We start from the raw sequence: 56,017 nt of genomic DNA, 5'->3' as shown, positions 1-56,017 counted from the left end.
CGCCAGTGATCGCGGTCCAGATGCCGGCCAGGTACGCGCCGCCAATCGCCACGGACACCGACACGTCCATGGTCAGGTGCCGTGTGCGCAAGTCACGCAGGGCGCCTTTGAAGAAGGGCGCGCAGCTGTAGAACACGATGGGCGTGGTCAGAAACATCGCCACCCAGCGCAGGATGACGTGCAATTCCGGGCTCAGGTCGATATTGAATTCCGGCCAGGTGGCCATGGTTGCCATCATGGCCTGGAACCACAGCAAACCAGCGACCCCCAGTTGTCGCAGGGCCAGGCGGTTTTCGCTGGCTAATTGTTCGGCGGCGCGGTCGGCCTGGTAAGGGTGGGCGGCGTAACCGATATGGCGCAGCTCGCTGAGCAGTTGGCTCAACGGCAATTGCCCATCGGCCCAGCGCACGTGCAGGCGGTGGTTGGACAGGTTCAATCGCGCTTCGGCCACGGCAGGCAGGCTGCGCAGGTGTTTCTCGATCAACCAGCCGCAGGCGGCGCAACTGATGCCTTCCATCAGCAGGGTGGTTTCGGCCAGGTCGCCTTGATGGCGCACAAAAGGTTTTTGCACATCGGCGCGGTCGTACAGCGTCAGTTCGTCCACCAATTGCACGGGCAGCGCCTCGGGGTTGGCCGAGGCTTCGCTGCGGTGTTGGTAATAGCTTTCCAGCCCGCCGGCCACTATCGCCTCGGCCACGGCCTGGCAGCCCGGGCAGCAGAGTTCGCGGCGTTCGCCGAGGATCTGGGCGGTGAACCGGCTGCCGGAGGGGACGGGTAGGGCGCAGTGGTAGCAGGGGGTGGGTTGGGTCATTGCTCAGTTCCGCAGATCGTTCCCACGCTTTGCGTGGGAATGTTGCCCGTGACGCTCTGCGTCACAAAGCGGACGCAGAGCGTCCAGCAAGGCGTTACCACGCAGAGCGTGGGAACGATCATCGTCTACTTCTTCAGGTCTTCAGCGCCCTGCAACGGTTCGTCACCCAGCAGCAAGTCCTTGTCGTGGCTGACCTCTTCTTCTTCGAACAGGCGCCAGGTGTTGCCGCCCTCCACGCCAAGCAGTTCCACGAAACGGCGACCTTCGACCTTGTCGGTGACCTGGCCGATGTAGCGGCCTTGCTCACTGTCGCTGCGGGTGAGGTTGATCTTGCGATCCTTCTCTGGCTGGGTCGGGGAGATAAGGTTCAGCTCCAGGGTTTTCGGATTGCTGTAGCCAGTCAGTTGCAGCTCGACCTCGCCGGTCAGTTCGTCCAGGTGCAGCTTGCCGCGCAGTTGCAGGGTCTGGGCCAGGCGTTCGCGGTCCAGGGAACGGTTGATGCCTTTGCCGGCCTCGTAGTAGTTGTCGTTGACCAGGTTGTCCGGGTTATTCACCGCGATGGTCACCATGGACAAGGTCAGGGTCACCGAGCAGGCCAGGATCGCGATGATGATCCAGGGCCAGAGGTGCTTGTACCAAGGGCTGGCGGCAGTAGTTGCGGGCATGGGTATGTTCCCTGTTAACGGACTTGTGGGCCGATGAATCGGCTCTTGGCTTCAATATGAACGCTGGTGTCATCGGCGTCTTCGAGGATGAAGGTCACCTCGTTGGTGCTCGACGGCAACTGCTCCGGCGCACTCGACAACTCCACTGGCATGCTGACGATATCGCCGGCGGCCACTTTGATTTCGCGCCGGCCTTGCAGCTTGAGGTCGGGCAGCCCAGCGGCGTCGAGCACGTAGGTGTGGTCGCGCTGGTCTTTGTTCATGATCTTCAGGCTGTAGACGTTTTCGATGCGCCCTTCGGCGTTCTCGCGGTACAGCACGCGGTCCTTGCTGACGTCGAAACCCACCAGCGAGCGCATGAAGAAGGCCGCCACCAACAGGCTGATCATCGCCAGCAACACCAGGGCGTAACCGATCAGGCGCGGGCGCAGCTTATGGGTTTTCTGCCCCGACAGGTTGTGTTCGGTGGTGTAGCTGATCAGGCCGCGTGGGTACTCCATCTTGTCCATGATGTTATCGCAGGCATCGATACAGGCGGCGCAGCCGATGCATTCGATTTGCAGCCCGTCGCGGATATCGATACCGGTAGGGCACACCTGCACGCACATCGTGCAGTCGATGCAGTCGCCCAGGCCTTGGGCCTTGTAGTCGGTACCCTTTTTACGTGGCCCACGCACTTCGCCACGGCGCGGGTCATAGGACACGATCAAGGTGTCCTTGTCGAACATCACACTCTGGAAGCGCGCATAGGGGCACATGTAGATGCACACCTGCTCACGCAGCCAGCCGGCGTTGCCGTAGGTGGCGAGAGTGAAGAAACCCACCCAGAAATATGACCAGCCATCGGCCTGGCCGGTGAAGAAATCGAATACCAGTTCGCGGATCGGTGAAAAGTAGCCGACGAAGGTGATGCCGGTGGCAAAGCCGATCAGCAGCCACAGGCTGTGCTTGCTGAACTTGCGCAGGAACTTGTTGGCGCTCATCGGCGCCTTGTCGAGCTTGATGCGCTGGTTGCGGTCGCCTTCGGTGACCTTTTCGCACCACATGAAGATCCATGTCCATACGCTTTGCGGGCAGGTATAGCCGCACCACACGCGCCCGGCGTACACGGTGATAAAGAACAGGCCAAATGCCGCCACAATGAGAATGCCCGAGAGCAGGATGAAATCCTGGGGCCAGAACGTTGCACCGAAAATAAAGAACTTACGCTCCGGCAGGTTCCACCACACCGCCTGGTGACCGCCCCAGTTCAGCCACACGGTGCCGAAGTAGAGCAGGAACAGAGCGGCACCGCCGACCATGCGCAGGTTGCGGAACAAGCCAGTGAAGGCGCGGGTGTAAATCTTCTCTCTCGAAGCGTAGAGGTCGACGGTCTTGGCAGGCGGGGTAACGTTATGTACCGGTATCTGGTCGCTCATCATTGCATCCCACGGCGGTGGAGATTTGCCTCGGCCAGTACGTGCCAACCGGGGTCAAATTAAGGGTGTTGCAGTGGCCTAATGATACGCCCCCGAGGGTGTGCAAAGGGTGCGACCTTTGGTCGCGTTGGGGGAAATCAATTGATGGTGTACGTGATCTGGATCAATTGACTTGGCAAGTATGGACGGTTTTTGCCAGTAAGCCGGTCATTCGTCCCATGGATTGAGCAGTGGCACGCCACTCGATTTGAAGTCGCTGACGTTGCGCGTGACTACGGTGAGTCCGTGAACCAGCGCGGTTGCGGCAATCAATGCATCGCTTTCGTTGGCTTGGTCGGGTACATGCAAGTGCGCGCAACGCAACGCGACTGCTGCATCGACGGGCAGGATTCTGGCATCGAAGGCGGGCATTACATGACGCTTGAGCCAGGTTCTCAACACCTTCCCCTGAACCGGGTCTCGCCGTTCAATTCGCAGGACTCCGGTTTCCAGTTCCTTCAGCGTGATCGCCGAAATAAACATGCGCGGCGCTACTACGCTTTTTGCCCAAGCCACGACATTTGCATCAGCCTGAGGTTTACGCAGTTCAGAGATCACATTTGTGTCGAGTAGATACATCAAGAAAAGTCCACGGGTCGATGAATGATCACGGCACGTTCGGTTTCGAAGTCGATATCGGCCGCTTCCGGCATCACCAACAGGTCGACAATGTCGGCGTTCAGACCTGTCAGCTTCTGGTACTCCTCAATGCTTAGCAGTACATGGGCAGGCTTGCCGCGATCAGTGATAAAAACCGGCCCTTTGCGGGCGGCTTTTTTGGCACCACTTGTGTCTTGATTGAATTCGCGGCTGGAAATGGTCGTGATGGTCATGGGGTAGGCCCCCTTCGCTGGACTTAATGTAGTTACGTTACTACTTGGCGAGTGCGCGCGGCAAGGTTGAGGTTACGAACGGTAGAGTTGGCTTTGCAAGGTTCGGCGCCAGAACAAAAAAGCCCCGCTGCGCGGGGCTCCATTGTTTCAGAGGTCTTACTGCTCCTCAGCCTTCTTATCCCCATGAGACAAGCTATATACATACGCCGCAAGCAGGTGCACCTTGTCATTCCCTTGCAACTGCTCCTGCGCCGGCATCTGGCCCTGGCGGCCATAACGGATGGTCTGTTGCAGTTGCGCAAAGCTTGAACCGTAGATGAACGCACCCGGATGCGTCAGGTCGGGGGCGCCCATCGCTGGCGTGCCTTTACCCGCCGGGCCGTGGCAGGCCACGCAGTTGGCGGCGAAGAGTTTCTCGCCGTTGGCCACGTCGGCCTTGGCGCCTTCCGGCAGTTTGCGGCCGTCGAGGTTGGTCACTACAAAGGCTGCTACGTCGGCTACGCCCTGCTCGCCGATGACTTCAGCCCAGCCTGGCATCACCGCGTGCCGGCCCTTCATGATGGTTTCCTTGATGGTGTTGGGTTCGCCGCCCCAGCGCCAGTCGGCGTCGGTCAGGTTGGGGAAACCGTAGGCGCCCTTGGCGTCGGAGCCGTGGCACACCGAGCAGTTGGAGGCGAACAGGCGGCCGCCCATCTTCAAGGCTTGTGGGTCCTTGGCGACTTCTTCAATCGGCATCGACGCGAACTTGGCGAAGATCGGCCCGAACTTGGCTTCCGACCTGGCCATTTCCTTTTCCCATTCGTGCACGCCGGTCCAGCCGGTCTGGCCGTTGGCGAAGGGGGTTTGCTTGTCGTTGTCGAGGTAGTTGTAGCCTGGCAGCAGGCCCTTCCAGTTGCCCAGGCCAGGGTAGAGCACCAGGTAACCAAGGGCGAAGACGATTGTGCCGACAAACAGCATGAACCACCACTTGGGCAGCGGGTTGTCGTACTCCTCGATGCCGTCGAACGAGTGGCCGACGGTCTCGTCCGTCTGCTCGGTGCGCTGGCCCTTGCGGGTCGACAGCAGCAGCCAGGTCAGGGCGAAGATGGTACCCAGACTGAGGACTGTGACGTACAGACTCCAGAACGTAGTCATTCTTTGTTACTCCTAGAAGCTTGCTCGACGTGCTTGATGGCTTCGGGGTCATCTGCGAAGGGCAGCATGGTCGCGTCGTCAAACTCCGACTTGCGCCGTGGGCTGAACACCCACAACGCCAGGCCGATAAAGGCCACCATCACCACAACGGTGCCCAGGCCACGAATCATCCCGATATCCATGAAGGTCACCGTTTGCTTTTGATGATGGTGCCAAGGCCTTGCAGGTAGGCCACCAATGCGTCCATTTCGGTCTTGCCCTTCACGGCGGCGGCCGCACCGGCGATGTCTTCGTCGGTGTAGGGCACGCCCAGGGTGCGCAAGACTTCCATCTTCTTGGCGGTGTCCTTGCCGTCGAGCTTGTTTTCCACGAGGAACGGGTACGCCGGCATTTTCGACTCCGGCACGACGTTGCGCGGGTTGTACAGGTGCGCACGCTGCCAGTCATCGGAGTAGCGCCCACCCACACGGGCCAGGTCCGGGCCGGTGCGCTTGGAACCCCACAGGAACGGGTGGTCCCACACGCTTTCACCGGCAACCGAGTAGTGGCCGTAGCGTTCGGTTTCGGCGCGGAAGGGGCGGATCATCTGCGAGTGGCAGCCCACGCAACCGTTGGCGATGTAGACATCGCGGCCTTCCAGTTCAAGGGCGGTGCGTGGCTTCATGCCTTCGACCGGCTTGTTGGTCACGTCCTGGAAAAACAGCGGGACGATTTGGGTCAGGCCGCCAATGCTCACGGCGATGACCATGAAGAAGGCCAGCAGGCCGATGTTCTTCTCGACGACTTCATGCTTCATCAGTGAGCTCCCACAACGGCGATCTTGGTGGCGGCTTCGGCTTCAACAGGGTCGCTGGCACGCACGGTGCGCCACACGTTGTAGGCCATCAACAGCATGCCGCTGGCAAAGAACGCACCGCCCAGGGCACGTACGATAAAGCCCGGGTGGCTGGCTTGCAGCGCTTCGACGAAGGAGTAGGTGAGGGTGCCGTCATCGTTGATCGCACGCCACATCAAGCCCTGGGTGATGCCGTTGACCCACATCGAGGCGATGTAGAGCACGGTGCCGATAGTGGCCAGCCAGAAGTGCGCATTGATCAGCCCGACGCTGTGCATCTGCGCGCGGCCGAACAGTTTGGGGATCATGTGGTACAGCGCGCCGATGGAGATCATCGCCACCCAACCGAGAGCGCCAGCGTGCACGTGGCCGATGGTCCAGTCGGTATAGTGGGACAGCGAGTTGACGGTCTTGATCGCCATCATCGGCCCTTCGAAGGTCGACATGCCGTAGAACGCCAAAGACACCACCAAAAACCGCAGGATCGGGTCGGTGCGCAGCTTATGCCAGGCGCCCGAGAGGGTCATCATGCCGTTGATCATGCCGCCCCAGCTTGGTGCCAGCAGGATGATCGACATCGCCATGCCCAGGGACTGTGCCCAATCCGGCAAGGCGGTGTAGTGCAAGTGGTGAGGGCCGGCCCAGATGTACAGGGTGATCAGCGCCCAGAAGTGCACGATGGACAGGCGATAAGAATAGATCGGACGCTCGGCCTGCTTGGGCACGAAGTAGTACATCATCCCCAGAAAGCCGGTGGTGAGGAAGAAGCCTACGGCGTTGTGGCCGTACCACCACTGGATCATCGCGTCCGTCGCACCGGAGTAGGCCGAGTAGGACTTGAACAGGTTCACCGGCAGGGAGGCGTGGTTGACGATGTGCAGCATCGCCGTGACCACGATAAAGGCGCCGTAGAACCAGTTGCCCACGTAGATGTGCTTGGTCTTGCGCTTGACGATGGTGCCGAAGAACACCAGGCCGTAGGTCACCCACACGATGGCAAGCAAAATGGCGATCGGCCATTCCAGCTCGGCGTATTCCTTGGTGGTGGTGTAGCCCAGGGGCAGGCTGATGATGGCGCCGACGATGACCGCCTGCCAGCCCCAGAAGGTGAAGGCGGCAAGGCCATCGGAGATCAGTCGCGTCTGGCAGGTGCGCTGCACGACATAGTAGGAGGTGGCAAACAGTGCACATCCGCCGAAGGCGAAGATCACCAGGTTGGTGTGCAGCGGGCGCAGGCGGCCGAAGGTCGTCCAGGGCAGGTCGAAATTCAATTGCGGCCAAACCAGTTGCGAGGCGATGAACACCCCGAGCCCCATGCCAAGGATCCCCCAGACCACCGTCATGATGGCGAACTGGCGGACTACCTTATAGTTATAAGCAGTCGGACTGATTGCTGTGCTCATTCTAAGGTTCCACGGTTTAGGTTTTTTTATAGGTAAAATCGGTCGCAAGTATGTAGAAAGCGAGGGGCCATTGCAACGCAATGGCTGACCTGGATCAATGCGTTCCACGCCAGATTCTGCGCCCTTTCCATGTTTGGCGTAGGGACAAAATCCAAAATAGAAAGCTGATCGAGTGGACAGGAAATTTCAGGGGCGCAACGGCTACCGTCGCGTAGGCCAGGAATGGTCCACTGTGGGAACAAGCGTAGACCCGAATAGGAGGAGGGGAAAGGTGGGCTTGGAAGGGGTGCGACACTTGGTCGCGCAAATGAAAACAACACCGGATCCCTGTAGGAGCGAGCTTGCTCGCGAAGAACCTGAGGGCACCACGCTTATCCAGTATAAACGCGGCGCTCTGAAGTGCTTCGCGAGCAAGCTCGCTCCTACAGTGAAACGGGTTGCCGCCCCGGGCCGGGGCAGCGGTTACTCGGTCGCGCTGTCTGGCGTTGCACCTTCAGCGTTATGGGACAAGCTGTACACGTAAGCCGCCAGCAGGTGCACCTTGTCATTGCCTTGCAGCACATCCTGGGCTGGCATCTGGCCCTGGCGACCATGGCGGATGGTCTGCTGCAGCTGCGCCAGGCTGGTGCCGTAGATAAAACCGGCAGGCTCGGTCAGGTTAGGCGCGCCCATGGCTTCCACACCGTGGCCTTGTGGGCCGTGGCAGGCCACGCAGGTGGTGTTGAACGCGGCTTGCCCGGCTGCCAGGTCTGCGCTGTTGTCAGCAGGCAACGGCAGCTTGGCCAGGTCGTGGCGCACGTAGGCGGCGACGTTTTTCACCCCGTCCTCGCCCAGCACTTCACCCCAGGCCGGCATCGCCGCGTGGCGACCGTTCAGGATGGTGGCTTTGATAGCCTCAGCCGAGCCGCCCCAGCGCCAGTTATTGTCGGCCAGGTTGGGGAAACCATAGGCGCCCTTGGCGTCCGAACCGTGGCATACCGCGCAGTTGGAGGCGAACAGGCGACCGCCCATCTTCAACGCTTGCGGGTCCTTGGCGACTTCTTCCACCGGCATGGCCGCGAACTTGGCGAAGATCGGCCCGAACCTGGCGTCGGCCTTGGCCATTTCCTTGTCCCATTCCTTGGTCTGGGTCCAGCCGTCTTCATAGCCCGGCAGTACGCCTTTCCAGTTGCCCAGGCCCGGGTAGAGGATCAGGTAGCCGACGGCAAACACCAGGGTGCCGGCGAACAACATGAACCACCACTGGGGCAGCGGGTTGTCGTATTCCTCGATACCGTCGAAGGCGTGGCCCATGGTCTGGTCGACGCTGCCCTTGGTCTCGCCCTTGCGGGTGCCGACCAACAGCCAGGTCAGACCGATCAGGCTGCCCAGGGTCAATACGCAGATCCATGTACTCCAGAACGTAGTCATGGCCGAGTGCTCCTTGTGGCTGGCTCTGCTTGAGCGTCGGGTGGGGAAGGTTCATCGGCAAACGGCAGCAGGCGCGCCTGCTCGAATTCCGCATTGCGGCGGTTGTTGAATACCCACAGCGACAGGCCGATAAAGGCGATGGCGACCACCAGCGTGCCAAGGCCGCGAATGGTGCCTGCATCGAATTCAAATCCCATGGCTCACCTCTTGCTCTTGATGGCAGTGCCGAGCACTTGCAGGTAGGAAACCAGCGCGTCCATCTCGGTCTTGCCCTTGAGGCTGGCGACGGCGCCATTGATGTCGTCGTCGGTGTACGGCACGCCGAGGGTGCGCATCACTTTCAGCTTGGTCTCGGTGTGGCTGCTGTCGACGGCGGCGGTGACCAGCCAGGGGTAGGCCGGCATTTTCGACTCTGGCACCACGTTGCGCGGGTTGTATAAGTGCGCGCGGTGCCAGTCGTCCGAGTAGCGTGCGCCGACGCGGGCCAGGTCCGGGCCGGTACGCTTGGAACCCCACAGGAACGGGTGGTCCCACACGCTTTCGCCGGCCACCGAATAGTGGCCGTAGCGCTCGGTCTCGGCGCGGAACGGGCGGATCATCTGCGAGTGGCACTGCACGCAGCCTTCGCGGATGTAGATGTCGCGGCCTTCCAGTTGCAGCGCGGTGTAGGGCTTCATGCCTTCGACCGGCTTGTTGGTCACGTCCTGGAAGAACAGCGGGACGATCTGGGTCAGGCCACCGATGCTCACGGCAAGCACCATCAGCAGCATCAACAGGCCGACGTTCTTTTCAATCGTTTCGTGTTTCATCATCGACTCCTCAGGCCATTTGCGCGGCAGCGGTGACTTCGGCAGGTTGCGCCGAACGCACGGTGCGCCATGTGTTGTAAGCCATCAGGAACATGCCGCTGAGGAAGATCGCACCGCCCACCAGACGCACGATGAAGCCTGGGTGGCTGGCCACCAGGGTTTCGACGAAGGAGTAGGTGAGGGTGCCGTCTTCGTTGACCGCACGCCACATCAGGCCCTGGGCGATGCCGTTGACCCACATCGACGCGATGTAGAGCACGGTGCCGATGGTGGCCAGCCAGAAATGCGCGTTGATCAGGCCGAGGCTGTACATCTGCTCGCGACCGAAGATTTTCGGGATCATGTGGTAAAGCGCGCCGATGGAGATCATCGCCACCCAGCCCAGCGCCCCGGCGTGTACGTGGCCGATGGTCCAGTCGGTGTAGTGGGAGAGGGCGTTGACGGTCTTGATCGCCATCATCGGGCCTTCGAAGGTCGACATGCCGTAGAACGCCAGGGAGACCACCAGAAAGCGCAGGATCGGGTCGCTGCGCAGCTTATGCCAGGCGCCCGAGAGGGTCATCATGCCGTTGATCATGCCGCCCCAGCTCGGTGCCAGCAGCACCAGTGACATCACCATGCCCAGGGACTGCGCCCAGTCCGGCAGAGCGGTGTAGTGCAAGTGGTGCGGGCCGGCCCAGATGTACAGGGTGATCAGCGCCCAGAAGTGCACGATGGACAAGCGATACGAATACACCGGGCGTTCGGCCTGCTTGGGCACGAAGTAGTACATCATGCCGAGGAAGCCCGCAGTGAGGAAAAAGCCTACTGCGTTATGCCCATACCACCACTGCACCATGGCATCCGTCGCACCGCCGTACAGCGAGTAGGACTTGGTCAGGCTGACCGGGATTTCCAGGTTATTGACGATATGCAAAATGGCCACGGTGATGATGAACGCACCGAAGAACCAGTTGCCCACATAGATGTGCTTGGTCTTGCGTTTCATGATCGTGCCGAAGAACACGATGGCGTAGGCGACCCAGACGATGGTGATCAGGATGTCGATCGGCCATTCCAGTTCGGCGTATTCCTTGGAGCTGGTGTAGCCCAGTGGCAGGCTGATCGCGGCCAGCAGGATCACAAGCTGCCAGCCCCAGAAGCAGAACGCGGCGACTTTCGGCGCGAACAGCTGCGTCTGGCAGGTGCGTTGCACCGAGTAAAAGGAGCTGGCGAACAGCGCACAGCCACCGAACGCGAAGATCACCGCGTTGGTGTGCAAAGGGCGCAGGCGGCCGAAGCTGGTCCAAGGCAAATCGAAGTTGAGCGCAGGCCAAACCAATTGGGCGGCGAGAAAAACCCCGAGCCCCATGCCGACGATGCCCCACACCACCGTCATAATGGCGAATTGGCGGACCACCTTGTAGTTATAGGCGGTACTTAAAGTAGTGTTCATGGTTCCCCATCCACGGTTCAACCCAAGCAAATGCGGCACTTGGGCTGGAGTTATAGGCAGACTAAAAAGCGAGGCAAGCATGGGCAAAGAGCACAAGGCCAGTATTGACGGGGATCAATGGGCGCAGTGTGTACGGGAACATGGCTGGTTGTGGGATGTCGCCACGGGCACGACGTCGGGTGAGCCGGTCACGCTGATCCTAGCCCACGGCGCCGGCGCACCGATGGACTCGGCGTTCATGAACGACATGGCTGCACGCCTTGCCGCGCATGGCGTGAACGTGTTGCGCTTCGAGTTCCCGTACATGGCCCAGCGCCGCTTGGACGGGGGCAAACGCCCGCCGAATCCGGCGCCGAAACTGCTGGAGGCGTGGCGTGAGGTGTATGCCCAGGTGCGACGTCATGTCGCTGGGAAACTGGCGATTGGCGGCAAGTCCATGGGCGGGCGGATGGCCAGTTTGTTGGCCGATGAATTGGGCGCCGATGGGTTGGTGTGCCTGGGCTATCCGTTCTATGCGGTGGGCAAGCCAGAGAAACCCCGGGTGGAGCACTTGGCTGCGCTGAAGACGCCGACGTTGATAGTGCAGGGCGAGCGCGATGCCTTGGGCAATCGGGCGGCGGTAGAAGGTTATGACTTGTCAGACAGTATCGAGGTGATGTGGCTGGTGGCGGGGGATCATGACTTGAAGCCGCTGAAGGCTTCGGGGTTCAGCCATGAGCAGCATCTGGAGGCGGCGGCGGTGCGCGTCGCTGAGGTTCTCAGGGGTTGTTGATCGTTCCCGCGCTCCGCGTGGGAATGCAGCCCAGGACGCTCTGCGTCCCCCTCTAAAATTGTGACGCAGAGCGTCACAGGAGGCGTTCCCACGCAGAGCGTGGGAACGAGCCCGTTCAGCGGTTAAAACGCTCCACCAGCGAGTACTGAGTATTGGCGGTATGCGTCAACTCTTCACTCAGTTGCGCCGAGTTCATCGCCTGCTCCGAGGTCTGGTCCGCCAACAGCGCAATGGTGCTGATATTGCGGCTGATCTCCTCGGCCACCGCGCTTTGCTCTTCGGTAGCAGCAGCAATCTGGGTGGTCATGTCGGTGATATTGGCCACCGCCTCACTGATGCCCACCAAGGCCTGGTCGGCTTCCATCACCCGCGCTACACCTTCTTCAGCCTGGCGGTGCCCGGCGTCCATGGTTTGCACGGCGGCAGCCGCCGTGTGTTGCAGCTTGGCAATCAGGGTATGGATCTGCCCGGTGGATTCGGCCGTACGCTGCGCCAGTTGGCGCACTTCATCGGCGACCACCGCGAAACCACGGCCCATCTCACCGGCACGCGCGGCTTCGATGGCGGCGTTGAGCGCCAGCAGGTTGGTCTGGTCGGCGATGCCTTTGATCACATCAACCACGCCGCCGATTTCATCGCTGTCCTTGGCCAGTTGCGTGACGGTCACACCCGTCTCGCCCACCGCCACCGACAGCCGCTGAATCGCCTCGCGGGTTTCCCCGGCGATATCGCGGCCGCGCCCGGTCAGGCGGTTGGCTTCCTGGGTGGCATCGGCGGTGCGCTGCACGTGGCTGGCCACTTCCTGGGTGGTCGCCGCCATCTGGTTCACCGCAGTGGCCACCTGTTCGGTTTCCACGCGCTGGCGTTCCAGGCCGCTGGAGCTGTTGTGCGCCAGGGTGTTGGACTGCGCCGCCTGGTCGTTGAGGTGCTCGGCGGTGTCCTGCAGGCGGGTAAGACAGGTCTTCAGACGCGCTTCCTGGCTGAGGATCGACATTTCCAGACGCGCTTGTGCGCCACGGCTGTCGGTGTACATCTGCGCGATCAACGGGTCGGACGTGGTCTGTTCGGCCAGGCGCAGCAAACGCTTGAGACCGCGCTGTTGCCAGCTCAAGCCCAGCAGGCCCAACGGCACCGACAGCGCCGCTGCCAGGGCAAAGCCCCATTGGGAGGTGAGGGTGGCGCCGATCATGAAGCTCAGTTGGCTGACCAGGATAAACGGCAGCCAGTCCTGCAGCACCGGCAGCCACTTGTCCCGCTGGGGAACGGCCGACTTGCCCTGGTTGATACGTTGATAGAGCGCTTCGGCCCGGCGGATCTGCTCGGCGGTGGGCTTGATGCGCACCGATTCGTAGCCGATCACCTGGTTGCCGTCGAAGACCGGCGTCACATAGGCGTTAACCCAATAGTGGTCACCGGTCTTGCAGCGATTCTTGACAATGCCCATCCATGGCAAGCCTTGTTTGAGCGTGGACCACATATGCGCGAACACGGCCGGCGGCACATCCGGGTGACGCACCAGGTTATGTGGGGCGCGGATCAGTTCTTCGCGGGTGAACCCACTGATTTCGACAAAGGCGTCGTTGCAGTAGGTAATCACACCCTTGGCATCTGTGGTGGAGATCAACCGTTGCTGAGCGGGGAAGGTACGTTCGCGCTGGGTAACGGGTTGGTTATTACGCATGATTGTTCAATCCGCAAGGCTTTCAGGGGGTATCGGCCATGCGGGGCATTTATTTAACTTATTTTTGCAACAATCCTGCGAACGGTGTTGCCCCTGTAGGAGCGAGCTTGCTCGCGAAACACTCAAGGGCAACGCGTTCATTCAGGATGCCCGCGTTAGCGTTGAAGTCCTTCGCGAGCAAGCTCGCTCCTACAGTAAGGAAGGTTTAGCCTGCGAGCATCGGGTAGGTGAACAACCCGAAGTGCAGCAGATTCAAGCCAAAGTGCGTGGCAATCGCCGCGCCGAGCCCGCCAAAGCGATAGGCCAGGCCGTAACCCACGCCGGCAATACTCGCCAGCAGCATCCACTGCCAACCCGCAGCAAAATGCACCAGGCCGAATAACAGCGAGGCCAACAGCAGCGCGAGGTTCTCGCCATAGGGCAGGTGTTTGAAGCGTCGGCTCAGGCCGCCCTGGATATACCCGCGAAACAGCGCTTCTTCGACCAACGTCACCAGCAGCAGGTTATTCAACACCCACAGCCACGCCTCGTCCGGCCATTTCGGCGCCCAACTGATCATCCCTAGCAGCGCTGCGCCACCCAGGGCGGCGATGGCGGCCAGGGTCAGGGCCACGGCCGTGACGCAGATCGACAGGCGCAATGAGCGTCGCGCCACAATCCATGGGCAGGCCAGCAACAGCCAGAAGCCGATCAGGGGTTTGTCCTGGTTCAGGTACATCGAGAAGGGCACTGAGTCCGGAGTAAAACGCTGGGGCGCAATACCGCGGCCGTTATAGAAACCCGGCAGCCAGTGCATCGCCAGGCCCAGGGCCAGGACAATAAACAAGCCGTGACCCAGGTAGCGCGCCCAAGGGTTGCGTTGCTGGCGCACGGCGTACCCGGCCACCAGCAGCAGTGCGATGGAGACCGCCGCCAGTACGCCCAGTTGGCCGTAGATCAAGGCCACGACATAGCCAATGGAAAGTAGGGTGAGGTACAGCCAGGGCAAAGCAATCATGTGAAATCCTTCGAAAAATCCGGGCAGCATTATAGCGAGTGGCCAGGTTCCAGGGCATGAAAACGCCTCCACGTACAAGGCAAGGGGGAAAGGATTGCAAAGTATGTTTGCGGCTGGTTATAGTCGTCGCGTCTTAGTCCCTTCAAAAAAGATCAGCACATGCCAGCTTCCCAGCGCATAGCGGTAGTCGATTCAGCGGTCAACGCCGTGGTCGTGCCGTGCCGGGGCAAGCAGCCTGAGCAGATCAGTCACTACCCCCCACCTGTCAGTAGCACGCCGGTGTACGCAGTCGTATCACCGCCGGGTGTTGGCATTTCGGGCTGATCAGCAATCCGCTGTTGCCCCGTGCCTGCCTGAAAAAAACCTACTGAAATTCAGTTTTTTACTGAGTCGGCTTTTTAGCCTGATAACAGGTGGTAACCATGTCTGTGCTTTCGAAACAATCCGTGGCCGCGGCGGCCTCGACGAGCGTGTTTGTCTTGCTGTGGAGCAGCGGGGCGATCTTCTCCAAGTTGGGCCTGGCCCATGCTTCGCCCTTTGCATTTCTGTTGATCCGGTTTGCCATCGCCCTGATGGGGTTGGTGGTGTTGGTACCCATCCTCAAGTTGAAGCTGCCTCGTCCCGGCAAACCCCTGCTGTATGCGGCGGCGACGGGCTTGGTATTGCTGGGGGCCTACCAGATTTTCTATCTGCTGGCCCTGGACCTCAACGTCACCCCCGGCGTGATGGCGACCATCATGGGCGTGCAGCCGATCCTTACCGTGGTACTGATGGAGCGCCAACGCTCCTGGCGCCGGCTGTTCGGCCTGGGGTTGGGGTTGGCGGGCTTGATCATGGTGGTGTATCAGGGCATCGGGCTGGCGGGCATGTCCCTGGCGGGGATGCTGTTCGGGCTGCTGGCGCTGGCGAGCATGACGTTTGGCTCGATCATGCAAAAACGCATCACCGACAACCCCTTGGGCACGCTGCCACTGCAATACCTGGCCGGGTTGCTGCTGTGCGCGGTGTTCGTGCCGTTCCAGCCGTTCCACTTTGAACACAGTGCGCGTTTTTACCTGCCGGTACTGTGGATGGGGCTGGTGGTGTCGGTACTGGCGACGCTATTGCTGTACCGCCTGATCGCCCGGGGCAACCTGGTGAATGTCACCAGCTTGTTCTACTTGGTGCCGGCGGTGACGGCGGTGATGGACTACCTGATCTTCGGCAACCGCCTGGCCCTGTTGAGCGTGTTGGGAATGGCGTTGATCATCGTCGGGTTGGTCTTCGTGTTCCGTAAAAACTAAAAACCACTCACTGTAGGAGCGAGCTTGCTCGCGAAGAACGTCAACGATAACGAGGGCATCCTGAATGAACAGGGTGCTCTCGGGTTTTTCGCGAGCAAGCTCGCTCCTACAGTTGTGCGGTTGTTATTTGGACCGGCGCAGTACCAACCACAGCGCCCCGGCAATCAACACTCCGCCATACAGATGGGCCATGGACAACGGCTCATCCAACAGCAACGCCCCCCACAACACGCCGAACGGCGGAATCATGAAGGTCACAGTCATCGACTTGACCGGGCCAATGGATGACAGCAGGCGGAAGTACAGGATGTAGGCAAACGCCGTACACACCAGCCCCAGCCCCAGCAGCGACGACCACACCTGCCAGCCGCCCCAGCTCGCCGGTGGATGGCTGATGGCGCTGTAGGCAAAGAACGGCAACAGAAACAACGTCGCCCCCAACATGCTGCCCAAGGCCGAGAGACGGCTGTCCAACCCGCCGCGCTGGTCCAGCCAACGCCGCGCCAGGAAACCGGCAAAGCCATAGCAGGTGGTTGCCAGCAGGCACGCCAATGCGCCCATCAATAATTCCAGATCAAAGGCCACCGGCCCCGCACGCGTGAGCACGGCAACGCCAAACAGCCCCAAGGCGACACCTGCGATTTTCGACGGCGTCAGGCGTTCGCTGAAAAACAATCCGCCAATCAGCACGCCCATCAGCGGTGTGGTGGCGTTGAAAATCGCCGAATAACCCGCCGGCAGTACCTGCGCCGCCACTGAATACATGGTCGCCGGAATCCCGGAGTTGATCACCCCCAGCAGCAAAACGGTTTTGAACTTGCCCTGGAAATCCCAGCTCACGCGCATCATCGCCAGGATCACCAATAAACCCGCGACGGCAATCGACACGCGGAAGAACGCGGTGGGCACCGTGCCGATTTCCGGCGCGATCATGCGCATAAACAGGAAACTCGCGCCCCAGATGGCAGCCAGCCCCAGCAGATACAGGGTGTCAACAGGTCTCACGGAAAACTCCTACGCCAATCGGGCGCAGAAGTGTTGCCCAGCGGGCAGGTCGGCACAATGGCTAATTGCAGTCAGTTCACAGCCGTGCAAAATCATTCTTCTCCTGCCTCGGTTCACTGGCTAAGCTCTGGGCTTCCAGATACCCGTTCGAGGTTTCCCGCATGTCGCAGTCCGCCCTCGCTATCGCCCGGATGATCCTCGACGGTTTCGACGATTACCGTGAGCACTTCCGCCAGATCACCGATGGCGCCCGTGAGCGTTTCGAGAAGGCCCAGTGGCAGCAGGGGCAGGCCGCGTCGGCCGCGCGCATCAACCTCTATGAAGAGAAAGTCGCTGAGGTCACGACCCGCCTGCGCGCCAGTTTTGACCCTGCGGCGTTGCAGGACATCGGCCAGTGGCCCCTGGTAAAAAGCGCCTATATCGGCCTGATCGATCTGCGTTTTGACGATGAACTGTCCGAGACCTGGTACAACTCGATCTTCTGCGGCCTGTTCAGCCATGACCTGATCAGCGACGGCTGTATGTTCATTCACACCACCCGGCCTAGCCTGCGCCGGGCGCGGGCGGCGCAAACCCGTATCTACACGCCGGCCGGTAAAATAGCGGACATGCTCGCGCAGGTTTTCTCTGACTACAGCTTCAGCGAGCCCTACGCCGACCTGCCCGCCGACCTGCGCCGCCTCGAAGCCCAGTTGCGTGAAAACCTGCCGGATTGGGTGTGCAAGGACCCAGACCTCAAGGTCGAGTTGTTTTCCTCGGTGCTGTACCGCAACAAAGGCGCCTACCTCGTGGGGCGCATCTACACGCGCGACGAACAATGGCCGCTGGTGATTCCGCTGCTGCACCGCGAAGGGCGTGGCATTCAGATCGATGCGTTGATCACCGACGAAGCCGACGTGTCGATCATCTTCTCGTTCACCCGTTCCTATTTCATGGTCGACGTGCCCGTGCCCGCGGAATTCATCGGCTTTCTCAAGCGCATCCTGCCGGGCAAGCACATTGCCGAGCTGTACACCTCCATCGGTTTCTACAAGCACGGCAAATCCGAGTTCTACCGCGCGCTGATCAACCACCTGGCCACCACTGATGACCAGTTCATCATGGCCCCCGGTGTGCGTGGCATGGTCATGAGCGTGTTCACGCTGCCGGGTTTCAATACGGTGTTCAAGATCATCAAGGACCGCTTCTCGCCGTCAAAAAATGTCAACCGCGCCACGGTGATCGAAAAGTACCGCCTGGTAAAAAGCGTCGACCGGGTAGGGCGCATGGCCGATACCCAGGAGTTCGCCGACTTCCGCTTCCCCTTGAGCAAGTTCGAGCCCGAGTGCCTGGCCGAGTTGCTGGAAGTCGCCGCCGGTACTGTGGAGGTAGAGGGCGACACCGTGCTTATCCGCCACTGCTGGACCGAGCGACGCATGACCCCGCTCAACCTCTACCTCGACAACGCCAACCCCGCCCAGGTGCGCGAAGCGTTGGAAGACTACGGCCTGGCGATCAAGCAACTGGCGGCGGCGAATATCTTCCCCGGCGACATGCTGCTGAAGAACTTTGGCGTCACCCGCCACGGCCGCGTGGTGTTCTACGACTACGACGAAATCTGCTTTCTCACCGAAGCCAACTTCCGCCATATCCCCGCGCCGCGCACCCCCGAGGATGAAATGGCCTCCGAGCCCTGGTACTCCATCGGCCCGCTGGATGTGTTCCCCGAGGAGTTCCCGCCGTTCCTGTTTGCCGACGCCGGGCAACGCAGATTGTTCGATGAGCTGCATGGCGAGCTGTACAACGCTGATTACTGGAAAGGCCTGCAGGACGCGATTCGTGCCGGTAAGGTGATCGACGTGTTCCCCTACCGCCGAAAAGACCCTCTGTAACGCATTCCCCCTTGTGGGAGCGGGCTTGCTCGCGAATGCGGTGTGTCAGTCACAGATGTATCAACTGAACCACCGCTTTCGCGAGCAACCCCGCTCCCACATTTTGGTTCGGTTTACTCCCGTTGCAGCTCAACCGGCTGCCCGCTCGGCTGCTTTTCTGCCACACTTGCCGGCCGTGCATAAATAGATGACCGTCGAACTAGCTGATGACAGACCAAGCACCCACCCTCGACCAACTGCTCAAAACCCTCGATCACGCCATGCTCGCCGACCGCCACCGCTTGCGGCGCCAGTTGCTTGAGCTGCGCAAGAAGCCCGACGAGGAGAAGCTGGCGCAGTGGGTGGCGCGCATGCAGGCATCCTGTGCCCAGGTCACGGCGCGGCGCGCCAGCCTGCCGGTGATTCGCTATGACGACAGCCTGCCGATTGCCGCCAAGCGCGATGAGATCAAGGACGCGCTGAACAAACACCAGGTGCTGATCATCGCTGGTGAGACCGGCTCGGGTAAAACCACGCAGTTGCCAAAAATCTGCCTGGAAATCGGTCGCGGCCAGTTCGGCCTGATCGGCCATACCCAGCCGCGTCGGATCGCCGCGCGCAGTGTCGCCAGCCGCGTCGCTGAAGAACTGGCCACGCCGCTGGGCGCGTTGGTCGGCTATCAAGTGCGCTTTGAAGACCAGAGCGATGCCAACACCCTGATCAAGCTGATGACCGACGGCATCCTGCTGGCCGAAACCCAGAACGACCGCTACCTGGAACGCTACGACACGATCATCGTCGACGAAGCCCACGAACGCAGCCTGAACATCGACTTCCTGCTCGGCTACCTCAAGACCCTGTTGCCGCGTCGCCCCGACCTGAAAGTCATCATCACCTCGGCCACCATCGACCTGGAGCGCTTTTCCAAGCATTTTGACGATGCGCCGATTGTCGAGGTGTCGGGCCGTACCTTCCCGGTGGACACTTGGTACCGCCCGCTCACCCTGGAACAGGACGAGGAGGGCAACCGCGTCGAGGACGACCTGACTGTCGACCAGGCGATCCTTGCTACCCTCGATGAAATCGCCGCCTATGAACGCAGCGAACGCCGCAGCCCTGGCGACGTGCTGGTGTTTTTGCCCGGCGAGCGCGAGATTCGTGACGCGGCCGATATGCTGCGCAAGGCCCAGCTCAAACACACCGAGATTTTGCCGTTGTACGCACGGCTGTCGCCGGCCGAGCAGCAGCGCATTTTCCAGTCCCACCCGGGCCGGCGCGTGGTACTGGCGACCAACGTCGCGGAAACCTCGCTGACCGTGCCGGGCATTCGCTATGTAATCGACAGCGGCACGGCGCGCATCAGCCGCTACAGCTACCGCGCCAAGGTGCAGCGTTTGCCTATCGAGGCGATTTCCCAGGCCAGCGCCAACCAGCGTAAAGGCCGTTGCGGCCGGGTTGAGCCGGGCATTTGCGTGCGCTTGTACAGCGAAGAAGATTTTATCGCGCGCCCGGAATTCACCGACCCGGAGATCCTGCGTACCAACCTGGCCGCCGTGATCCTGCAGATGCTGCACCTGCGCCTGGGCGAGATCACCGATTTCCCGTTTATCGAACCGCCGGATGGCAAGGCCATCAGCGACGGTTTCAACCTGCTGCAAGAACTCTCGGCGGTGGACCGCAACAGCCAGCTCACACCGCTGGGCCGCCAGCTCGCCCGCTTGCCGGTGGACCCGCGCATGGGTCGCATGTTGCTGGAAGCGGCCAAGCTCGGCAGTTTGCAGGAAGTGCTGATCGTCGCCAGCGCCATGTCGATCCAGGACCCACGCGAGCGGCCGCCGGAGCGTCAACAAGCGGCCGACCAAGCCCACGCACAGTGGAAAGACCCGGATTCGGACTTCGCCGGGTTGGTCAACCTGTGGCGCGGTTTCGAGGAGCAGCGCCAGGAACTGACCGCCAGCCCGTTGCGCAACTGGTGCCGCAAAAACTTCCTCAACTACTTGCGCCTGCGCGAGTGGCGTGATTCCCATCGCCAGTTGAGCCTGATCTGCCGCGACATGCAGCTGAGCCTCAACAAAGAGCCCGCCGACTATCCGAAGCTGCATAAAGCCGTGTTGTCCGGCCTGCTCAGCCAGATCGGCCAGAAGACCGAAGACGGCGACTACCTCGGGGCGCGGCAGCGACGCTTCTGGATTCACCCGTCTTCGGGCATCGGCAAGAAGCGCCCGCAGTGGCTGATGACCGCCGAACTGGTGGAAACCACCAAGCTCTATGCACGCATGGTGGCGAAAATCGATGCCGATTGGATCGAACCGCTGGCCGGGCACTTGATCAAGAAAAACCACTTCGAACCCCATTGGGAGAAGAAGCGCGGCCAGGTGGTGGCGTTTGAGCAGATCACCCTGTTCGGGCTGATCGTGGTCGGGCGCCGGCCGGTGCATTACGGGCCGATTGACCCGGTGGCGTCCCGCGAGCTGTTTATCCGTGAAGGCCTGGTACGTGGCGAGATTCAGTCCCGTGCCAAGTGCCTGACGGCCAACCAGAAACTGCTGGAGCAACTCGATGAGCTGGAAGCCAAGGCTCGCCGTCGCGACATCCTGGCCGACGAAGAAACCCTGTACGCCTTCTACGATGCGCGCTTGCCCGCAGAGATTCACCAGACCGCCACCTTTGACAGTTGGTACAAGGTCAACAGCCAGAAAGACCCGCAACTGCTGATCATGCGCGAAGAGGACGTACTGGCCCGCGAGGCCAGTGAAGTCACCGCCGCGCATTACCCGGACACCTTGCACTTGGGCGACCTGGCCCTGGCCTTGAGTTACCACTTCGAACCCAACCACCCCCGTGACGGCGTGACCCTGCGGGTGCCGGCGCCGTTGTTGCCGGCGTTGCCAGCCGAGCGCCTGGAGTGGCTGGTGCCGGGGTTGATCGAAGCCAAGTGCATCGCCCTGGTGCGCAACTTGCCCAAGGCGCTGCGCAAAAACTTCGTGCCGGTGCCGGACTTCGTCAAGGCCGCGCTGCAACGCATCGAATTCGGCCAGGGCTCGTTGCCCCAGGCGCTGGGGCGTGAATTGCTGCGCATGACCGGTGCGCGGGTCAGCGATGAGGCGTGGGCCGAGGCGGCGCAGCAGGTGGAAAACCACCTGAAGATGAACCTGGAAGTGGTCGACGGCCAGGGCAAGTTCCTCGGCGAAGGCCGCGACCTGGCCGAGCTGACCGCACGGTTCGCCGAAGCCAGCCAGGCCGCCTTGGCCGTGCCGCAAACCGCGAAAAGCCAGCAACCGGTAGAGGCCAAGGTGTTTGCGGCGGTGGCGCAAAAGACCCAGCAAAACATCGCCGGCCTGTCGATGACGGTGTACCCGGCCCTGGTGGAAGAGAACGGCGCGGTCAAGGAGGGGCGCTTCTCGACTGCCGCCGAAGCCGAGTTCCAGCACCGTCGCGCCTTGCAGCGCCTGCTGATGCAGCAATTGGCGGAACCGGCGAAATTCCTGCGCGGCAAATTGCCGGGCTTGACCGAGTTGGGCCTCATGTACCGTGAACTGGGGCGTATCGACGCGCTGGTCGAAGACATCCTGCTGGCCAGCCTCGATACCTGTGTACTTGAAGGCGAAGATAGCCTGCCACGCGATGGCGCTGGCCTGGCAGCCTTGGCTGAACGCAAGCGCGGCAGTTGGACCGAGCACGCCGAGCGCCTCGCGCGCCTGACCCTGGAGGTGCTGAAGCTCTGGCACGGCCTGCAAAAGCGCTTCAAGGGCAAGATCGACCTGGCCCAGGCCGTGGCCTTGAACGATATCAAGCAGCAACTGAGCAACCTGGTGTACCCAGGCTTTGTACGGGAAACCCCGGCCCAGTGGTTCAAGGAACTGCCGCGTTTTCTCAAGGCCATCGAGCTGCGCCTGGAAAAACTGCCGAGCCAGGTGCAAAAGGACCGTGTGTGGAGCAGCGAGTTAGGCGGTTTGTGGGCGCAGTACCAGAACCGCCTGAACAAACACACCCAGGAAGGCAAGCGCGACCCGCAACTGGAGCTGTACCGCTGGTGGCTGGAGGAGTACCGGGTGTCGCTGTTTGCCCAGCAGTTGGGCACCAAGGTACCGATTTCCGATAAGCGCCTGAGCAAGCAATGGAGCCAGGTAGAGCCCTGAACCCCTGGCCCACCTGTAGGAGCGAGCTCGCTCGCGAAAAACGTCAACGATAACGCGGGTATCCTGGATAAGCGCGTTGCCTGTGGGTTCTTCGCGAGCAAGCGCGCTCCTACAGGCATTAGGGCAAGCCCCATCCCACAATGGGATGTTTGTCTGGCCTATAGCGCCAAATCCCCAGGGTTGTGGCAAACTTCGCGGTTACAAGAGTGAATAAAAGCATTGCCAGTTTGATGCCCGCTGGATGACATCAAACCACTTTAAGTTTGGTACGACGGTACCAATATCTTCTGCCTGACAGATTTAGAGGAACGACCGTGCATAACGTCGTCATCAGCGGCACTGGCCTGTACACCCCGGCCAACAGCATTTCCAACGAAGAGCTGGTGCAGTCTTTCAATGCCTACGTACAACAGTTCAACGCCGACAACGCCGCCGCTATCGAACGTGGCGATGTGCAGGCGCTGACCGAGTCGAGCGCGGCATTCATCGAAAAGGCATCCGGCATCAAGAGCCGTTTTGTGATGGACAAGGACGGCATCCTCGATCCGCAGCGCATGGCTCCACGCCTGCCCGAGCGCAGCAACGACGAATGGTCGGTGCTTTGCCAGATGGCCATCGGTGCCGCCGAACAAGCCCTGCAGCGCGCCGGCAAGACCGCCGCCGATATCGACGGCGTGATTGTCGCCTGCTCCAACCTGCAACGCGCCTACCCGGCGATCGCCATTGAAGTCCAGGAAGCCTTGGGTATCCAGGGTTTCGGTTTCGACATGAACGTGGCGTGTTCCTCGGCCACCTTCGGCATCCAGAACGCGGCCAACAGCATCCAGTTGGGCCAGGCCCGGGCGATCCTGATGGTCAACCCGGAAGTCTGCACCGGCCACCTGAACTTCCGTGACCGTGACAGCCACTTCATCTTCGGTGATGCCGCCACGGCGGTGATTCTGGAGCGTGCTGACCTGGCGACGTCCGAACATCAGTTCGACGTGGTGAGCACCAAGCTGCTGACCAAGTTCTCCAACAACATCCGCAACAACTTCGGCTTCCTCAACCGCACCGCGGAAGAGGGCATCGGCGCTCCCGACAAGCTGTTCGTGCAGGAAGGCCGCAAGGTGTTCCGTGATGTCTGCCCGATGGTGGCCGAATTGATCGGCGAGCACTTGGCAGAAAACCAGCTGAGTGTGACCGATGTGAAGCGTTTCTGGCTGCACCAGGCCAACCTGAGCATGAATCACCTGATCGTCAAGAAGCTGCTGGGGCGCGACGCGTCGGTGGAAGAAGCGCCGGTGATCCTCGATACTTACGCCAATACCAGCTCGGCCGGCTCGGTGATTGCGTTTCACACTTATCAGGATGACCTGCCCAAGGGCGCGGTTGCCGTACTCAGCTCCTTTGGCGCCGGGTATTCGATTGGCAGTGTGATCCTGCGCAAACGCTGAGTATGTGGGAGCTGGCTTGCCTGCGATGGCATCACAGTGGTGTGCCTGATACACCGAGGTGTCTGCATCGCAGGCAAGCCAGCTCCCACAGGGTCGGGTGTGCACTTTTAGATCGAGGTTTGAATGGCAGCAGCGGACGACACGCACCTGCTTGAACGCCTGCTCAAGGGTGAGCAGCAGGCTTATAAGGAATTGGTCAACACCTACCAGAGTGCAATGCGGGCAGTGGCCTATGCCATCGTCGGCCAGCGCCATGCCGATGAGGTGGTGCAAGATGCCTGGCTCTCGGTGGTGCGCAACCTGGCCAAGTTCGAAGGGCGATCCAGCCTCAAGACGTGGTTATTAACCATTACTGCCAACTCCGCAAAGAGTCGTTACAAACAAAATCGTCGGGAAGTGCTGCTCGACGACTTGCCCTCACCCCACGGCACTATCGGCGATGACCGCTTCAGCCCCGATGATGGCCATTGGGCTGTCGCCCCGTATGCCTGGCACCAGGACACCCCGGAAGCGCTGCTGACCGAAGATGAATTGCGCCAATGCCTGGAGCATACGATTCTGAGCTTGTCCGAATTACAAAGCAGTGTGCTGGTGTTGCGTGAACGCCAGGGCCTGGAGCTGGAAGAGATCTGTAATCTTCTCACCCTTTCACTCTCCAACGTCCGTGTGCTGTTGCATCGAGCACGGCTTAAAGTCTTCGCCACGGTGGAGCATTTTGAGGAAACGGGCGAATGTTGACCTGTAAAGAGCAAGTAGCGCGTTCCAGTGACTATCTCGATGGGCAATTGACCTTTCGGGAGCGTCTTATGGTGCGTCATCACTTGATGTTTTGCCCGAACTGCCGGCGCTTTATCCGTCAGATGCGCCTGATGCAGGCGACGCTCAAGCGTATGCCGCAGGAGCCGGTGGAGGGTGTGGATGCGCTGGCTGAACAACTGGCGGCCGAGCGGCGTAAAGACATCATGTAGGAGCGAGCTTGCTCGCGAAGAACGTCAACGATAACGCGGGTATCCTGGAGAACCGCGTTGCCTGTGGGTTCTTCGCGAGCAAGCTCGCTCCTACAAGTTAAGCATTAGAACTTGGCTTCAGCATCCAGTTGCAAGGTGTTGGTGTCGGCATCCCGCTGGGTCCGGCTGGCAAAGTCAGCCTTGGTCAGGAAGTAGGTGGCGCCGATGGCGAAGTTCTTGTCGATGTCGTAGCTGACTTTCATCTTGTGACCGCGCGAACCGGTGGTGCCGTTGGCGAAGTCCGAATCGGTGAAGGCGCCTACGACGGCATTACGTTGAACGTCGCGGTAGTTGTAGTCCAGGTTCAAACCGAACACCTTGGACTTGGCACCCAGCAACCAGGCGGTGTCCTGGTCGGTCACCGCATCGTTGTTTTTCACGTACTGGCCGTAGAACGACAGCGGCACAGCCAGGCCACCGATGTCTGCTTGCGCAAAGCCTTCGTACAAGCGGAATTCGTTGTTGGCCGAGTTGCCGTTGACCGCCAATGCGCAAGGCGTGGTGGTGGTTGTGCAACGGCTGTCTTCGTCATTCTTGTAGGCGTAGATGCTGCCGCCCAAGGTCATTTTCAGGTTGTCGGTGACCGAGAAACGCGTACCCAACTGGCCGGACGTCAGGCGCAGGTCATGGCGAAATTGCACGCCGTCACCGTCCACGTTGTCCTTGAGGTTGTAGTTACCCAGGCTGCCGAACAGTTCTGCGCTGCTCCCCAGCGGGTATTTGTAGGTGACGGCCAGGCCTTCAGGGTTGATGTCGCTATCCCAGATCACGTCGCCCATGTTCACCCACGGTTGCAGCATCTTGCCGCCGATCACGTGCAGGTTCTTGATCTGGTCCGGGTGGTAGTCGATGTAGCCGAGGTCCAGCCAGATCGATTTCTTATCGAAGTAACCATCTTGGTCCTGGTTAGTGGAACGTGCATCGTCGCCGCCGCCGGTGGCGATACGGATACCGGTGTCCACTTGCGGGTTGATTTCGGTGTAGGCACCCAGGCGCGCACGGATACGTTGACGGTCCTTGTCACGCCCACCGTTGTTGGGCTCGCCGTCGATCTTGATGGTTTCCTGACGGAAGCGCACATCACCCTTGAACTGGGTCTTGGCTGCCCAAGCCAATTTCTGGTCGAAGCTGCTCAGCTCGTTGGTTTTTTTCGCAGTGGCCGCGATCTGCTCGTTGGTCTCTTGTTGAGCCTGGCGGGCGATCTGTTGTTCTTTCTGATCCCTGGCCAGTTCCATTTGCAGTTCGGTGTACTGCGCCGCGGTGATCTGGCCGTTGGCCTTGAGCATGTCGAGCAATTTAGCGTCGACTGCAGCGCTGGCCGGAACGCTCAGTGCCAGCAACAGGCCGCCACACAGGACCGCCGCAGTTTTAGTGGAAGCAAGACGCATATCAATCTCCGAAAGTGAGGAGGGAGGGCAACACCCTCCAGAACACAACCGACCCATGACGGACGGAAAAAATGTCGCCCGGTAGACCCGGACGCTCTAAAAACTGGCGTCAGTATCGCGACCGTTTATGACGGAGTAGTGGCTAAGTGATTTCATCTAGATGACAAATCGTTGCGCTACGGAACTAAGGGTTTTGACGTCTGTCCGCGTGTTTTCTGGGTGTGTGTGCGGCTGTGATCAGCGATACTCGCCAGGTTTTCATGCCAAGAAACAATGAGGATGCCGATGCCGCTGCAACGCCTGGACAGCCTGTCCGATATCGCTGCGCACACGTGGGATGCCCTGATGCCACAGGCCCAGCCGTTTATGCAGCATGGGTTTCTGAGCGCGCTGGAAGACAGTGCCAGCGTCGGCCCGCATTCGGGCTGGCAGACGGAGCATTTGCTGCACTGGGAAGGCGACCGGTTGATGGCGGCATTGCCGGGTTATCGCAAATGGCATTCGTATGGCGAGTACGTGTTCGATCACGGCTGGGCCGATGCCTGCGAGCGCGCCGGCATCGACTATTACCCCAAGTTGCTGACGGCCGTGCCGTTCAGCCCGGTCGGTGGGCCGCGTGTGTTGGCTGCCAGTGCCGCAGACGCTTTCGAATTGCTCAATAGCCTGCCGGGGTATCTGGAGATCGAAGGCCTGTCGAGCGCCCATATCAACTTTACCGATGCCCTGGCCGATGAAGCCATGGCTCAACACCCCGGCTGGTTGCAACGCCTGGGTTGTCAGTTTCATTGGCAGAACCGAGGCTACCGCGACTTCCAGGATTTCCTCGACGCCCTGAGTTCACGCAAGCGTAAACAGATGCGCAAAGAGCGCGAACAAGTGGCAGGGCAGGGTATCGAGTTCGAGTGGCTGCAAGGCCATGAGCTGAGCGAAGCGCAATGGGACTTTGTCTATGCCTGCTATGCCAACACCTACGCGGTGCGCCGGCAATCGCCCTACCTGACCCGCGCGTTTTTCAGCCTGCTGGCTGAACGCATGCCCGCAGCCATCCGCGTAGTCTTGGCCAAACAAGGCACGCGCCCGGTGGCCATGGCCTTCAGCCTGCTTGGTGGCGACAGCTTCTATGGCCGCTACTGGGGTTGCCTGGCGGAATTCGACCGCCTGCATTTCGAAACCTGCTTCTACCAGGGCATGGACTACGCCATCGCCCACGGCCTGCAACGCTTCGATGCCGGTGCCCAGGGGGAGCACAAATTGATTCGCGGGTTTGAACCGGTGATTACGCGCTCATGGCACTACCTGCGCCACCCGGGGTTGAAGAACGCTGTGGAGGATTTTCTTGAGCGCGAACGGGTGGGGGTTCTGGCGTATGCCGAAGAGGCGAGGGCGGCTTTGCCTTATCGGCACTCTGACGGAACGTAAAACACCTTGTAGGAGCGAGCTTGCTCGCGAAGAACGTGCAGACGACGCGGGATTACAGCTTTAAGCACCGCGTCATCGTTGGCGTTTTTCGCGAGCAAGCTCGCCCCTGCAGGGAGTGGGTCAAGCTGTTTTTTCTGCACCCAACCATCGGTAGGTATTGCCGCCGATCACCGCGCCGAGGATCGGCGCGAGCCAGAACAGCCACAACTGCTGCAGCGCCCAGCCGCCGACAATCAACGCAGGCCCCGTGCTTCGGGCCGGGTTGACCGAGGTGTTGGTCACCGGGATGGAGATCAGATGGATCAGCGTCAGCCCCAGGCCAATGGCGATGGGCGCGAAGCCTGCCGGGGCTCGACGGTCGGTGGCGCCAAGGATGATCAGCACGAACATCGCGGTCATCACCAGCTCACAAACAAAGCCTGCCGCCATGGAATAACCACCGGGCGAATGCTCGCCATAGCCATTGCTTGCCAGCCCGGAGGCCAGTTCGAACCCAGGCTTGCCGCTGGCGATGAAGTACAGCAGTGCGGCGGCGATGGCGCCTCCGATCACTTGCGACACGATGTAGGCTGGCAACTCCTTGGCCGGGAACCTGCCGCCGACCACCAGCCCCACCGAGACGGCCGGGTTAAGGTGGCAGCCGCTGATATGCCCGATGGCAAACGCCATGGTCAGTACCGTGAGCCCGAAAGCCAGTGACACACCGAGCAGGCCGATGCCTACATGGGGGAACGCTGCGGCCAACACCGCACTCCCGCAGCCACCCAACACCAGCCAAAACGTACCCAGTCCTTCCGTTACGGAACGTTTGAACAGTGACATGAACACTTCCTTAGATTGCTCTATCTGATTAACGGTCTGTGTGGCTTCCCTGCCGCCTTAAATCAGGGCCCTCCTGGGGCCTGATTGCAGTACAGCAGGATTGTGTCGCAAGACCAGGCAGATAGAGAAAGCTGTCAGAATTGTTCGGAATTGAACGGCGGTTTACCCAACAAAATCAGTCTATACCGACAAATCCCCCGGTTTGATGCTGCCATAACCGCGAATAAAGCCCGCCGTATGCCAGCAACTCGGAATGGCTGCCGCTTTCGGCGATCTGGCCTTTTTCCAGCACCACCAGGCGGTCCATGCGTGCGATGGTCGACAACCGGTGTGCGATCGCAATCACCGTCTTGCCCTGCATCAGGGTTTCCAGGCTCTCCTGGATCGCCGCTTCCACTTCCGAGTCCAGCGCAGAGGTGGCTTCGTCCATGATCAGGATCGGCGCGTCCTTGAGCAGCACGCGGGCGATAGCGATACGCTGACGTTGCCCGCCGGAGAGTTTCACCCCGCGCTCACCCACATGGGCATCCAGCCCGGTGCGGCCCTCGGAGTCCGACAGCAGCGGGATGAACTCATCGGCGCGGGCCTTGTGCACCGCCGCCCACAGTTCTTCGTCAGTCGCGTCGGGCTTGCCATACAGCAGGTTGTCGCGGATCGAGCGGTGCAGCAACGAGGTGTCTTGGGTGATCATGCCGATCTGTGCGCGCAGGCTTTCCTGGGCCACTTCGGCGATGTCCTGGCCGTCGATGAGGATGCGCCCGCCCTGCAGGTCGTAAAGGCGCAGCAGCAGGTTGACCAGCGTCGACTTGCCCGCGCCGGACGGGCCGATCAAGCCGATTTTTTCCCCGGCCTTGATCTCAAGGTTGAGGCCGCCAATGATTCCGCTCTTCTTGCCGTAGTGGAAGTCCACTTGCTCAAAGCGTACCTGGCCGTGGGGCACCGTCAGTCGCGGAGCGTTTTCACGATCGACCACGGCCAGTGGCTGGGCGATGGTTTTCAGGCCGTCCTGCACGATACCGATGTTTTCGAAGATGCCGTTGACCACCCACATGATCCAGCCGGACATGTTGACGATGCGGATCACCAGGCCGGTGGCCAGGGCAATTGCGCCCACGGAAATCAGCGACTGCGTCCACAGCCACAGGGCCAGGCCAGTAGTGGTGACAATCAGCAGGCCGTTCAGAATACAGATCACGGTGTCCATGCTGGTGAGTACGCGGGCGGCCAGTTGGGTTTTTTCGGTCTGCTCGATGATCGCTTGCTTGGCGTATTCCTGTTCATTCTGCGTATGGGCGAACAGCTTCAAAGTGGTGATATTGGTATAGCCGTCGACAATTCGGCCCATCAACTTGGAGCGCGCCTCCGAGGAGACCACTGAGCGTTCTTTCACGCGAGGTACGAAATAACGCAGGGCCAGGCTGTAGCAAACGATCCAAGTGATCAGCGGAATCATCAACCGCCAGTCGGCCTCGGCAAACAACACCAGGGCACTGATGGCGTAGATCGACACGTGCCAGATAGCCTCTGCGGTCGCCACCGCCGAGTCACGCAAGGAGTTGCCAGTTTGCATGATCCGCTGGGCGATGCGCCCGGCGAAATCGTTCTGGAAGAAATTCAGGCTCTGTTTGAGCACGTAGCTGTGGTTTTGCCAGCGAATCAGGCTGGTCATGCCGGGGTTGATGGTCTGGTGCACCAGCAAGTCATGCAGGCCGTTGAAGAGCGGGCGCAACAACAGGGCGACCACGGCCATCCAGATCAGCTCGGCGCTGTGGATCTGGAAGAAGTTCGCCGGTGGCGTGCCCTGGGCCAGGTCGATGATGCGGCTCAAGTAGCTGAACAACGCCACTTCGATCAGGGCGCCCACCAGCCCCACCACCAACAGCGCGGCAAAGCACGGCCACACCTGGCGCAGGTAATAGAGATAGAAGGGCAGGACTTTTTCGGGAGGGGCCGCGCTGGGGGCGTCGCGGAAAATATCGATCAGCTGTTCAAAACGACGATAGAGCATTAGGTTTGACGCCCGCCGGGCGGGCTCTCCTTTCAAAGGTGCACGGTGCCGTGTGGGCACCGCGCAAAGCTGCCTGCAGACCTCAGTCGATGCGCTTGGCCGACTTGATGATCACAGGATCGATGGGCACGTTCTGCATGCCTTGCTTGGTGGTGGTCTGGGAGTTGACGATGATGTCGACCACGTCCATGCCCTTGACCACTTTGGCGAACACGGCATAACCGGCATCGCGGCCCGGGTCGAGGAAGGCATTGTCAGCCACGTTGATGAAGAATTGGCTGGTGGCCGAGTTCGGGTCATTGGTGCGAGCCATGGACAAGGTGCCACGCACGTTATGCAGGCGATTGCTGGCTTCGTTCTTGATCGGTGCTTCGGTCGGCTTTTGTGACATTTGCTGGGTGAACCCGCCACCCTGGACCATGAAGCCCGGGATCACGCGGTGAAAGATCGTATTGGTGTAGAAGCCCTTGTCGACATAGGCCAGGAAGTTCTTGGTGCTGATCGGCGCCTTGACCGGGTCCAGTTCGATTTCAATCTGGCCGTTGGTGGTGTCGAGCAAAACATGTGGCGCCTTGGCCGGCTCAGCTGCCATCAGGTTGGCAGCGAACAAGGCGGAACCGGCAAAGAAGGCGATTTTTTTCAGCATGGGTCAGTGATCCTGGGTAGTGGTTTCGACGGTCTTTAGAAAATCGAGCAAGGTCGCGTTAAAGACCTCGGGTTGGTCCAAGGGCGTGGCATGGCGGGAATCTTCGATGACCACCAGTCGCGCATCGGGCAGCAGTTTTACATAGATTTCTTTCTGCGCCACGGGGGTGTAGTCATGGTCGGCGCTGATGACCAGGGTTGGACAGGTAATTCTCGACAGTTGTTCCTGTACGCCCCAGCCTACAATGGCGTCGAAGCTGGCGAGATAAGCACGTTTGTCGTTTCTTGCCCAGCGTTCGGCCATCTTGCGGCGCAGGTCGGCCTGCTCAGGTTTGGGGAACAGCCGATCGCCCAGGGCCTTGCCGATGGTGCCCAGGCTGAGCACGCGGGCCAGGGTCCAGCGTTTGGCCCACTGCCAATAGTCATCGGCACTGCGCACCTTGACCTCAGGCGCGCTGTTGACGATGCACAGGCTCTTGACCCGCAGGGGTTCATCCACTGCCAGTTGGAAGGCGATCATGCCGCCCATGGATAAACCCACCACGTGGGCCGCTGGCAGGTCGAGGTGTTCGATCAGGGCGATCAGGTCGAAGGTAAACCCCTTGATGCTGTAGCGCTCCCGGGGTTTGTCCGAGCGACCATGGCCGCGCACGTCAACTACGATCAGGCGGTAGTGTCGGGCGAGTACCGGTACTTGCAGTTCCCAATCCTGGCTGCTGGAGCCCAGGCCGTGGATCAGGACCAGCGGGTTGCCATGGCCATACTCTTCGTAATGCAGGCTGCAGCCTTCATGGTCGAACCAGGCCATGGGTGAACTCCGTTTCAGGCTTGTTGGGGGGCGGCAAAGGGCGCGTCCAAGGGAGCGGTGTCAAAGGTGCGCAGCAATTCCACAAGGATCTGCGTGGCGGGCCCCAAGGGTTTGTCTTTGTTGGAGTACAGGTAAAACGTCGGGTTGCGACTGCCGCCTTTTTCCAGGGGAAGCTGCTTGAGCACGCCTTCCTTGAGTTCGCGCTCGATCATGTGCCGGGGCAGCCAGGCAAAGCCCAGGCCGCTGCCGACGAAGGTGGCGGCGGTAGCGAGGCTGCCGACGGTCCAGCGCTGTTCGGCGCCGAGCCAGCCGACGTCGCGCGGTTGCTGGCGGCCGGAGTCGCGGATCACCACCTGCATCTGGCTCTCCAGGTCATGGAAACTCAGCTCACGGTTGAGGCGATGCAGCGAGTGATCGGGGTGAGCCACGGCGACGAACTCCACATCGCTCATTTCCGTGCCCAGGTAGCCGGGGATGATAAACCCGCAAATGGCCAGGTCCGCCATGCCGTCGAGCAGCAACTCTTCGACGCCGGACAGCACCTCTTCGCGCAGGCGCACCCGGCAGCCACGGCTTTGCGGCATAAAGGCGGTTAATGCGCGAACGAGACGTGCGCTGGGGTAGGCGGCATCCACCACCAGGCGCACTTCGGCTTCCCAGCCCTGTTCCATGTGATGGGCGAGGTCTTCCAGCTGGCTGGCGTTTTTCACCAGTTGGCGGGAGCGGCGCAGCAGCACCTCACCGGCCTCGGTCAGCACCGCCTTGCGCCCGTCGATGCGCAGCAGCGGGACGCCGAGTTGGTCCTGCATGCGCGCCACGGTGTAGCTCACCGAAGATTGCGAACGGTGCAGCGCTTCGGCGGCTTGGGCAAAGCCGCCATGGTCGACCACGGCTTGCAAGGTGCGCCATTGATCGAGGGTAACGCGGGGCGCTTTCAAGATGAGCTCCTCTTGTCCTAAGCTGGCGGTCCTTATTGGAGACTGCCGAATGAGAAAATTGTGTTGTGTGTTGCTGGCGCTGCTGCCGATGAGCGCGTTTGCCTATCCTATCGACGTGACGAAAAAGATCGATGGCGTCAGCATTGATTACACCGCGTCCGATGTGGACGCAGACATCAGTTCGATTCAGCTAAGCAACTACGGCACCCGGGATGCTGTGTGTTCGGTAATCTTCACCAATGGCCCGGAATCGCCACGCCGTCGTACCGTGACCGTGCCTGCTGGCAAAAGCACTAACACCACGGTCAAGTTCAATCGCTCCATCATCAAGATGCGCATTGCCTTGGACTGCGCGCCAAAATAAAGCAACAGCGGAGCATGCCCACAGGAATACTCCGCATATAAACAAATTTCTAGATGGGTTGTAGCAGTTTTTTGCGCTTTTTTATCGAATGGGCCCTGGCTAACCTTCTCTCCATCGACTTACAGCAATTACCGATGGAGCCTACGAAGCCATGTCCAATGTTCTGATCATCGAAAGCAGTGCGCGCCAGCAGGATTCCATTTCCCGCCAGCTCACCCAACAGTTCATCAGCCAATGGCAAGTCGCCCATCCGGCAGACCACATCACCGTGCGCGACGTTGCGCTCAATCCGGTCCCCCACCTGGATGCCAACCTGCTGGGTGGCTGGATGAAGCCTGCGGAGCAGCGTAACGACGACGAACAGGTATCCCTGGACCGCTCCAACGAGTTGACTGACGAATTGCTGGCCGCCGACGTGTTGGTGATGGGCGCGCCGATGTACAACTTCGCCATTCCGAGCACCCTTAAAGCCTGGCTGGATCACGTGTTGCGGGCCGGTGTGACCTTCAAATACACCGCCACCGGGCCTCAGGGGCTGTTGACCGGCAAGCGCGCTATCGTGCTTACCGCACGCGGTGGTATCCACACCGGCGCCACCTCGGATCATCAGGAACCGTACCTGCGCCAGGTCATGGCATTTATCGGCATTCATGACGTTACCTTCATTCACGCCGAAGGCGTCAACCTGGGCGGCGACTTCCAGGAGAAGGGCGTCAATCACGCCAAGGCACTGCTGGCCCAGGTGGCCTGAGGCGTTAATCGTCAGATAATCCCGTGCTGCTTATATAGCCCCACGCAAACCCTTCAAGTACGCGTATCGAACCTCCCTTTGCACTTTTTGCTCCTGAGTGCTCCTGCCCGACTGCCGCTTTAGCGAGGTCGGGTTTTTTTTGCGCCGAGTTTCCTCAAAACCCAAAAAGCTTTACTGTCGCGCCCATTCGAAACGAGGCGCGCATGGGCTATCTACTGGTTGTCACCCTGATTCAGGCATTTTCCTTCAGCTTGATCGGCGAATACCTCGCCGGTCACGTCGACAGCTACTTTGCCGTGCTGGTGCGCGTGGTGCTGGCCGGGCTGATCTTTATTCCTTTGACGCGCTGGCGCTCGGTGGAGCCCGCGTTCATGCGCGGCATGTTGGTGATCGGCGCATTGCAGTTCGGCGTGACCTACGTCTGCCTGTACCTGAGCTTTCGTGTGCTCACGGTGCCGGAAGTGCTGCTGTTCACCATCCTCACACCGCTGCATGTGACGCTGATCGAGGACGCGCTTAATCGCCGCTTCAATCCCTGGGCGCTGGTGGCGGCCTTGGTGGCGGTGGGTGGTGCGGCGGTGATTCGTTTCGATCAGATCACCCCGCACTTTTTGATGGGCTTCTTGCTGCTGCAATTGGCCAACTTCACCTACGCCGCCGGGCAAGTCATGTACAAGCACCTGGTGGCGCGTTATCCCAGTGACCAGCCGCACTTTCGGCGTTTCGGTTATTTCTACCTGGGCGCCTTGTTGGTGGTGTTGCCGGCGTTCCTGCTGTTCGGCAAAGCTGACTTCCTGCCGCAAGCGCCGCTGCAATGGGGTGTGCTGGTGTTCCTCGGGTTGGTCAGCACCGCGCTGGGCATGTACTGGTGGAACAAGGGCGCCTGCCTGGTCAATGGCGGCACCCTGGCGGTGATGAACAACCTGCATGTGCCGGTGGGGCTGTTGCTGAACCTGTTGATCTGGAACCAGCACGAACCGCTGGGCCGTTTGGCCCTGGGCGGTCTGGTGATTCTGGGGGCGGTGTGGATCAGCCGGCTGGGTGTGCGTCGGGCGGTGCCGTCGCCATTGTGATCACCACCTTGCCTTTGGCGCGGCCTTGTTCGACATAGTCCAGGGCCGCAGCTGTGGATTCGAAAGGAAAGGTACGGTCGATGACCGGCCGGATAATCCCGGACTCGACCAGCGCGGTGATTTCATCCAGTTGGGCGCCGCTGGCACGCATGAACACAAAGTCATAGCTCACGCCTTGCTTGCGTGCTTTCCTGCGGATACCGCTGCTCAACAGGCCCATGACCAGGCCCAATACCCATGGCAGCTTCTGGGCACGGGCGAAGGCGGGCGTCGGCGGCCCGGAGATGGAGATGAGTTGACCGCCGGGCTTGAGAATCTTCAGTGACTTGGCCAGCGCATCCGCGCCTAGGCTGTTGAGCACCACATCGTAATCTCGCAGCACGGCCTCGAAGGCTTGCTGTTTATAGTCGATCACCACATCCGCGCCTAACGCCTTGACCCACTCCACATTGGCGGTGCTGGTGGTGGTCGCAACGAAGGCGCCCAAATGCTTGGCCAACTGGATAGCGATACTGCCCACCCCGCCTGAGCCCGCATGAATGAACACCTTCTGGCCTTTCTTCAGCTTCGCGGTTTCCACCAGCACCTGCCACGCCGTCAGCGCGACCAGGGGCAGGGAGGCGGCTTGCTCCATGTTGATATTCGCGGGTTTGCGCGCCAGTGCGTCTTCGTGCACAGCAATCAACTCGGCGAAGGTGCCGATACGCTGCTGAGGCGGGCGGGCGTAGACTTCGTCCCCCGGCTTGAAGCGTCGTACCGCAGCGCCGACGCTGAGCACCACGCCGGCCAGGTCATTGCCCAGTGTCAACGGCAACGCATACGGTAGGACCAGTTTGAATTCGCCTTTGGCGATCTTTGCATCCAGCACATTGACACTGCTGGCTCGCACCTGAACCAGCACGTCGTGCTCACCCACGATAGGCGCGGGGGCCTCGATGAGGCGGCCGGGCTGTTTGCCGTACCGTTCGATGGAAAATGCCTTCATGGTTCAATGCTCGTTGCTTGGCTGAGAAGGGCAGGCGCGGAGCACGCCTGCTACCGGTTGATCAGGCGTTGGCCAGATAACGCTCGGCAACCTGGGACTGCTTGATCTGCGTCAGCAGGCCTTGTCGCGCAGCTTGCAACGCATCCCAGCGGGCGCCGTCCTGCAACGGCGGAATGGTCACCGGCTCGCGGCGATCGAAGCCCACCAACGCCGCGTCCACCAGATCGCCCACTTCCATCACGTCCGTGAGGGTGTTGATATCAATGCCCGCACGTTCCCAGATCTCGGTACGTGTGGCGGCGGGCAGCACGGCTTGCACGTATACGCCTTTGGGCGCCAGTTCCAGGCTCATGCCCTGGGACAGGAACAGCACGAACGCCTTGGTCGCGCCGTACACCGTCATGCCGAATTCCGGGGCCAGGCCCACTACCGAGCCAATGTTGATGATAGCGCCGTTGCCGGCTGCCGCCAGGCGCGGCGCGATGGCACTAGCCAGGCGTACCAGCGCGGTGGTGTTGAGGGTGACCAACTGCGCGACGCTGTCGGTGGACTGTTCGATAAAACTGCCGGACTGCGCGGCGCCTGCATTGTTGACCAGGGTGCCAATGCTGGCGTCGTCGCGCAGGCGCGCTTCAACTGCGGCCAGGTCAGCGTTCTGGGTCAGGTCGGCCGGGAGGATATCAACGTTGGCGGCGTGGTGCTCACGCAACCTGGCGGCGAGCGCTTCCAGGCGCGTGATGTCACGGGCGACCAGTACGAGGTCGTGGCCGCGTGCGGCAAAGCGTTCGGCGTAGGCGGCGCCAATGCCGGTCGAAGCGCCAGTGATCAGAACGGTGTTGGAAGTGCTCATGGTGTGATGCTCTGTGAGTGCGAGGAGGTTTTATGATGTCGGTCATAATCAAAGCTGTCAACGGTTTTGATTATGATCAACATCATAGTAATATGCCTATCTCGCAAGCGTGCAGGACCACACACACATGAAGATCACTAAGGCGCAGTCACAAAGCAATCGGGCCCATATCGTCGCGACAGCTTCCGAACTGTTCCGCGAGCGGGGTTTCGATGGCGTGGGCGTGGCCGAGTTGATGGCTGCGGCCGGTTTTACCCAAGGCGGCTTTTACAAGCACTTCGGTTCCAAGGCGGACCTGATGGCGGAAGCGGCCGCCAACAGCCTGGCGCAGTCACTGGCTGATAGCGCGGAGATGGAGGTGGAGCAGTTTTTCGAGGTTTACCTGTCCAGGCAGCACCGCGATCATCGCGGCGGTGGATGCACATTGGCGGCGTTGTGTGCCGATGCTGCCCGTCAATCGGACACGCTGAAGGCGACCTTTGCCGACGGCTTGGAAAACACCCTGCAGGCCTTGGAAGCAAAGTACAACGCGGTTCATGACGGGCCACAGGAAGACGTGCGGGCGAAAATGCTCGACAGCATGGCCCATGCCATTGGCGCAATCATGCTGTCGCGGGCGTGCCCGGACGATTCCGCCCTGGCCGATGAAGTGCTTGAGGTGTGCCGCAAGGAGATTACGGCGTCACTGCCGTAATCCCGTTCGCATCACCTCATGCCGTTTCGGCGACGGACACCTGCGTGGCTCCGGCCAACGCAGGCAGCACGCCGGCGCGCAGGTCATTACCGCTTGGCTGCTGATACAGGCTTAGCCCGAACTCCGGCAACACCGCCAACAGGTAATCGAAGATATCCCCCTGGATCCGCTCGTAATCGCCCCACGCGGTGGTGCGGGTAAAGCAGTAGATCTCCAGCGGCACGCCCTGGGCCGTGGTTTGCATCTGGCGCACCATGCAGGTCATGTTCGGCTGGATGTCGGGGTGGCTTTGCAGGTACGCCAAGGCGTAGGCGCGGAAGGTGCCGAGGTTGGTCATGCGCCGACGGTTGGCCGACAGTTGCGCGCTGTGGCCCTGGGCCTCGTTCCAGGCCTTGAGTTCGGCCTGTTTGCGGCTGATGTAGCCGCTGAGCAGGTGTACCTGGGTCATGCGCACTTCTTCCTCATCGTTCAGGAAGCGTACGCCGCTGGCGTCGATGTACAGGCTGCGCTTGATACGGCGCCCACCGGAGGCCTGCATGCCACGCCAGTTCTTGAACGACTCGGACATCAAGCGCCAGGTGGGGATGGAAACGATGGTCTTGTCAAAGTTCTGCACCTTCACCGTGTGCAGGGTGATATCCACCACATCGCCATCGGCACCGACCTGGGGCATTTCGATCCAGTCACCCACGCGCAGCATGTCGTTGCTGGTCAATTGCACACTGGCGACGAACGACAGCAGGGTGTCCTTGTACACCAACAGAATCACCGCCGACATCGCACCCAGGCCTGACAGCAGCAACAGCGGCGAGCGGTCGATAAGGGTGGCGACGATGATGATCGCGCCAAACACGAACAGCACCATTTTCGCCAGTTGCACATAGCCCTTGATCGAGCGGGTGCGTGCGTGTTCGGTGCGTGCGTAGATATCCAGCAGCGCGTTGAGCAGGGCGCTCATGGCCAGCACCATGAACAGAATGCTGATCGCCAGGGCGACGTTGCCGATGAACAGGATGGCGGTCTTGCTCAGGTCCGGCACCAGGTACAGGCCGAACTGGACCACCAGCGATGGCGTCATTTGCGCCAGGCGATGGAAGACTTTGTTGTGCCGCAGGTCGTTCAGCCAGTGCAGCGCCGGTTGCCGGCCGAGCAATTTGACCGCGTGCAGGATGAGGTAACGGGCGACCCGTCCCACCACCAATGCCACCACCAGCAACACCAGCAAGCCGAGGCTGGAATGCAGGACCGGGTGTTCATCGAGGGCGCCCCAAAGGTCTTGGACGTTGAGCCAGAGCTGTTTGATATCCATGAGTGAACCGATTCTTCTGTAAGACAACACGGGGCGATTAGAGCATTTAAGTGCAACAAAGTTGACGCTCTGGACAAAATCGCTGACAAAAAAGCAGCTGATTAGCCCCGTTCGCGTAAAGAAACTCGGTTTGGGCGCGCGAAACCGGTAACCTATGCAGCTGATATTTTGTATTTCTTCGAGGTAGCACCCGTGTTTTCCCAATTCGCCCTGCACGAACGCCTGCTCAAAGCCGTGGCCGAGCTTAAATTTGTCGAGCCTACGCCTGTGCAAGCAGCGGCCATCCCGCTCGCGCTGCAAGGGCGTGACCTGCGGGTGACGGCGCAAACCGGCAGCGGCAAGACCGCCGCTTTCGTCCTGCCGGTGCTCAACCGCCTGATCGGCCCGGCCAAGGTACGCGTCAGCATCAAGACGCTGATCCTGCTGCCGACCCGCGAGCTGGCCCAGCAGACCCTGAAGGAAGTCGAGCGTTTCTCGCAGTTCACCTTCATCAAGTCCGGCATCATTACCGGTGGCGAAGACTTCAAGGTCCAGGCCGCCATGCTGCGCAAGGTGCCGGATATTCTGATCGGCACCCCTGGCCGCATGATCGAGCAGCTCAACGCTGGCAACCTTGACCTCAAGGAAGTCGAAGTGCTAGTGCTCGACGAAGCCGACCGCATGCTCGACATGGGCTTTGCCGATGATGTGCAGCGTCTGGTCGGCGAGTGCGTCAACCGTCAGCAGACCATGCTGTTCTCCGCCACCACCGGTGGTTCGACCCTGCGCGACATGGTCGCCAAGGTGCTGAACAACCCTGAGCACTTGCAGGTCAACAACGTCAGCGACCTGAACGCCACCACGCGTCAGCAAATCGTTACCGCTGACCATAACGTGCACAAAGAACAGATCCTGAACTGGTTGCTGGCCAACGAGACCTACCAGAAGGCCATCGTGTTCACCAACACCCGTGCTGCCGCCGACCGTATCTACGGGCGCCTGGTTGCGCAGGAATACAAGGCGTTCGTGCTGCACGGCGAGAAAGACCAGAAGGACCGCAAGCTGGCCATCGACCGCCTCAAGGCGGGCGGCGTGAAGATCCTGGTGGCCACCGACGTTGCCGCACGCGGCCTCGACGTGGACGGCCTGGACCTGGTGATCAACTTCGACATGCCCCGCAGCGGCGACGAGTACGTGCACCGTATCGGCCGTACCGGCCGGGCCGGCAATGATGGCCTGGCCATCTCGCTGATCTGCCACGGCGACTGGAACCTGATGTCGAGCATCGAACGCTACCTCAAGCAGTCGTTCGAGCGCCGTACCATCAAGGAAGTCAAAGGCACGTACACCGGGCCGAAGAAGGTCAAGGCCTCGGGCAAGGCCGTTGGCGTGAAGAAGAAAAAGACCGACGCCAAGGGCGACAAGAAGAAAACCGGCGCCAAGTCGCCGACCAAGCGCAAGATCGCCAACCGGCCGAAGACCGACAACCTGTCGCTCGTCAGCAAGGACGGCATGGCCCCGCTCAAGCGCCGCAAGCCAGAAGCACCGGCTGCCGAATAAGCAGGCGGGCATAAAAAAACCGGACAATGTCCGGTTTTTTTTCGCCATGATCATTCCCACGCTCCGCGTGGGAATGCCTCCAGAGACGCTCTGCGTCGCGCTGTGCTCAACGCTTCCCCGCAGCTTCTCTGAGCTCCTTGAGCCGCGCATCGATCAACTGGCACTTGTCGGGAAACTCGGCGCTTTCGGTATCCAGGTCCATCTTCTGCAGCTTGGCATTCATCTCCTTGGCCTTGTTCGGGTTCTGCTCGGTGAGCTTGGTTACTTCCTTGGCCAGTTCTTCGCGCTTGGCGGTGGCCTCCTCGGGCGTGCAGGCCCAGGCGGGCAGGGCGCTTAACAGCGTGGCGGCGAGGGTCAGCTTCATCAAGGTTTTCATGGTCGGACTTCCTTGGCAGTGATGTGCAGTTGAGGTGGCGAACCTCTGGAAAGTTCAGAGAAATGACGCCCGTCCGTTCGGTTGAACGGCCAGTGCCAGGACGTGTCACTCCCTTAGACGGGCTAACTCCATCGGCCTGCAGGAGGAATCAGGATGACGACTTACAATTGGGATCTGATCGAACGTCTGCTGCATGAAGTGCAGAACGGCGAGGGCAGCTTTGCCCCGCGCAAATACGCCGAGCAGGAAGCGGCCGAGAAGGCGACGGCCGGCGAGGACACTGGCAACCTGGACGCACTGAAGAAGACCGCTGCCGATTACGAGGCGCTGCTGTTCAAGCGTGGCTTTATTGAATCGCGGCCGGAAGAAGAGGGCGGCAATGGCGAGAATTTCATTCTGACGGCGCTGGGTGCGCAATTGCTGGCGCTGATCGACAGTTCGATTCCCGGCAATGATCATCCGCGTCAGGTGTTGGATGAACAGGTAGATGCGCTTGATCCGGCAACGTTCGCTGAAGTGGCGTCCAAAGCCCAGATCGCTTGATCCTTTTATGTCCCGGCGCCCCAAGGGAGCCGGGCGAACCTGTCGAATCGGTAATCTGCCGCTAAGGTTGCTGACAGCCGGCGAATCCTAATCTGCTGCCATTCAACTCACGGACTTGAATCGGCATGCACTCCACAACCTCCAGACGCACATTCGTCAAAGGCCTGGCCGCAGGCGGCCTGCTCGGCGGGCTTGGGCTTTGGCGCCCGCCGGTGTGGGCGCTGACCAGCCCCGGCCAGCCCACGGTACTCGCCGGCAGCGAATTTGAGCTGTTTATTGACCAGACCCCCGTCAACCTGACAGGCCGTGCGCGCACTGCGTTGACCGTCAACGGCAGCCTGCCCGGCCCGCTGTTGCGCTGGCGCGAAGGCGACACCGTGACCCTGCGCGTGAGAAACCGCCTTGGGGAGCCCACCTCGATCCACTGGCACGGCATCCTGCTGCCATCGACCATGGACGGCGTGCCCGGCCTGAGCTTCAAGGGCATCGAGCCGGGCGGCCTTTACGTCTACCAGTTCAAGGTCAAACAGCACGGCACTTACTGGTATCACAGCCATTCCGGGCTTCAGGAACAGCAGGGCGTGTATGGCCCGCTGGTCATCGACCCCAAGGGGCCCGAGCCTTATACCTACCAGCGTGACTACGTGGTGATGCTGTCGGACTGGACCGACGAAGACCCCGTCGCCCTGATGAAGACCCTCAAAAAGCAGTCCGATTACTACAACCTGCACAAACCCACCCTGGGCGATTTTATCCGGGATGTGGGCGAGCAGGGCTGGTCGGCCACGGCTGCCGACCGGCTGATGTGGGCGCAAATGAAGATGAACCCCACCGACCTTGCGGACGTCAGCGGTGAGACCTACACCTACTTGCTCAACGGCCAGCCGCCTGGGCAGAACTGGACCGGGGTGTTCAAGCCGGGGGAAAAGATTCGCCTGCGCTTTATCAATGGCTCGGCGATGACCTATTTCGATGTGCGTATTCCCGGGCTGAAGATGACCGTGATCGCCGCGGATGGGCAGCCGGTCAAGCCGGTGAGCGTCGACGAATTCCGTATCGCCGTGGCGGAAACCTACGATGTGCTGGTCGAGCCCGTAGCAGACGCCTACACCCTGTTTGCCCAGTCCATGGACCGCACAGGGTTTGCTCGTGGCACCCTTGCCAGGCAGCCTGGCGCGACTGCGCCGGTACCGCCGCTGGATCCGCGCCCGTGGCTGACTATGGCAGATATGGGCATGGGTGGCATGGATCACGGTGCCATGGCCGATATGCCGGGCATGGAAGGCATGGATCACAGCGCCATGGGCGCGATGGCGATGCAGAAACACCCCGCCAGCGAACAGAACAACCCGCTGGTAGACATGCAGGCGATGAACCCGGTGCCCAAGCTCGACGACCCTGGGATTGGCCTGCGCAACAACGGCCGCCGGGTGCTCACCTATGCCGATCTGCGCAGTGCCTTCGAAGACCCCGATGGCCGCGACCCCTCGCGCACCGTCGAATTGCACCTCACCGGGCATATGGAGAAGTTCGCCTGGTCGTTCAATGGCGTGAAGTTTTCCGATGCCGAGCCGTTGCAACTGACTTATGGCGAGCGCGTGCGGGTGGTGCTGATCAACGACACCATGATGGCCCACCCGATTCACCTGCATGGCTTATGGAGCGACCTGGAAGACGAAAACGGCCAGTTCCAGGTGCGCAAGCACACCATCGACATGCCTCCCGGCTCCCGTCGCAGTTACCGCGTCACCGCCGATGCCCTGGGGCGCTGGGCCTATCACTGCCACCTGCTGTACCACATGGAAATGGGCATGTTCCGTGAGGTGCGCGTGCATGAATAAGGAAGCGAGCGTGAACCGTTGCTTCTCAGCCCTTTGCATCGCTTTCGCCACGCTGGGGTTCGCCCCATGGGCGTTGGCGGCCGAGGATGAATTTCAGGGCATGAGCCCGGCGACGCCAGCGCTGACGCAAAGCCGTACGCCGATTCCGGCGCTGACCGACGCAGACCGTGCAGCGGTCTACAGCGCGCCGGGAGGGCATCAGGTGCACGACAGCGGCGTGAACTCGATGCTGCTGATCAACCAGTTGGAATGGCAGGGCGGCGACGGCAACGCGCAGAGTTGGGACATCAAGGGTTGGGTCGGCGGTGACATCGACCGGTTGTGGCTACGCAGTGAAGGCGAACGCAGCGCCGGCCGCACTGAAAGCGCCGAAGCCCAAGCGTTATGGGGGCACGCAATCAGCCCGTGGTGGGATGTGGTCGGCGGCGTGCGCCAGGACTTCAAGCCCGGTGCTAGCCAGAGCTGGGCGGCCTTTGGCCTACAAGGCATGGCGCTCTACAACTTCGAGGCCGAAGCCACGTTGTTTGTCGGCGAATCGGGGCATACCGCCGCACGCCTTGAGGGTGACTACGACATCCTGCTCACCAACCGCCTGATCCTGCAGCCCACCGCAGAACTCAACTTCTATGCGCAGAACGATCCGCAACGGGGTGTCGGGTCGGGCTTGGCGCAAAGTGAACTGGGCCTGCGCTTGCGCTACGAAGTTCGCCGCGAGTTTGCGCCTTATGTTGGGGTCAGCTGGAACCGGGCTTATGGCCAGACCGCGCAATACGCACGGGACGAAGACGAAGACATCAATCAACTGCGCTGGGTCGTCGGCGTGCGCTTGTGGTTCTGACGGGTTTCCCTTTTTATTATTCGCCGCCTGGCGCGGCCTGGAGTCTTGCATGTCTATGTTGAAAACCACGCTGCTGGGTGCTGCGCTGTGGGTAGGTTTAAGTCTTAGCCTGCCCGCTTCGGCCCACCCCAAGCTGCTGTCATCCATTCCGGCGGCAGGCGCACAGGGCGCCGCTCCCGCAGTGATTGAATTGCATTTCTCAGAAAACCTGCTGACCCAGTTTTCCGGGGCCAAGTTGATCATGACCGACATGCCGGGCATGCCCAATTCGCCGATGCCGGTGAAGGCCAGCGTGTCGGCGAGCAGCGACCCCAAGGTGATGTTGATCAAGCCGGTCTCCGCACTTACCACCGGCAGCTATCGGGTGGATTGGCGTGCCGTGTCGTCCGATACACATCCGATCACCGGTAATGTGGTGTTCAGCGTGCAGCCATGAGTGAGCTGATCTCCATCGCATTGCGCTTCGCGCTCTATCTCGACCTGATGATGCTATTTGGATTGGGACTGTTCGGCCTTTATGGTCTGCACGCTGAGCAACGTAGATGGCTCAATCTAAGGGCATGGATGGGATTGACGGGCGGCTTGGGGCTGGCGTTTTCGGTGGCGTCGCTATTGGTCATGACCCAATCCATGAGCGGCGCCACTGATTGGCAGGCGCTATGGCCGCATGTGCAGATGATGCTGTGGCAGACCGACTTGGGGCTGACGTGGTGGGTGCGTATCGCGGCGCTGGTCCTGGCGGCACTGAGCACTCATCTGGCGCTGGCCACGCTGTCGGCTGGCGTGGCGTTGGCCACCCTGGTGTGGACAGGGCACGGCGTAATGCACGAAGGCGTGCAAGGTGTGTGGCATATCGTCAGCGACAGTGCACACCTGTTGGCAGCGGCGGGTTGGGTGGGGGCGTTGGCGGCATTCGGTTTGTTGTTGATGCCTGCGCCGTTGCCACAGGATGATCGAGTGCAGGTTCTGGCCAGCGCATTGGCAGGCTTTGAGCGCATTGGCGCGGGATTTGTCTTGGTGCTGATCGGCACTGGCGTTGCCAATTATCTGTTTGTTGTCGGGCCGAATCTGGGGGGCATCAACGGCGGAGTCTACGCGGTGCTGCTATGCCTGAAGCTGGGGTTGTTCGGCGTGATGCTGGCCTTGGCGGCGCTCAATCGCTTTCACCTGACGCCGCTTCTGCAACAATCTATCGCGGCGGGCGATTATAACGTGGCGATCCGTGCGTTACGGCGCAGCATGGCCCTGGAGTTTGGCGCTGTGGTGCTCATCCTTGGCCTGGTGGCCTGGCTGGGCACCTTGGCGCCTGACTAAGACTGTGCGCTTTTCAGGCATTTAAGCGTCTGGAAGTCGCTGCGGACCTTGTCGATTTTCTGGGTGAGTTTCACGCGCTGCGCTGGGGAGCTTTGGGCCATCACGTCCACGAGCAAGCCGCGCGCGGCGGCTTCGGTCTGTGCGTAGGCGGCGCGGTATTGCGGGGTCCACAGGCTTTCGCGATCCACCAGCAGTTGCTGGATTTTCTGCGGGAAATCGGCACTGTGACGCTGTTGCAGCGCCTCGATAAATTGCGCCTGCCAATGGGCACGGTTGCCGATCCATGCCTGGTTCTGTGCGCCCAACTCGGCGGACCAGGCTGTTACGCGGTTTTGCTGGCCTGGGCTCAACGGGCCGATCCAGGCGTCCAGTCGCTTGCTCATGCGTTCGGCGCGTTCCTTGATTTGCTGGGCCAGCGGCGGCTTGAGGTATTCGTCCTGGCGTTTACGCAGGTCCTTGGCCAGGGCGTCGCTCATGTCCTTGACCTGCTGATCGTCCAGGCCTTGCAGCAATTGCACGGCTGAGGGGGTGATTTCCCGCGCAATCTCGGCAATTGCCTGTTTGGCTTCGACAGTACGGGTTTGCAACGCGGCGTCGGTGACCTGGTTGCTGTCGACCATCTGTTGCAGGCGGTCGAGCCAGTCCAGGTAGCCAGGCAATTGCGTGGTGCAGTGCCAGGCCAGGTGCTCCTTGAGGGTGTCGTTGAACCAGCTCTTTTGCCCGGCATTCATGTCCAGGTAGTCGTTGAGGGTCCAGGGGATGATCACGTCGAGGTTTCGGTAGGCCAGGCCCACGCGATTACAGCCGGCAAGCACCAGGCTCAGGGTCAGCAATACCATCAGGAGTTTGAGCCGGCGCAACATGGGCAGGTCCTTGCATGGAGGGCGTTAATGCATGTGAACCTGCGCGGGGTGCGACAGTTCAGCCCATCAATAAAACGACCGTGCAGCCTTCAAGGTCAACAGCCCATCACATTGCGAATTGTGTCCAGAGTAGGCCGAGCAGTCACTGCCGCTGAGGCTGGAGCCGCTGTAGATCAAGTCCAGGTCAATGCCTTTCCAGGCCCGGGAAAATTGCACCGACCAATCGCTGAAACTGCTGATGGCGCCGTTCTCTACCGAGACCGGTGTGCCCAGTTGATGGGTGGTGTACTTCATGCTGACGCCGATGCCAAAAGGCTGGGTGCCGCCCAGGTCGGCGAACAGGGTACTGTCCTGGCGGTCGGGGTCGTTGCTGAAAGACACGCCAAAGCGGTTGCCCAACAGGTTCAGCCCACCGTAGAACTCCTGGCTATCGAGGGGGCTGACCTTGGGGTAGCTGTAGTGGATCAAGCCGACTTCGTAGCCCAGGGTCTGGTCGAACGGACGCTTGAAGCCCATGTAGGAGTCGACTTCAAGGTTATTGGCCGACGACAGGCCCATGTTCGGGGAAAACTGGCCGAAATACAGGCCGCTATCGTGGGTAAGGTCCAGGCCACCGTGGAACGAGTCGCTGCCAGGGGCGGTCGGCTTGACCAGGCCCTGGGCCATGGTGCGGGTGGGGGTGGTGCCTAATTTCAGGTCGAAGTCACCCAGTTCACGCTGGAAGATATGCGCTTGGGCCAAAGGGCTGGCGACCAGGAGGCTGACCACGACAATACAGCGTTTAAGCATGCTTCACTCCATGAAAAGCGAGGAGCAGTAACGGAAAGATTCAGGCGGATGCCCGTGCTAGACGTGTGCAAGGATACCGGCGAATGCCAGGCGTTGAGGCCCGTTCGTCGATTAGCTGCGTATTGAAGGTGTTGGGAGGGGGTTGCAACTCTAGTCCTAGCGCCTTGAAGGCAAGACGCTTAGGGACCAGATACAGTGCGAGGGTATGACTATTACTTCTTGCCCAGGCTGATCTGCTTGGACGGGCCGAAAGTCTGGCCGCTCACGCCCTTGGCAATTTGCTGGATTTCGCCGCCGGACTTGAGGAACGCAGCAATCTGGCTATTGATCGATTCGCTGGTTTCAACGGCGGGAGCTGGCTTTGCTTTGCTGTTGGATGCTTTTACACGCATGGCGGCCACTAACCTGTAGAAAATTAACTTGGCCAGGCATCGTACAGGAAATACTTGACAATTGCTTGGCAAATATCCCTCAGGATTAATATCCAGCGCTGGAAATAGCCGAAGTTCAACGCCGAAATAAAGCGCTAACTTACTGTTTTAGCTGGAAACCACAGGCCGGGTGGCCCGCTGATGGCCTGCTCAAAGTGAACCGAACGATCAGACGAGTGGGGCGCTGCCATTGGAACGCCATGCCAGCCCGCGATTTTTCAGGCGCGCGCGCGTGCAGGGCCCAACTCGGGTAGAATGCCGCCCACGCAATGAGGGTATTGGAAATGGCTTTAGTCGGGCGCTACAACAGCTTGCAAGTGGTCAAGCACACTAACTTTGGTTTGTACCTCGATGGTGCGCAAGATGGGGAAATCCTCTTGCCTAATCGGTATATCCCTAAAGATATTCCCAGTGAAGATGAAGACTGGCTCAACGTTTTCATTTATCTGGACAGCGATGACAAACTTATCGCCACCACCGAAAAACCCAAAGTTCAAGTCGGTGAATTTGCCAGTTTGAAAGTTGTGGAAGTCAACAGCATTGGCGTGTTCCTTGATTGGGGTTTGCCCAAGGATCTGCTGCTGCCGTATTCGGAAGAAAAACGCCAGCTGACCGCAGGTGAGTATTGCGTGGTGCACGTCTACCTCGACAAGCACACCAAGCGCATCACCGCCACCGCTCGCCTTGACCGTTACCTGGACAAGACGCCAGCCAACTACCAGGTGGGCCAGGAAGTCGACCTGCTGGTGGCCGAAGCCACCGACATGGGCTTCAAGGCGATCATCAACAACAAGCACTGGGGCCTGATCCACAAGAACGAAGTGTTCAAGTTCCTGCGTCCGGGTAAGGAAGAGAAGGGTTTCATCAAAGAGATCCGCGCCGATGGCAACATCAGCCTGAGCCTGCAACCGGTGGGCCAGGAAGCGGCCTCCAGCCTGAACTCGAAGATCCTCGCGAAGTTGCGCGACAACAACGGCACCCTGCCGGTCAGCGACAAAAGCGACCCGGCGGTGATCAGCAACTTGTTCGGCGTGAGCAAGGGCAACTTCAAGAAGGCCATTGGTGCGCTCTACAAGCAAGGGCAGATCGTGATTCATGCGGACCGCATTGAACTAAGCTGAGTACAGGCTGCTCTCCTGTAGGAGCGAGCTTGCTCGCGAAAATATTCCAGGCGCAGTGTGGCGTCGGATGTACGTTTTTCGCGAGCAAGCTCGCTCCTACAGGGTTGTGCCATGTCGAAAAGAACGGTTTTTGCCTACCTCGGCACCTTGCTCGCCTTCCTGGTCCTCGACGGCCTCTGGCTCGGCGTGCTCATGGGCTCCACCTACAAATCCCTGCTCGGCGCGCTGATGCTTGATCAGCCACGCCTGCTGCCTGCGGTATTGTTCTATCTCCTGTATGTCCTCGGTTGCGTAGTATTGGTGGTCTTGCCCAGCGCCAGTTGGCAGCGCGCTGCGCGTTTGGGCGCCTTGCTTGGCCTGGTGGCCTATGGCACCTATGACTTGAGCAACTGGGCCACGCTTCAAGGCTGGTCCGCTGGGTTGGCGCTGATGGACATGGCGTGGGGCACGTGCCTAACCGCCATTTGCTGCACTGTTGGCCACTTGTGTGCAAATCGGCTGCGGCGGTAGAGGGCGGTTGATCAGTACTGAACCGCCTAATAACAACCCGGTACCGGCAACGACCAATGCCGGTTGCAGGCCGCCACTGAGATGGCTGCTGACCGACGCCAATAGTGGCCCGCTCAATTGGCCGACGGCGAAGCTGGCGGTCAGCAACCCCGTGCTGCGTTGGTAGCCATGGGGCGCGACTTCTCTGAGCCGCGCCATCACCAGTTGCATGCAGGCCAGAAAGGGCGCACCGCACAGCAACACGCCCAGCGCCAAGCCCCAGCCATTGCCAAGCAGGCAGGCGAACACCCCGGCCGCTTGCAGCCATAAAGTCGCCATTAGCCAGTGACGGGTGGTATTCGGGTGCTTGCGGCGCAGGCTGGCCACCCCCACTCCCAGCGCGGCCGCCAGGCCAAAGTAGGGCCAGAACAGATCGGCCTGCCAGGCCCCGTGGAATTGAGCGCTGGCCATCTGCGACAGAAAGGTCGCCGGGATGATGTAGCCCAGGCCGAACAAGAAATAAATCCAGCACAGGTGCGCGATGCTGCCGTTGCTCCCCGCGCTGGCGGCCTGTGTAACAGTGATGGCCGGCTTGGGTAAAAATGGCAGGATCGCCAGCAACATCACCAGCGCCACCGTCCCGTAGAGCAACCACAGCGTTGCAGAGCTTTGCCCCAATAGGTTGGAAACCAGCGCCAGCAGCCCCGTCAGCACAATCCCCAACCCCGGCCCTGCAAACACCAGCGCACCCAGGCGTGGACGGCCGGCGGCAATCGCCAGTGGTTGGCTCAGGCTGGTAATCATCACCAGAGCCCACGCACTGGCGACCCCAGTGCCGAAACGCAGCAACAAATGCGGCCAGAACCCGTTAGCCCAGTAGGACGCCAGGGTCAGCAATACGCACAGCCACAACCCGCCGTAGAGGCGCCCGCGCACATGCTGATGGCTACGGGCAAAGATCGAGTCCACCGCGCCGACGAAATAACCCAGGTAATTGGCGGCAGCGAGCAGGCCGGCGCCGGTCAGGTCGATCTGGCCTTCACTGAGCAAATGCGGCATTTGCGGAGTCAGGGCGAAGCGGCCAATGCCCATGGCCATCATCAGGGCGACGAAGCTGGCGAGTAAACGAATCAGCGGGGACATATTCAGGTTTCCTGCAAAGAAGCGAATGCCTTGCAGGCTAAGACGGATTGACTTTCTGTAAAATTGAATAATAGTGAGTAACTTGTTCATTTTTGGAGAAAGTAATGGAGTTCAGTCAATTGCGCATTTTCCAGGCCGTGGCGGAAGAGGGCTCCATCACCCGCGCCGCTGAGCGCCTGCACCGCGTGCCCTCCAACCTGTCGACCCGGCTTAAACAAATGGAAGAGCAACTGGGCGTCGATCTGTTCGTGCGCGAGCGCCAGCGTTTGCAGCTTTCTCCGGCGGGCAAAGTACTGCTGGATTACAGCACCCGCCTGCTGGCGCTGCACGACGAAGCCCACGGCGCGGTACAAGGCGGGCAGCCGGCCGGTGACTTCGTCTTGGGCAGCATGTACAGCACCGCCGCGGTTCATTTGCCAAAGCTGCTGGCGCGCTATCACAAGTCTTACCCCATGGTGAACCTGCAGGTGCAGTCGGCGCCCAGTGGGGAGTTGCTGGAAGGGCTGATTACCGGGCGCCTGGACGCAGCCTTTGTCGACGGCCCGCTGACCATCGCCACCCTGGATGGCGTACCGCTGTGCGAAGAGCGCCTGGTGCTGATTTGCGAGGCCGATCACCCGCCGGTGCGTGGCCCCCAGGATGTGGCGGGCCGTGCGGTGTTCACGTTCCGGCGCAGTTGCGCCTACCGCACGCGCCTGGAAACCTGGTTTTCCCACGAGCGTGTGGCGATGGGGCGAGCCATCGAGATCGAGTCCTACCAAGGCATGCTCGCCTGCGTGATTGCAGGTTCCGGCGTGGCGTTGATGTCTGAATCCATGCTCGACAGCCTGCCCGGCAAGGACAGCGTGTCCGTTCATCCGCTGACCGGGCCTTTTGCCACTGCGACCACCTGGCTGATGTGGCGAAAGGGTATGCTCGGCGCTAACCTCAATGCATGGATCGACCTGCAGCAAGACGGCAATCCGCGATGCGTGCAAGACACACGTGCCATTGCTTGAACGATCCGTCAGGATTCGGATCAATTCAGTAATAGTTCGTTGTGGTTTCCTTCAAGCATTACCTAGGACTTAGGGCTACTATCACTGTAGGAAACGGCGACAGAACTCACGCCGGCCAGCACTACCCTCAAAGGGGGCAATCATGAAAGAGAAAATCCAAAACTGGCTCCACGACCTTGGCGTTGCATTGGGCTTGATCGAGCCTCCACTGCAACCGGTGCCGATCCGCACGGATGACGAGCAGCGTCGGCCACGTCGCCGCTAATCACGCGGTCCAAAAAATGTGGGAGCGAGCAAGCCCGCTCCCACAATTACTTTCTATCAGGCGAAAAAAACGGGCGCGACCTCCGACGTCGCGCCCGCTGAAGAAAATATCCCCGTCCCTGTTATAGCTTAAACCACCGCAGCCGCCACCTTGGCCGGCCGACGCGACAGCAAGCTCACCAGCACAAAGCTCGCCAGCGCCACCGCCAGGCTGTAGTAGATCGGTGTGTTTGCATCCAGCCCATCCTTGAACATGAATACCAGCGCGGTCACAAAGCCCAGGCTCATGGAGGTGATTGCGCCCGAGGTCGTCGCGCGTTTCCAGAAGATCGCGCCGATCAAGGGCACCAACATGCCGCCCACCAACAGGTTATAGGCCAGGGTCAGGGCGCTGATCACATCGTTCACCACTAACGCGATGCCCAGCACGGCAATGCCGGTCAACAGGGTAAACAGGCGGTTGATACGCAGGCTCGACGCCTTGCCGCCGCGCAGGCGGGGCAGCAGGTCTTCGGTCAACACGGTGGAGGCGGCGAGCAGGCCGGCGCTGGCGGTGGACATCATGGCGGCCAGCGCGGCGGCGATGACCAGGCCGCGAATGCCGTCCGGCAGCGAAGCTTTGACGATCGCGGCGAAGGCATTGTTGACGTTGTCCAGGTCCGGGATCAGCACATGGGCGGCCATGCCGATCAGCGCACAGGCCAGGCCGTACAGGATGCAATAGAAGCCGGCGAAAGTGCCTGCGTACTGGGCGACCTTTTCGTCACGGGCGGTGAACACCCGTTGCCATATATCCTGGCCGATCAGGATGCCGAAGAAGTAGATCATGAAGTAGGTGATGATCGTGTCCCAGCCGATCGCGGTGAAGCTGAAGTTCGACGTCGGCAGCTTGGCCACCAGCTCATCCCAGCCACCGACGCGGTACAGGCAGATCGGCAAGAGGATGAACATCAGACCGACGGTCTTGATCACAAATTGCACAATATCGGTGAGGGTCAGCGACCACATGCCACCGATGGTCGAATACACCACCACCACGCCGCCGCCCACCAGTACCGACATCCAGAACGGCAGGTCGAACAGCACTTGCAGCACGGTGCCGATGGCCAGGATCGAGGTCACGCCGATCATCAGCGCGTAGGCCAGCATGATCACCGCGCTGGCCTGGCGGGCCATGGGGTTATAGCGTTTTTCCAGGACCTGGGTGACGGTGAAGATTTTCAGCTTCAACAGGGGTTTGGCCAGGAACAGGTTCAGGGCAATGATGCCCGCGCCGAGTGCGGCGCACAGCCAGAAACCCGAAATACCATGCACATACCCCAGGCGCACGGTGCCGACGGTGGAGGCACCGCCTAGTACCGTGGCGGCCATGGTGCCCATGTACAGGGACGGGCCGAGGTTACGGCCGGCGACCAGGTAGTCTTCGTGGGTCTTGGCGCGACGCATGCCGTAGTAGCCGAGCACCAGCATGCCGGCGGCGTAGATGAGTACGACGAATAAATCCAAAGCCATGACGGCGGTTCTCCGATTATATTTTTTATGGGCGATCAGGCGGCAGCTGGCTCGGTAAACACGCGAGCGAAAGTCAGGTACATCGTTGTGGGGACCTGTTAGATCCCCTTGATTGTTAATGTGAAGACGCTGTATCAGCGATGCGCGACGCCAGGCAGTACGCAGAGCATCTCGTACAGCAAGTTGGCGCCCAGCAGCGAGGTGTTGCCGGTGGTGTCGTAGGGCGGCGACACTTCTACCAAGTCGCAACCAATCAGATCGAGGCCCTGGCAGCCGCGGATGATTTCGATGGCCTGGATGGTGGTCAGCCCGCCGATTTCCGGGGTGCCGGTGCCGGGCGCCCAGGCGGGGTCGATGCCATCGATGTCGAAGCTCAGGTACACCGGGCCGCCGCCGACTTTTTCTCGCACTTCGGCCATCAGCGGCGCCAGGGAGTGATGCCAGCATTCTTCGGCCTGGACCACGCGAAAGCCTTGCTTACGGCTCCAGTTGAAGTCTTCGGCGGTATACCCCTGGGCACGCAAGCCGATCTGCACCACGCGGTCGCAATCGAGCAAGCCTTCTTCCACGGCGCGGCGGAAGGTGGTGCCGTGGGCAATTTTCTCGCCGAACATATGGTCGTTGACGTCGGCGTGGGCATCGATATGCACCAGCCCGACCTTGCCATGTTTTTTGTGGATCGCCCGCAGGATCGGCAGGGTGATGGTGTGGTCGCCGCCCAGGGTCAGGGGGATGACGTCGTGCTCGAGAATCTCATCGTAGGCCTCTTCGATGATGCGCACCGCGTCGAGCAGGTTAAAGGTATTGATCGCCACGTCGCCGATATCGGCCACTGACAGTGAGTCGAACGGGGCGGCGCCGGTGGCCATGTTATAGGGCCGGATCATCACCGATTCGGCGCGGATTTCCCGAGGGCCGAAGCGCGTACCGGCGCGCAGCGAGGTGCCGATATCCAGGGGTACGCCGATAAAGGCAGCATCCAGGCCCTTGGCCGTTTGCAGGTGGGGAAGACGCATCATGGTGGCGATGCCGGCGAAGCGCGGCATTTCGTTGCCGCCCAGTGGTTGGTGGAGAATCTTGTCCACGGGATTGCCTCGTTGTTTTAGTTGTCAGGGGCCGATTCTGCGAAAAGCCTGGCGTAGGAAGAATCGGCAGAGGCAAATACTTAGTTCAGATTTTTCTAAACTAAAGCCTGGGGTAAACTCCATCCAAATGTGGGAGCTGGCTTGCCTGCGATGGCGGTCTGTCAGGGATAGACCGGGTGGCTGATACAGCGCCATCGCAGGCAAGCCAGCTCCCACAATTTTAGTGTGCCCCCCTGGAGCCCCCATGGCCAACGCCTTGCCCGACCTGAAACTCCTGCGCATCTTCGTCAGCGTCGTGCGCCATCAAGGGTTTGCCAGCGCCCAGCACGAACTTAACCTGTCGACGTCGGCCATCAGCACCTACATGAGCCAACTTGAATCTGCCTTGGGCCTGGTGCTGTGCCATCGCGGCCGTGGCGGCTTCAGCCTGACCAGCAAGGGCGAGCTGTTTCATCAGGAAACCCTGCGCCTGTTGGGCGAACTTGAAGGTTTCGAGCAATACGCCGCTGCGTTGAAAGGCGAATTGCGTGGCACCCTCAAGCTGGGGGTGCTCGACTCCACCGTCAGCGACAAGGCCTTGCCGTTCGCTGAAGTGATTGGCGCCTACAGCCTGGAGCACCCGGCAGTGCATTTGCACCTGTCGGTGATGAGCCCCTACGAATTGCAACTGGGGGTGCAGGACAACCGCCTGGACCTGGCCATCGGCGCGTTTTCCAACCGCATGAGCGGGCTGATCTACATGCCGCTGTACCGCGAACAGCACTGGTTGTATTGCAGCACCCGGCACCCGCTGTTTAACGAGCGGCGCATCCCGGAACAAGTGATCACCCAGCAACGCATGGTCGGGCGAGGTTACTGGAGCCAGGCCGAGCTGGCGCGCCACGGCTTCAAGCACAGCGCTGCGACGGTGGAAAGTATGGAGGCGCAGCTGATTCTGGTGTTGTCGGGCGCTTATATTGGCTACCTGCCGGAGCACTACGCCCAGGCCTGGGCGGACAAGGGCGACCTGCGCGTTTTGCTGCCAGCCACCTTCGGTTACCAGGCGCCGTTTTCGATGATCATGCGCCGTGGCCGCAGCCGCGAGCCACTGATCCAGACTTTTCGCGATTTGCTCAAGACCCAGCTCAACCAGGCCTGAAAACACCATGTCCCGACCCCATTGCCCGCGCTGCCTGCGCCCGACCACGCACTGCCTCTGTGCGCTGATCCCCCACCTCGACAGCCGCACCCGCGTGTTGGTGTTGCAGCACCCGAGCGAGGTCGGCCATGCGCTCAATACTGCGCGGTTGGCGGCGTTGGGCCTGAACAACGCGCAGTTGGTGGTGGGGGAGGTGTTTGATGACCTGGCGACGCTATTGAACCCGCCTGGCTATCGGGCACGCCTGTTGTTTCCGGCGGATGAAGCCGAGCCGCTGCACGCCTACGCACCTGACGATCAGCCACTGCTGTTAGTGGTTCCCGATGGCACCTGGCGCAAGGCACGCAAGCTGTTGCACCTCAACCCTTTGTTGGCGGCGCTGCCCCGGGTGACATTGGCCGACGGCGGTGTTTCCCGCTATCGCTTGCGCAAGGCGCCGGGGCCTGGCGCCTTATCGACGGTCGAAGCGATCACGCAAGCGTTGCAGGTATTGGAAGCGCCGACGTCGTTTGAGCCACTGCTCAAACCCTTTGAAGCGCTGATCGAAGGGCAGATTGCCGCGATGGGCGCTGAAGTTTTCCAGCGTAATCATAGCGACCCGACATAAACGCTGCTTATGCCTTTAAGCCATAAGCACCGCACTTTGCGTGATATGGCCCGCCGGCCTTTCCCGGTATGATGTGCGCCCCGCAGTCTGGATTGCGAATACGCCATGAC

57 protein-coding genes (2 of these 57 running past the window's edge) are annotated in these 56,017 nt (G+C 60.6%); 25 read left to right on the top strand and 32 right to left on the bottom strand.

The features are described from left to right. The 13 genes from E1K68_RS20115 to ccoN (E1K68_RS20055) form a co-directional block, all read right to left on the bottom strand. On the bottom strand, nt 1-811 hold the 5' end (the start) of the coding sequence (locus tag E1K68_RS20115; protein WP_212614580.1) for a heavy metal translocating P-type ATPase. Its footprint begins 1,640 nt before the window's first position; 811 of the gene's 2,451 nt are visible here — the first part of the coding sequence; its start codon is at nt 809-811; the stop codon falls past the left edge of the window. 125 nt (nt 812-936) lie between these two features. Next, complete coding sequence (locus E1K68_RS20110) at nt 937-1,476, bottom strand: FixH family protein (protein ID WP_003193179.1); 540 nt, start codon at nt 1,474-1,476, stop codon at nt 937-939. Between the two features lie 14 nt (nt 1,477-1,490). Next, complete coding sequence (gene ccoG / locus E1K68_RS20105) at nt 1,491-2,894, bottom strand: cytochrome c oxidase accessory protein CcoG (protein WP_032900812.1); 1,404 nt, start codon at nt 2,892-2,894, stop codon at nt 1,491-1,493. 207 nt (nt 2,895-3,101) lie between these two features. Then, complete coding sequence (locus E1K68_RS20100) at nt 3,102-3,512, bottom strand: type II toxin-antitoxin system VapC family toxin (protein WP_034136160.1); 411 nt, start codon at nt 3,510-3,512, stop codon at nt 3,102-3,104. After that, nucleotides 3,512-3,766 (bottom strand): type II toxin-antitoxin system Phd/YefM family antitoxin, encoded by a 255-nt coding sequence (locus E1K68_RS20095; RefSeq protein ID WP_003193175.1) that lies wholly within the window; start codon nt 3,764-3,766, stop codon nt 3,512-3,514. The genes E1K68_RS20100 and E1K68_RS20095 overlap by 1 nt, the downstream gene beginning before the upstream one ends. 156 nt (nt 3,767-3,922) lie before the next feature. Continuing rightward, the gene (ccoP, locus tag E1K68_RS20090) at nt 3,923-4,900 is read right to left on the bottom strand and encodes a cytochrome-c oxidase, cbb3-type subunit III (RefSeq protein ID WP_003193173.1); all 978 of its coding nucleotides are present in this window, start codon (nt 4,898-4,900) and stop codon (nt 3,923-3,925) included. Beyond that, entirely contained in the window at nt 4,897-5,082 is a 186-nt protein-coding gene (locus E1K68_RS20085; protein ID WP_003193169.1) for a CcoQ/FixQ family Cbb3-type cytochrome c oxidase assembly chaperone, read from the bottom strand. Before E1K68_RS20085 ends, ccoP (E1K68_RS20090) begins: the two co-directional genes overlap by 4 nt. A 5-nt stretch (nt 5,083-5,087) precedes the next feature. Continuing rightward, complete coding sequence (ccoO, locus tag E1K68_RS20080; RefSeq protein ID WP_003193167.1) at nt 5,088-5,696, bottom strand: cytochrome-c oxidase, cbb3-type subunit II; 609 nt, start codon at nt 5,694-5,696, stop codon at nt 5,088-5,090. After that, entirely contained in the window at nt 5,696-7,138 is a 1,443-nt protein-coding gene (ccoN, locus tag E1K68_RS20075) for a cytochrome-c oxidase, cbb3-type subunit I (protein WP_003193164.1), read from the bottom strand. The genes ccoO (E1K68_RS20080) and ccoN (E1K68_RS20075) overlap by 1 nt, the downstream gene beginning before the upstream one ends. Nucleotides 7,139-7,600: 462 nt before the next feature. Continuing rightward, nucleotides 7,601-8,548: a cytochrome-c oxidase, cbb3-type subunit III gene (ccoP, locus tag E1K68_RS20070; RefSeq protein WP_003193162.1), complete on the bottom strand. Its 948-nt coding sequence runs from the start codon at nt 8,546-8,548 to the stop codon at nt 7,601-7,603. Further along, nucleotides 8,545-8,745 (bottom strand): cbb3-type cytochrome c oxidase subunit 3, encoded by a 201-nt coding sequence (locus tag E1K68_RS20065; protein WP_003193161.1) that lies wholly within the window; start codon nt 8,743-8,745, stop codon nt 8,545-8,547. The genes ccoP (E1K68_RS20070) and E1K68_RS20065 overlap by 4 nt, the downstream gene beginning before the upstream one ends. A 3-nt stretch (nt 8,746-8,748) precedes the next feature. After that, on the bottom strand, nt 8,749-9,357 hold the full coding sequence (gene ccoO, locus E1K68_RS20060) for a cytochrome-c oxidase, cbb3-type subunit II (RefSeq protein WP_003193159.1): 609 nt from the start codon (nt 9,355-9,357) through the stop codon (nt 8,749-8,751). Between the two features lie 10 nt (nt 9,358-9,367). Beyond that, the gene (gene ccoN, locus E1K68_RS20055; RefSeq protein ID WP_003193158.1) at nt 9,368-10,792 is read right to left on the bottom strand and encodes a cytochrome-c oxidase, cbb3-type subunit I; all 1,425 of its coding nucleotides are present in this window, start codon (nt 10,790-10,792) and stop codon (nt 9,368-9,370) included. Between the two features lie 79 nt (nt 10,793-10,871). On the opposite strand from ccoN (E1K68_RS20055), the gene E1K68_RS20050 reads away from it, so the two are divergent. Continuing rightward, on the top strand, nt 10,872-11,564 hold the full coding sequence (locus E1K68_RS20050; RefSeq protein ID WP_003193156.1) for an alpha/beta family hydrolase: 693 nt from the start codon (nt 10,872-10,874) through the stop codon (nt 11,562-11,564). A gap of 115 nt (nt 11,565-11,679) precedes the next feature. On the opposite strand, the gene E1K68_RS20045 is transcribed toward E1K68_RS20050, so the two are convergent. Together E1K68_RS20045 and E1K68_RS20040 are read right to left on the bottom strand one after the other, a co-directional pair. Further along, nucleotides 11,680-13,245, bottom strand: coding sequence for a methyl-accepting chemotaxis protein (locus E1K68_RS20045; RefSeq protein ID WP_003193153.1), 1,566 nt, complete (start codon nt 13,243-13,245; stop codon nt 11,680-11,682). A 205-nt stretch (nt 13,246-13,450) separates the two neighbouring features. After that, complete coding sequence (locus E1K68_RS20040; RefSeq protein ID WP_003193151.1) at nt 13,451-14,242, bottom strand: CPBP family intramembrane glutamic endopeptidase; 792 nt, start codon at nt 14,240-14,242, stop codon at nt 13,451-13,453. Between the two features lie 422 nt (nt 14,243-14,664). On the opposite strand from E1K68_RS20040, the gene E1K68_RS20035 reads away from it, so the two are divergent. After that, the gene (locus E1K68_RS20035) at nt 14,665-15,525 is read left to right on the top strand and encodes a DMT family transporter (protein ID WP_034136158.1); all 861 of its coding nucleotides are present in this window, start codon (nt 14,665-14,667) and stop codon (nt 15,523-15,525) included. Nucleotides 15,526-15,648: 123 nt separating this feature from the next. Here E1K68_RS20035 and E1K68_RS20030 read toward each other — a convergent pair whose 3' ends face one another. Next, nucleotides 15,649-16,530: a DMT family transporter gene (locus tag E1K68_RS20030; protein ID WP_212614579.1), complete on the bottom strand. Its 882-nt coding sequence runs from the start codon at nt 16,528-16,530 to the stop codon at nt 15,649-15,651. Nucleotides 16,531-16,691: 161 nt separating this feature from the next. On the opposite strand from E1K68_RS20030, the gene aceK reads away from it, so the two are divergent. From aceK to E1K68_RS20005, 5 genes are all read left to right on the top strand, one after another. Next, the gene (gene aceK, locus E1K68_RS20025; RefSeq protein ID WP_003193146.1) at nt 16,692-18,401 is read left to right on the top strand and encodes a bifunctional isocitrate dehydrogenase kinase/phosphatase; all 1,710 of its coding nucleotides are present in this window, start codon (nt 16,692-16,694) and stop codon (nt 18,399-18,401) included. Between the two features lie 206 nt (nt 18,402-18,607). Continuing rightward, a complete protein-coding gene (hrpA, locus tag E1K68_RS20020) occupies nt 18,608-22,519 on the top strand; it encodes an ATP-dependent RNA helicase HrpA (protein WP_057709752.1) in 3,912 nt (1,303 codons plus the stop codon). A 314-nt stretch (nt 22,520-22,833) separates the two neighbouring features. Further along, complete coding sequence (locus tag E1K68_RS20015) at nt 22,834-23,955, top strand: beta-ketoacyl-ACP synthase III (protein WP_003193141.1); 1,122 nt, start codon at nt 22,834-22,836, stop codon at nt 23,953-23,955. Nucleotides 23,956-24,078: 123 nt separating this feature from the next. Then, nucleotides 24,079-24,693: an RNA polymerase sigma factor gene (locus E1K68_RS20010; protein ID WP_003193139.1), complete on the top strand. Its 615-nt coding sequence runs from the start codon at nt 24,079-24,081 to the stop codon at nt 24,691-24,693. Further along, nucleotides 24,687-24,923 carry a zf-HC2 domain-containing protein gene (locus tag E1K68_RS20005; protein ID WP_003193137.1) on the top strand — a complete coding sequence of 79 codons (237 nt, stop codon included), beginning with the start codon at nt 24,687-24,689 and terminating at the stop codon, nt 24,921-24,923. The genes E1K68_RS20010 and E1K68_RS20005 overlap by 7 nt, the downstream gene beginning before the upstream one ends. Nucleotides 24,924-25,027: 104 nt before the next feature. On the opposite strand, the gene E1K68_RS20000 is transcribed toward E1K68_RS20005, so the two are convergent. Continuing rightward, nucleotides 25,028-26,350 (bottom strand): putative porin, encoded by a 1,323-nt coding sequence (locus tag E1K68_RS20000; RefSeq protein WP_003193136.1) that lies wholly within the window; start codon nt 26,348-26,350, stop codon nt 25,028-25,030. A 285-nt stretch (nt 26,351-26,635) separates the two neighbouring features. On the opposite strand from E1K68_RS20000, the gene E1K68_RS19995 reads away from it, so the two are divergent. Next, nucleotides 26,636-27,769 carry a GNAT family N-acetyltransferase gene (locus E1K68_RS19995; protein WP_034136154.1) on the top strand — a complete coding sequence of 378 codons (1,134 nt, stop codon included), beginning with the start codon at nt 26,636-26,638 and terminating at the stop codon, nt 27,767-27,769. Between the two features lie 120 nt (nt 27,770-27,889). Here the strand turns inward: E1K68_RS19995 and aqpZ are convergent, their stop codons facing one another. The 5 genes from aqpZ to E1K68_RS19970 form a co-directional block, all read right to left on the bottom strand. Continuing rightward, nucleotides 27,890-28,591, bottom strand: a complete 702-nt coding sequence (aqpZ, locus tag E1K68_RS19990; RefSeq protein WP_212614578.1) for an aquaporin Z — start codon at nt 28,589-28,591, stop codon at nt 27,890-27,892. Nucleotides 28,592-28,766: 175 nt separating this feature from the next. After that, complete coding sequence (locus E1K68_RS19985) at nt 28,767-30,599, bottom strand: ABC transporter ATP-binding protein (protein ID WP_003193125.1); 1,833 nt, start codon at nt 30,597-30,599, stop codon at nt 28,767-28,769. 82 nt (nt 30,600-30,681) lie between these two features. Further along, a complete protein-coding gene (locus E1K68_RS19980) occupies nt 30,682-31,245 on the bottom strand; it encodes a peptidylprolyl isomerase (protein ID WP_212614577.1) in 564 nt (187 codons plus the stop codon). Between the two features lie 3 nt (nt 31,246-31,248). Continuing rightward, nucleotides 31,249-32,052, bottom strand: a complete 804-nt coding sequence (locus tag E1K68_RS19975) for an alpha/beta hydrolase (protein WP_169856752.1) — start codon at nt 32,050-32,052, stop codon at nt 31,249-31,251. Between the two features lie 14 nt (nt 32,053-32,066). Continuing rightward, nucleotides 32,067-32,990: a LysR family transcriptional regulator gene (locus E1K68_RS19970; RefSeq protein WP_003193120.1), complete on the bottom strand. Its 924-nt coding sequence runs from the start codon at nt 32,988-32,990 to the stop codon at nt 32,067-32,069. A 49-nt stretch (nt 32,991-33,039) separates the two neighbouring features. Between E1K68_RS19970 and E1K68_RS19965 the strand changes: the two genes are divergently transcribed. The 3 genes from E1K68_RS19965 to E1K68_RS19955 all read left to right on the top strand — a co-directional run bounded on the left by E1K68_RS19965 (nt 33,040) and on the right by E1K68_RS19955 (nt 35,178). Further along, nucleotides 33,040-33,354: a 3-phosphoglycerate kinase gene (locus E1K68_RS19965; RefSeq protein ID WP_212614576.1), complete on the top strand. Its 315-nt coding sequence runs from the start codon at nt 33,040-33,042 to the stop codon at nt 33,352-33,354. Between the two features lie 151 nt (nt 33,355-33,505). Next, on the top strand, nt 33,506-34,105 hold the full coding sequence (locus tag E1K68_RS19960; RefSeq protein WP_003193118.1) for an FMN-dependent NADH-azoreductase: 600 nt from the start codon (nt 33,506-33,508) through the stop codon (nt 34,103-34,105). Nucleotides 34,106-34,308: 203 nt separating this feature from the next. Continuing rightward, nucleotides 34,309-35,178: a carboxylate/amino acid/amine transporter gene (locus E1K68_RS19955; RefSeq protein ID WP_003193117.1), complete on the top strand. Its 870-nt coding sequence runs from the start codon at nt 34,309-34,311 to the stop codon at nt 35,176-35,178. Here the strand turns inward: E1K68_RS19955 and E1K68_RS19950 are convergent. Further along, the gene (locus tag E1K68_RS19950) at nt 35,135-36,163 is read right to left on the bottom strand and encodes an NADP-dependent oxidoreductase (RefSeq protein ID WP_003193115.1); all 1,029 of its coding nucleotides are present in this window, start codon (nt 36,161-36,163) and stop codon (nt 35,135-35,137) included. The two genes, E1K68_RS19955 and E1K68_RS19950, sit on opposite strands and share 44 nt — an antisense overlap. Nucleotides 36,164-36,224: 61 nt before the next feature. Then, nucleotides 36,225-37,013 (bottom strand): SDR family oxidoreductase, encoded by a 789-nt coding sequence (locus E1K68_RS19945; RefSeq protein WP_212614575.1) that lies wholly within the window; start codon nt 37,011-37,013, stop codon nt 36,225-36,227. 127 nt (nt 37,014-37,140) lie between these two features. On the opposite strand from E1K68_RS19945, the gene E1K68_RS19940 reads away from it, so the two are divergent. Further along, the gene (locus E1K68_RS19940; protein ID WP_003193112.1) at nt 37,141-37,707 is read left to right on the top strand and encodes a TetR/AcrR family transcriptional regulator; all 567 of its coding nucleotides are present in this window, start codon (nt 37,141-37,143) and stop codon (nt 37,705-37,707) included. Between the two features lie 16 nt (nt 37,708-37,723). Here the strand turns inward: E1K68_RS19940 and E1K68_RS19935 are convergent, their stop codons facing one another. Next, nucleotides 37,724-39,016 carry a mechanosensitive ion channel family protein gene (locus E1K68_RS19935; RefSeq protein WP_003193111.1) on the bottom strand — a complete coding sequence of 431 codons (1,293 nt, stop codon included), beginning with the start codon at nt 39,014-39,016 and terminating at the stop codon, nt 37,724-37,726. A gap of 192 nt (nt 39,017-39,208) precedes the next feature. On the opposite strand from E1K68_RS19935, the gene E1K68_RS19930 reads away from it, so the two are divergent. Next, on the top strand, nt 39,209-40,555 hold the full coding sequence (locus tag E1K68_RS19930; protein ID WP_003193110.1) for a DEAD/DEAH box helicase: 1,347 nt from the start codon (nt 39,209-39,211) through the stop codon (nt 40,553-40,555). Between the two features lie 106 nt (nt 40,556-40,661). Here E1K68_RS19930 and E1K68_RS19925 read toward each other — a convergent pair whose 3' ends face one another. Beyond that, nucleotides 40,662-40,931, bottom strand: coding sequence for a hypothetical protein (locus E1K68_RS19925; protein WP_003193109.1), 270 nt, complete (start codon nt 40,929-40,931; stop codon nt 40,662-40,664). A gap of 153 nt (nt 40,932-41,084) precedes the next feature. On the opposite strand from E1K68_RS19925, the gene E1K68_RS19920 reads away from it, so the two are divergent. From E1K68_RS19920 to copD, 5 genes are all read left to right on the top strand, one after another. Further along, nucleotides 41,085-41,474, top strand: a complete 390-nt coding sequence (locus tag E1K68_RS19920; RefSeq protein WP_003193108.1) for a hypothetical protein — start codon at nt 41,085-41,087, stop codon at nt 41,472-41,474. A 125-nt stretch (nt 41,475-41,599) separates the two neighbouring features. Next, the gene (locus E1K68_RS19915; RefSeq protein ID WP_003193107.1) at nt 41,600-43,315 is read left to right on the top strand and encodes a copper resistance system multicopper oxidase; all 1,716 of its coding nucleotides are present in this window, start codon (nt 41,600-41,602) and stop codon (nt 43,313-43,315) included. Nucleotides 43,316-43,325: 10 nt separating this feature from the next. Next, the gene (locus E1K68_RS19910) at nt 43,326-44,153 is read left to right on the top strand and encodes a copper resistance protein B (RefSeq protein WP_212614915.1); all 828 of its coding nucleotides are present in this window, start codon (nt 43,326-43,328) and stop codon (nt 44,151-44,153) included. A 49-nt stretch (nt 44,154-44,202) separates the two neighbouring features. Next, a complete protein-coding gene (gene copC / locus E1K68_RS19905; RefSeq protein WP_003193103.1) occupies nt 44,203-44,589 on the top strand; it encodes a copper homeostasis periplasmic binding protein CopC in 387 nt (128 codons plus the stop codon). After that, a complete protein-coding gene (copD, locus tag E1K68_RS19900; RefSeq protein WP_003193101.1) occupies nt 44,586-45,467 on the top strand; it encodes a copper homeostasis membrane protein CopD in 882 nt (293 codons plus the stop codon). Before copC ends, copD begins: the two co-directional genes overlap by 4 nt. Here the strand turns inward: copD and E1K68_RS19895 are convergent. From E1K68_RS19895 to E1K68_RS19885, 3 genes are all read right to left on the bottom strand, one after another. Further along, nucleotides 45,464-46,330 carry a DUF6279 family lipoprotein gene (locus E1K68_RS19895; RefSeq protein ID WP_057709759.1) on the bottom strand — a complete coding sequence of 289 codons (867 nt, stop codon included), beginning with the start codon at nt 46,328-46,330 and terminating at the stop codon, nt 45,464-45,466. The genes copD and E1K68_RS19895 overlap by 4 nt on opposite strands. Before the next feature lie 66 nt (nt 46,331-46,396). Then, nucleotides 46,397-47,119: a TorF family putative porin gene (locus tag E1K68_RS19890; protein ID WP_003193097.1), complete on the bottom strand. Its 723-nt coding sequence runs from the start codon at nt 47,117-47,119 to the stop codon at nt 46,397-46,399. Between the two features lie 212 nt (nt 47,120-47,331). Then, on the bottom strand, nt 47,332-47,511 hold the full coding sequence (locus E1K68_RS19885; protein ID WP_003193095.1) for a hypothetical protein: 180 nt from the start codon (nt 47,509-47,511) through the stop codon (nt 47,332-47,334). Nucleotides 47,512-47,834: 323 nt separating this feature from the next. Between E1K68_RS19885 and E1K68_RS19880 the strand changes: the two genes are divergently transcribed. Beyond that, nucleotides 47,835-48,671 (top strand): S1-like domain-containing RNA-binding protein, encoded by an 837-nt coding sequence (locus tag E1K68_RS19880; protein WP_019820451.1) that lies wholly within the window; start codon nt 47,835-47,837, stop codon nt 48,669-48,671. Between the two features lie 111 nt (nt 48,672-48,782). Continuing rightward, nucleotides 48,783-49,181 carry a DUF2177 family protein gene (locus E1K68_RS19875; protein ID WP_057709760.1) on the top strand — a complete coding sequence of 133 codons (399 nt, stop codon included), beginning with the start codon at nt 48,783-48,785 and terminating at the stop codon, nt 49,179-49,181. Here E1K68_RS19875 and E1K68_RS19870 read toward each other — a convergent pair. Further along, complete coding sequence (locus E1K68_RS19870) at nt 49,125-50,303, bottom strand: MFS transporter (protein ID WP_003193092.1); 1,179 nt, start codon at nt 50,301-50,303, stop codon at nt 49,125-49,127. The genes E1K68_RS19875 and E1K68_RS19870 overlap by 57 nt on opposite strands. Before the next feature lie 104 nt (nt 50,304-50,407). Here E1K68_RS19870 and E1K68_RS19865 point away from each other — a divergent pair, with 104 nt between their 5' ends. After that, entirely contained in the window at nt 50,408-51,301 is an 894-nt protein-coding gene (locus tag E1K68_RS19865) for a LysR family transcriptional regulator (protein ID WP_003193090.1), read from the top strand. Nucleotides 51,302-51,443: 142 nt separating this feature from the next. Then, nucleotides 51,444-51,566: a PA1414 family protein gene (locus tag E1K68_RS28090; protein WP_003193089.1), complete on the top strand. Its 123-nt coding sequence runs from the start codon at nt 51,444-51,446 to the stop codon at nt 51,564-51,566. Nucleotides 51,567-51,694: 128 nt separating this feature from the next. Here E1K68_RS28090 and E1K68_RS19860 read toward each other — a convergent pair whose 3' ends face one another. Then, entirely contained in the window at nt 51,695-53,077 is a 1,383-nt protein-coding gene (locus E1K68_RS19860; RefSeq protein WP_003193087.1) for a sodium:solute symporter, read from the bottom strand. A 134-nt stretch (nt 53,078-53,211) separates the two neighbouring features. Continuing rightward, complete coding sequence (speB, locus tag E1K68_RS19855; protein WP_003193086.1) at nt 53,212-54,162, bottom strand: agmatinase; 951 nt, start codon at nt 54,160-54,162, stop codon at nt 53,212-53,214. Nucleotides 54,163-54,406: 244 nt separating this feature from the next. Here speB and E1K68_RS19850 point away from each other — a divergent pair, with 244 nt between their 5' ends. The 3 genes from E1K68_RS19850 to cysM form a co-directional block, all read left to right on the top strand. Continuing rightward, nucleotides 54,407-55,300 (top strand): LysR family transcriptional regulator, encoded by an 894-nt coding sequence (locus E1K68_RS19850; protein WP_003193084.1) that lies wholly within the window; start codon nt 54,407-54,409, stop codon nt 55,298-55,300. Between the two features lie 7 nt (nt 55,301-55,307). Beyond that, entirely contained in the window at nt 55,308-55,907 is a 600-nt protein-coding gene (locus E1K68_RS19845; RefSeq protein WP_094774042.1) for a DTW domain-containing protein, read from the top strand. Between the two features lie 105 nt (nt 55,908-56,012). Beyond that, nucleotides 56,013-56,017, top strand: partial view of a cysteine synthase CysM gene (gene cysM, locus E1K68_RS19840; protein ID WP_003193080.1) — the start only. Its footprint extends 898 nt past the window's final position; only the first 5 of its 903 coding nucleotides appear in the window; its start codon is at nt 56,013-56,015; the stop codon falls past the right edge of the window.

It is taken from the genome of Pseudomonas sp. B2021 (genome assembly GCF_018135665.1).
Lineage (GTDB): Bacteria > Pseudomonadota > Gammaproteobacteria > Pseudomonadales > Pseudomonadaceae > Aquipseudomonas > Aquipseudomonas lactis.
Note: the sequence above shows the minus strand (reverse complement) of the source record. Positions and strands in the feature narration are given on the sequence as shown.

Coding starts and splice junctions, on each gene's coding strand:
- E1K68_RS19870 (WP_003193092.1), bottom strand. CDS start 50,303: ATGTCCCCGCTGATTCGTTTACTCGCCAGCTTCGTCGCCCTGATGATG.
- E1K68_RS19985 (WP_003193125.1), bottom strand. CDS start 30,599: ATGCTCTATCGTCGTTTTGAACAGCTGATCGATATTTTCCGCGACGCC.
- E1K68_RS20010 (WP_003193139.1), top strand. CDS start 24,079: ATGGCAGCAGCGGACGACACGCACCTGCTTGAACGCCTGCTCAAGGGT.
- E1K68_RS19955 (WP_003193117.1), top strand. CDS start 34,309: ATGGGCTATCTACTGGTTGTCACCCTGATTCAGGCATTTTCCTTCAGC.
- E1K68_RS20085 (WP_003193169.1), bottom strand. CDS start 5,082: ATGGATATCGGGATGATTCGTGGCCTGGGCACCGTTGTGGTGATGGTG.
- ccoN (WP_003193158.1), bottom strand. CDS start 10,792: ATGAACACTACTTTAAGTACCGCCTATAACTACAAGGTGGTCCGCCAA.
- copC (WP_003193103.1), top strand. CDS start 44,203: ATGTCTATGTTGAAAACCACGCTGCTGGGTGCTGCGCTGTGGGTAGGT.
- E1K68_RS19940 (WP_003193112.1), top strand. CDS start 37,141: ATGAAGATCACTAAGGCGCAGTCACAAAGCAATCGGGCCCATATCGTC.
- E1K68_RS19915 (WP_003193107.1), top strand. CDS start 41,600: ATGCACTCCACAACCTCCAGACGCACATTCGTCAAAGGCCTGGCCGCA.
- copD (WP_003193101.1), top strand. CDS start 44,586: ATGAGTGAGCTGATCTCCATCGCATTGCGCTTCGCGCTCTATCTCGAC.
- E1K68_RS19885 (WP_003193095.1), bottom strand. CDS start 47,511: ATGCGTGTAAAAGCATCCAACAGCAAAGCAAAGCCAGCTCCCGCCGTT.
- ccoP (WP_003193173.1), bottom strand. CDS start 4,900: ATGACTACGTTCTGGAGTCTGTACGTCACAGTCCTCAGTCTGGGTACC.
- E1K68_RS19980 (WP_212614577.1), bottom strand. CDS start 31,245: ATGCTGAAAAAAATCGCCTTCTTTGCCGGTTCCGCCTTGTTCGCTGCC.
- E1K68_RS19895 (WP_057709759.1), bottom strand. CDS start 46,330: ATGTTGCGCCGGCTCAAACTCCTGATGGTATTGCTGACCCTGAGCCTG.
- E1K68_RS20040 (WP_003193151.1), bottom strand. CDS start 14,242: ATGATTGCTTTGCCCTGGCTGTACCTCACCCTACTTTCCATTGGCTAT.
- E1K68_RS19950 (WP_003193115.1), bottom strand. CDS start 36,163: ATGAAGGCATTTTCCATCGAACGGTACGGCAAACAGCCCGGCCGCCTC.
- ccoP (WP_003193162.1), bottom strand. CDS start 8,548: ATGACTACGTTCTGGAGTACATGGATCTGCGTATTGACCCTGGGCAGC.
- aceK (WP_003193146.1), top strand. CDS start 16,692: ATGTCGCAGTCCGCCCTCGCTATCGCCCGGATGATCCTCGACGGTTTC.
- E1K68_RS19875 (WP_057709760.1), top strand. CDS start 48,783: ATGTCGAAAAGAACGGTTTTTGCCTACCTCGGCACCTTGCTCGCCTTC.
- E1K68_RS19965 (WP_212614576.1), top strand. CDS start 33,040: ATGAGAAAATTGTGTTGTGTGTTGCTGGCGCTGCTGCCGATGAGCGCG.
- aqpZ (WP_212614578.1), bottom strand. CDS start 28,591: ATGTCACTGTTCAAACGTTCCGTAACGGAAGGACTGGGTACGTTTTGG.
- E1K68_RS20045 (WP_003193153.1), bottom strand. CDS start 13,245: ATGCGTAATAACCAACCCGTTACCCAGCGCGAACGTACCTTCCCCGCT.
- E1K68_RS20050 (WP_003193156.1), top strand. CDS start 10,872: ATGGGCAAAGAGCACAAGGCCAGTATTGACGGGGATCAATGGGCGCAG.
- E1K68_RS20110 (WP_003193179.1), bottom strand. CDS start 1,476: ATGCCCGCAACTACTGCCGCCAGCCCTTGGTACAAGCACCTCTGGCCC.
- E1K68_RS19850 (WP_003193084.1), top strand. CDS start 54,407: ATGGCCAACGCCTTGCCCGACCTGAAACTCCTGCGCATCTTCGTCAGC.
- E1K68_RS20000 (WP_003193136.1), bottom strand. CDS start 26,350: ATGCGTCTTGCTTCCACTAAAACTGCGGCGGTCCTGTGTGGCGGCCTG.
- E1K68_RS19845 (WP_094774042.1), top strand. CDS start 55,308: ATGTCCCGACCCCATTGCCCGCGCTGCCTGCGCCCGACCACGCACTGC.
- E1K68_RS19960 (WP_003193118.1), top strand. CDS start 33,506: ATGTCCAATGTTCTGATCATCGAAAGCAGTGCGCGCCAGCAGGATTCC.
- E1K68_RS19945 (WP_212614575.1), bottom strand. CDS start 37,013: ATGAGCACTTCCAACACCGTTCTGATCACTGGCGCTTCGACCGGCATT.
- E1K68_RS28090 (WP_003193089.1), top strand. CDS start 51,444: ATGAAAGAGAAAATCCAAAACTGGCTCCACGACCTTGGCGTTGCATTG.
- E1K68_RS19920 (WP_003193108.1), top strand. CDS start 41,085: ATGACGACTTACAATTGGGATCTGATCGAACGTCTGCTGCATGAAGTG.
- ccoO (WP_003193159.1), bottom strand. CDS start 9,357: ATGAAACACGAAACGATTGAAAAGAACGTCGGCCTGTTGATGCTGCTG.
- E1K68_RS20035 (WP_034136158.1), top strand. CDS start 14,665: ATGTCTGTGCTTTCGAAACAATCCGTGGCCGCGGCGGCCTCGACGAGC.
- E1K68_RS20100 (WP_034136160.1), bottom strand. CDS start 3,512: ATGTATCTACTCGACACAAATGTGATCTCTGAACTGCGTAAACCTCAG.
- E1K68_RS19890 (WP_003193097.1), bottom strand. CDS start 47,119: ATGCTTAAACGCTGTATTGTCGTGGTCAGCCTCCTGGTCGCCAGCCCT.
- ccoO (WP_003193167.1), bottom strand. CDS start 5,696: ATGAAGCATGAAGTCGTCGAGAAGAACATCGGCCTGCTGGCCTTCTTC.
- hrpA (WP_057709752.1), top strand. CDS start 18,608: ATGACAGACCAAGCACCCACCCTCGACCAACTGCTCAAAACCCTCGAT.
- ccoG (WP_032900812.1), bottom strand. CDS start 2,894: ATGAGCGACCAGATACCGGTACATAACGTTACCCCGCCTGCCAAGACC.
- E1K68_RS20095 (WP_003193175.1), bottom strand. CDS start 3,766: ATGACCATCACGACCATTTCCAGCCGCGAATTCAATCAAGACACAAGT.
- E1K68_RS20065 (WP_003193161.1), bottom strand. CDS start 8,745: ATGGGATTTGAATTCGATGCAGGCACCATTCGCGGCCTTGGCACGCTG.
- ccoN (WP_003193164.1), bottom strand. CDS start 7,138: ATGAGCACAGCAATCAGTCCGACTGCTTATAACTATAAGGTAGTCCGC.
- E1K68_RS20005 (WP_003193137.1), top strand. CDS start 24,687: ATGTTGACCTGTAAAGAGCAAGTAGCGCGTTCCAGTGACTATCTCGAT.
- E1K68_RS19865 (WP_003193090.1), top strand. CDS start 50,408: ATGGAGTTCAGTCAATTGCGCATTTTCCAGGCCGTGGCGGAAGAGGGC.
- E1K68_RS19880 (WP_019820451.1), top strand. CDS start 47,835: ATGGCTTTAGTCGGGCGCTACAACAGCTTGCAAGTGGTCAAGCACACT.
- E1K68_RS19995 (WP_034136154.1), top strand. CDS start 26,636: ATGCCGCTGCAACGCCTGGACAGCCTGTCCGATATCGCTGCGCACACG.
- E1K68_RS19860 (WP_003193087.1), bottom strand. CDS start 53,077: ATGGCTTTGGATTTATTCGTCGTACTCATCTACGCCGCCGGCATGCTG.
- E1K68_RS19925 (WP_003193109.1), bottom strand. CDS start 40,931: ATGAAAACCTTGATGAAGCTGACCCTCGCCGCCACGCTGTTAAGCGCC.
- E1K68_RS19935 (WP_003193111.1), bottom strand. CDS start 39,016: ATGGATATCAAACAGCTCTGGCTCAACGTCCAAGACCTTTGGGGCGCC.
- E1K68_RS19975 (WP_169856752.1), bottom strand. CDS start 32,052: ATGGCCTGGTTCGACCATGAAGGCTGCAGCCTGCATTACGAAGAGTAT.